Origin of the sequence: Pseudomarimonas arenosa (genome assembly GCF_014841215.1) — a bacterium.
GTDB lineage: Bacteria > Pseudomonadota > Gammaproteobacteria > Xanthomonadales > Xanthomonadaceae > Pseudomarimonas > Pseudomarimonas arenosa.
Genome location: NZ_JACYTR010000033.1, coordinates 1 through 47,754, shown reverse-complemented (window position 1 = coordinate 47,754; position 47,754 = coordinate 1). Strand labels below are relative to the sequence as shown.

Annotated in this window: 38 protein-coding genes; 16 read left to right on the top strand and 22 right to left on the bottom strand. The window is 63.8% G+C overall.

Translation table 11 applies throughout. From position 1 onward, the window contains the following. Positions 1–118: 118 nt before the first annotated feature. The 3 genes from IFO71_RS14125 to IFO71_RS14115 all read right to left on the bottom strand — a co-directional run bounded on the left by IFO71_RS14125 (position 119) and on the right by IFO71_RS14115 (position 3,932). On the bottom strand, positions 119–778 hold the full coding sequence (locus IFO71_RS14125; protein WP_192030291.1) for a response regulator transcription factor: 660 nt from the start codon (positions 776–778) through the stop codon (positions 119–121). A 26-nt stretch (positions 779–804) separates the two neighbouring features. Beyond that, positions 805–2,748, bottom strand: a complete 1,944-nt coding sequence (gene acs, locus IFO71_RS14120; RefSeq protein WP_192030290.1) for an acetate--CoA ligase — start codon at positions 2,746–2,748, stop codon at positions 805–807. Positions 2,749–2,843: 95 nt separating this feature from the next. Continuing rightward, complete coding sequence (locus IFO71_RS14115; RefSeq protein ID WP_192030289.1) at positions 2,844–3,932, bottom strand: IS630 family transposase; 1,089 nt, start codon at positions 3,930–3,932, stop codon at positions 2,844–2,846. Between the two features lie 343 nt (positions 3,933–4,275). On the opposite strand from IFO71_RS14115, the gene IFO71_RS21915 reads away from it, so the two are divergent. From IFO71_RS21915 to IFO71_RS14045, 14 genes are all read left to right on the top strand, one after another. Beyond that, positions 4,276–8,649, top strand: a complete 4,374-nt coding sequence (locus IFO71_RS21915) for a reprolysin-like metallopeptidase (protein ID WP_225444649.1) — start codon at positions 4,276–4,278, stop codon at positions 8,647–8,649. A 171-nt stretch (positions 8,650–8,820) separates the two neighbouring features. Next, complete coding sequence (locus IFO71_RS14105) at positions 8,821–10,152, top strand: DcaP family trimeric outer membrane transporter (protein ID WP_225444648.1); 1,332 nt, start codon at positions 8,821–8,823, stop codon at positions 10,150–10,152. A gap of 11 nt (positions 10,153–10,163) precedes the next feature. Next, positions 10,164–10,427, top strand: coding sequence for a DUF4212 domain-containing protein (locus tag IFO71_RS14100; RefSeq protein WP_192030288.1), 264 nt, complete (start codon positions 10,164–10,166; stop codon positions 10,425–10,427). 6 nt (positions 10,428–10,433) lie between these two features. Further along, positions 10,434–12,152 (top strand): sodium:solute symporter family protein, encoded by a 1,719-nt coding sequence (locus IFO71_RS14095; RefSeq protein WP_192030287.1) that lies wholly within the window; start codon positions 10,434–10,436, stop codon positions 12,150–12,152. Positions 12,153–12,254: 102 nt separating this feature from the next. Then, the gene (locus tag IFO71_RS14090) at positions 12,255–14,063 is read left to right on the top strand and encodes a putative nucleotidyltransferase substrate binding domain-containing protein (protein WP_192030286.1); all 1,809 of its coding nucleotides are present in this window, start codon (positions 12,255–12,257) and stop codon (positions 14,061–14,063) included. Between the two features lie 18 nt (positions 14,064–14,081). Beyond that, positions 14,082–14,681 (top strand): exonuclease domain-containing protein, encoded by a 600-nt coding sequence (locus IFO71_RS14085; protein WP_192030285.1) that lies wholly within the window; start codon positions 14,082–14,084, stop codon positions 14,679–14,681. Between the two features lie 90 nt (positions 14,682–14,771). Continuing rightward, positions 14,772–15,110 carry a P-II family nitrogen regulator gene (locus IFO71_RS14080; RefSeq protein WP_192030284.1) on the top strand — a complete coding sequence of 113 codons (339 nt, stop codon included), beginning with the start codon at positions 14,772–14,774 and terminating at the stop codon, positions 15,108–15,110. A gap of 151 nt (positions 15,111–15,261) precedes the next feature. Further along, positions 15,262–16,272: a hypothetical protein gene (locus tag IFO71_RS14075; protein ID WP_192030283.1), complete on the top strand. Its 1,011-nt coding sequence runs from the start codon at positions 15,262–15,264 to the stop codon at positions 16,270–16,272. Positions 16,273–16,387: 115 nt separating this feature from the next. Next, the gene (locus IFO71_RS14070) at positions 16,388–17,101 is read left to right on the top strand and encodes a YdcF family protein (RefSeq protein WP_192030282.1); all 714 of its coding nucleotides are present in this window, start codon (positions 16,388–16,390) and stop codon (positions 17,099–17,101) included. Further along, the gene (gene hemF, locus IFO71_RS14065) at positions 17,098–18,006 is read left to right on the top strand and encodes an oxygen-dependent coproporphyrinogen oxidase (protein ID WP_192030281.1); all 909 of its coding nucleotides are present in this window, start codon (positions 17,098–17,100) and stop codon (positions 18,004–18,006) included. Before IFO71_RS14070 ends, hemF begins: the two co-directional genes overlap by 4 nt. Before the next feature lie 129 nt (positions 18,007–18,135). Beyond that, a complete protein-coding gene (locus tag IFO71_RS14060; protein WP_192030280.1) occupies positions 18,136–19,329 on the top strand; it encodes a hypothetical protein in 1,194 nt (397 codons plus the stop codon). A gap of 56 nt (positions 19,330–19,385) precedes the next feature. Continuing rightward, complete coding sequence (locus tag IFO71_RS14055) at positions 19,386–20,375, top strand: metal-dependent hydrolase (RefSeq protein WP_192030279.1); 990 nt, start codon at positions 19,386–19,388, stop codon at positions 20,373–20,375. 259 nt (positions 20,376–20,634) lie between these two features. After that, complete coding sequence (locus tag IFO71_RS14050; RefSeq protein WP_192030278.1) at positions 20,635–21,975, top strand: hypothetical protein; 1,341 nt, start codon at positions 20,635–20,637, stop codon at positions 21,973–21,975. A gap of 253 nt (positions 21,976–22,228) precedes the next feature. Further along, on the top strand, positions 22,229–22,894 hold the full coding sequence (locus IFO71_RS14045) for an SRPBCC family protein (RefSeq protein ID WP_192030277.1): 666 nt from the start codon (positions 22,229–22,231) through the stop codon (positions 22,892–22,894). Positions 22,895–23,031: 137 nt separating this feature from the next. On the opposite strand, the gene IFO71_RS14040 is transcribed toward IFO71_RS14045, so the two are convergent. The 6 genes from IFO71_RS14040 to IFO71_RS14015 all read right to left on the bottom strand — a co-directional run bounded on the left by IFO71_RS14040 (position 23,032) and on the right by IFO71_RS14015 (position 28,716). Further along, entirely contained in the window at positions 23,032–23,499 is a 468-nt protein-coding gene (locus tag IFO71_RS14040; RefSeq protein WP_192030276.1) for a fasciclin domain-containing protein, read from the bottom strand. 194 nt (positions 23,500–23,693) lie between these two features. Beyond that, the gene (locus IFO71_RS14035) at positions 23,694–24,524 is read right to left on the bottom strand and encodes a hypothetical protein (RefSeq protein ID WP_192030275.1); all 831 of its coding nucleotides are present in this window, start codon (positions 24,522–24,524) and stop codon (positions 23,694–23,696) included. A 4-nt stretch (positions 24,525–24,528) separates the two neighbouring features. Next, positions 24,529–26,547 (bottom strand): trypsin-like peptidase domain-containing protein, encoded by a 2,019-nt coding sequence (locus tag IFO71_RS14030; RefSeq protein ID WP_192030274.1) that lies wholly within the window; start codon positions 26,545–26,547, stop codon positions 24,529–24,531. A 56-nt stretch (positions 26,548–26,603) separates the two neighbouring features. Beyond that, positions 26,604–27,710: a transporter substrate-binding domain-containing protein gene (locus tag IFO71_RS14025; protein ID WP_192030273.1), complete on the bottom strand. Its 1,107-nt coding sequence runs from the start codon at positions 27,708–27,710 to the stop codon at positions 26,604–26,606. Continuing rightward, positions 27,707–28,282, bottom strand: coding sequence for a DNA-3-methyladenine glycosylase I (locus IFO71_RS14020; protein ID WP_192030272.1), 576 nt, complete (start codon positions 28,280–28,282; stop codon positions 27,707–27,709). Before IFO71_RS14020 ends, IFO71_RS14025 begins: the two co-directional genes overlap by 4 nt. After that, positions 28,279–28,716, bottom strand: a complete 438-nt coding sequence (locus tag IFO71_RS14015; protein ID WP_192030271.1) for a ketosteroid isomerase-related protein — start codon at positions 28,714–28,716, stop codon at positions 28,279–28,281. Before IFO71_RS14015 ends, IFO71_RS14020 begins: the two co-directional genes overlap by 4 nt. A gap of 136 nt (positions 28,717–28,852) precedes the next feature. Between IFO71_RS14015 and pepN the strand changes: the two genes are divergently transcribed. Next, positions 28,853–31,447, top strand: coding sequence for an aminopeptidase N (gene pepN / locus IFO71_RS14010; RefSeq protein WP_192030270.1), 2,595 nt, complete (start codon positions 28,853–28,855; stop codon positions 31,445–31,447). A 236-nt stretch (positions 31,448–31,683) separates the two neighbouring features. Here pepN and IFO71_RS14005 read toward each other — a convergent pair whose 3' ends face one another. The 3 genes from IFO71_RS14005 to IFO71_RS13995 form a co-directional block, all read right to left on the bottom strand. Further along, positions 31,684–32,496, bottom strand: a complete 813-nt coding sequence (locus IFO71_RS14005; RefSeq protein ID WP_192030269.1) for an outer membrane protein OmpK — start codon at positions 32,494–32,496, stop codon at positions 31,684–31,686. Between the two features lie 70 nt (positions 32,497–32,566). Next, positions 32,567–33,295: a substrate-binding periplasmic protein gene (locus IFO71_RS14000; RefSeq protein ID WP_192030268.1), complete on the bottom strand. Its 729-nt coding sequence runs from the start codon at positions 33,293–33,295 to the stop codon at positions 32,567–32,569. A gap of 141 nt (positions 33,296–33,436) precedes the next feature. Beyond that, positions 33,437–34,363 carry a DMT family transporter gene (locus tag IFO71_RS13995; protein WP_225444647.1) on the bottom strand — a complete coding sequence of 309 codons (927 nt, stop codon included), beginning with the start codon at positions 34,361–34,363 and terminating at the stop codon, positions 33,437–33,439. A 176-nt stretch (positions 34,364–34,539) separates the two neighbouring features. Here IFO71_RS13995 and IFO71_RS13990 point away from each other — a divergent pair, with 176 nt between their 5' ends. Next, entirely contained in the window at positions 34,540–34,947 is a 408-nt protein-coding gene (locus IFO71_RS13990; RefSeq protein WP_192030267.1) for a hypothetical protein, read from the top strand. On the opposite strand, the gene IFO71_RS13985 is transcribed toward IFO71_RS13990, so the two are convergent. From IFO71_RS13985 to IFO71_RS13940, 10 genes are all read right to left on the bottom strand, one after another. Then, a complete protein-coding gene (locus IFO71_RS13985) occupies positions 34,944–35,825 on the bottom strand; it encodes a class I SAM-dependent methyltransferase (protein WP_225444646.1) in 882 nt (293 codons plus the stop codon). The two genes, IFO71_RS13990 and IFO71_RS13985, sit on opposite strands and share 4 nt — an antisense overlap. A gap of 133 nt (positions 35,826–35,958) precedes the next feature. Then, entirely contained in the window at positions 35,959–37,992 is a 2,034-nt protein-coding gene (locus IFO71_RS13980) for a pre-peptidase C-terminal domain-containing protein (protein WP_192030266.1), read from the bottom strand. 232 nt (positions 37,993–38,224) lie between these two features. After that, positions 38,225–39,577 (bottom strand): Vgb family protein, encoded by a 1,353-nt coding sequence (locus IFO71_RS13975; RefSeq protein ID WP_192030265.1) that lies wholly within the window; start codon positions 39,575–39,577, stop codon positions 38,225–38,227. Positions 39,578–39,692: 115 nt separating this feature from the next. After that, positions 39,693–41,822 (bottom strand): winged helix-turn-helix domain-containing protein, encoded by a 2,130-nt coding sequence (locus IFO71_RS13970; RefSeq protein WP_192030264.1) that lies wholly within the window; start codon positions 41,820–41,822, stop codon positions 39,693–39,695. A 15-nt stretch (positions 41,823–41,837) separates the two neighbouring features. Continuing rightward, positions 41,838–42,950, bottom strand: a complete 1,113-nt coding sequence (gene zapE, locus IFO71_RS13965) for a cell division protein ZapE (RefSeq protein WP_332309379.1) — start codon at positions 42,948–42,950, stop codon at positions 41,838–41,840. Beyond that, positions 42,947–43,627, bottom strand: a complete 681-nt coding sequence (locus IFO71_RS13960) for an alpha/beta hydrolase (RefSeq protein ID WP_192030263.1) — start codon at positions 43,625–43,627, stop codon at positions 42,947–42,949. The genes zapE and IFO71_RS13960 overlap by 4 nt, the downstream gene beginning before the upstream one ends. 73 nt (positions 43,628–43,700) lie before the next feature. Further along, a complete protein-coding gene (locus IFO71_RS13955; protein ID WP_192030262.1) occupies positions 43,701–45,617 on the bottom strand; it encodes an ExeM/NucH family extracellular endonuclease in 1,917 nt (638 codons plus the stop codon). Then, the gene (locus IFO71_RS13950) at positions 45,593–46,108 is read right to left on the bottom strand and encodes a c-type cytochrome (RefSeq protein ID WP_192030261.1); all 516 of its coding nucleotides are present in this window, start codon (positions 46,106–46,108) and stop codon (positions 45,593–45,595) included. The genes IFO71_RS13955 and IFO71_RS13950 overlap by 25 nt, the downstream gene beginning before the upstream one ends. 102 nt (positions 46,109–46,210) lie before the next feature. Continuing rightward, the gene (locus IFO71_RS13945; protein ID WP_192030260.1) at positions 46,211–47,080 is read right to left on the bottom strand and encodes a CPBP family intramembrane glutamic endopeptidase; all 870 of its coding nucleotides are present in this window, start codon (positions 47,078–47,080) and stop codon (positions 46,211–46,213) included. A 292-nt stretch (positions 47,081–47,372) separates the two neighbouring features. Continuing rightward, the gene (locus IFO71_RS13940) at positions 47,373–47,573 is read right to left on the bottom strand and encodes a putative motility protein (RefSeq protein WP_192030259.1); all 201 of its coding nucleotides are present in this window, start codon (positions 47,571–47,573) and stop codon (positions 47,373–47,375) included. Positions 47,574–47,754: the final 181 nt, after the last annotated feature.

The following is a 47,754-nucleotide window of genomic DNA, read 5'->3' as shown; positions in this document are numbered from 1 at the left end:
GCTACGCGGGACTGCGTCCCGATCTCGCCCAAGTGGGCCCACCACTTGGGCTCGTCGCGCCTTGCACTCGACGCAAAGTCCTCGGTGATCATCCGCGCCCCCTCATGAAATATCCGGGCTAGTCAACCGGCGATTCCAGTCTTGCCTCGTTATCCAGTCCCAACCGGCTGACCAGCACCGCAACCTGGGTGCGCGAGTGCGCACCGAGCTTGCGCATGATGGCGGTCATATGGGCCTTGATCGTCGCTTCCGAGACTGCAAGTTCATAGGCGATCTGCTTGTTAAGCAGGCCGGTACCCACCATGCCCAGCACGCGGAACTGCTGTGGCGTCAACTCAGCGATGCGCCGTCCGAAGGCCAGTTCATCGGGCTCGACCTCGCCCTGCCGATCGAGCCCCGGCGGCGTCCAGCGTTCGCCTTCCAGCACCTGCTGCAAGGCCTCGGCCAGGGTTTCCACCGGCGCCGATTTCGGCACGAAGCCGGCGGCACCATGGGCCAGGGCCCGGCGCATCAGGGCCGGCTCTTCGCGCGCCGACACGACCAGAACCGGCAGGGTCGGGTGATGGGCGCGCAGGTGTATCAGGGCGCTGAATCCTTCTGCGCCGGGCATGGTCAGATCGAGCAGGATCAGGTCAATGTCCGGGTGCTGCTCCACCGCCGTCAGCAAGGCCGGCACCGAATCGGCCTGATGAATCGTCGACTGCGGCAGGGCCGATGCCACCGCCCGGGTCAGGGCTTCGCGAAACAGCGGATGGTCATCGGCGATCAGGATGCTCATGGCGAAGCACTATGTTCAGACCGGCGCTACCGTATCAGACGTTCGTTGAGCAAATTGTCAACCACCGCCGGGTCGGCCAGGGTCGAGGTATCGCCCAGCTGATCCGGAGCGTTTTCGGCAATCTTGCGCAGGATGCGGCGCATGATTTTGCCGCTGCGGGTCTTCGGCAACCCGGGCGCCCACTGCAGATGATCGGGACTGGCAATCGGACCGATTTCCTTGCGCACAAAGGCGACCAGCTCCTTGCGCAGCTCTTCACTGGGCGTTTCACCGACATTCAAGGTGACGTAAGCGTAGATTCCCTGGCCCTTGATATCGTGCGGGCATCCGACCACCGCCGCCTCGGCCACCTTCGGGTGGGCGACCAGGGCCGACTCGACTTCGGCCGTGCCGATACGGTGGCCGCTGACATTGATCACATCGTCAACCCGACCGGTGATCCAGTAGTAGCCATCTTCGTCACGACGGCAGCCATCGCCAGTGAAGTAGGTGCCAGGATAGGTCTTGAAGTAAGTGTCGATAAAGCGCTGATGATCGCCATATACGCTGCGCATCTGACCCGGCCAGGAATCGAGCAGGACCAGATTGCCGTCGGCGGCGCCCTCCAGCCGCTTGCCCTCGGCATCGACCAGGGCCGGCTGCACGCCAAAGAACGGCTTGGTGGCCGAGCCCGGCTTGAGGTCGGTTGCCGCCGGCAGCGGACTGATCAGAATGCCGCCTGTTTCGGTCTGCCACCAGGTGTCGACGATCGGACAGCGACTGTCGCCGACCACTCGGTAATACCACTCCCAGGCTTCCGGGTTGATCGGCTCGCCGACCGTGCCGAGCAGACGGATCGAGCTGCGCGAATGCCGCTTCACCGGCGCATCGCCCTCACGCATCAGGGCGCGAATTGCGGTCGGCGCGGTGTAGAACAGGGTCACCTTGTGCTTGTCACAGACCTGCCAGAAGCGGCCCATGTCGGGATAGCTCGGTACGCCTTCGAACATCAGCGAGGTGGCACCATTGGCCAAAGGGCCGTACACCACATAGCTGTGGCCGGTCACCCAGCCGACGTCGGCGGTGCACCAGAACACGTCGTCCTCACGCAGATCAAATACGCAGGCATGGGTGTAGCTGGCATAGGTTAGGTAACCACCGGTGCTGTGCAAAACGCCCTTCGGCTTTCCGGTGGAACCTGAGGTATAGAGGATGAACAGCGGATCCTCGGCGTTCATCCGCTCCGGCTCGCATTGGCTGGGCTGACCCTCGACCAGAGTGTGGTACCAGCGATCGCGCGGCATCTGCAGGCTGACGGCATTGCCGGTGCGGCGCACCACGATCACCGTTTCCACGCAGTGGGTTCCCGGCCGGGTCAGTGCCTCATCGACATTCTTCTTCAGCGGCACCGCCTTGCCGCCGCGCAGACCCTCGTCGGCAGTGATGATGATCTTGGAACCGCAATCGGCGATGCGGCCGGCCAGGGCATCGGGCGAGAAGCCGCCAAAGACGATTGAATGGATCGCGCCGATGCGGGTGCAGGCCAGCATGGCAACGGCGGCTTCGGGAATCATCGGCAGGTAGATCGACACCCGATCGCCCTTCTGAACACCAAGATTGCGCATAGCATTGGCCAGTCGGCAGACGCGGGCATGCAGGTCGCGATAGCTGATCTGCTCGCTCTGCTGCGGATCGTCGCCCTCCCACAGAATGGCGGTCTTGTCGCCACGGGTTTCCAGGTGGCGATCGAGGCAGTTGACCGACACGTTCAGCTCGCCGTCTTCAAACCAGCGGATATGAAAGTCGTCGAGCTGGAAGCTGACATCCTTGATCTTGCTGGGGAACTTGAACCAGTCGATGCGCTTTGCGACATCGGCCCAGAACGCTTCCGGCTGCTCGATCGAGCGCTGGTAGTCGGCCCGATAGCGTTCGGCGCTGATCGACTGCGCATCGGCAAAGCCGGACGGTACGGGATGGATCGTGACTGTCATGAAGCCTCTCCAGACTGCAAGGTCGAAGTACTGACACTGAGGACAGTCTACCTGCTGCGTCGCAGCATCGGGCCGGGACGGCATTAGACCTTGGTCTAGTGTCCTGTCGCAGAAATACGTTTCGCAAGGCGCGCGATCTTTTGCAAGATTGAGTCGGCGGTGGCGATCCACTGGAAAGGGGTTGCGTCAGCGTTGTATCGGGTTACGAAGAGCTCTATCTGCTGCTTGAGCTGACGGACGCTGTTAAACGAGTTGCGTCGAATGGCACGCTCGGTGATCAGGGCGAACCAGCGCTCGACTTGATTCAACCAGGAGCTGTACGTCGGCGTGAAGTGCAGATGGAATCGCGGGTGACGTGCCAGCCACGCTTTGACCTTGGCGTGTTTATGGGTGGTGTAATTGTCGAGGATCAAATGCAGATCGAAATCTGCCGGCGTCTGCTTGTCGATCTGCCGCAAGAAATCAAGGAATTCTTGATGACGATGATGGTCGCGGACGCGCGAGATCACTTCGCCGTTCGCGACATTGAGCGCAGCGAATAGTGTCGTCGTTCCATGTCGTATGTAGTCATGCGTCACTCCCTCGACATAGCCCAACCCCATGGGCAGCACGGGCTGGGTACGCTCAAGTGCTTGGATCTGACTCTTCTCGTCCACGCAAAGCACCAGCGCATGGTCCGGGGGGTTTAAGTACAGGCCGGTGATGTCGCGCACTTTTTCGACGAACGCGGGGTCATTCGACAGCTTGAAGCTACGCGAACGATGAGGGGCGATGCTGGCAGCCCGGAACAATCGATGAGCCATGTCTTTGCTGATATTGGCTTCAGCTGCAAAACTGCGCACACTCCAGTGCGTCTGCTTCGACGGGCGAGTTTGCAACGCCTTGTTCAGAAGCTCCGCCACTCGCTCGTCATCTAGCGTGCGCGGTCGCCCTGGGCGAGGTTCATTTCGTAAGCCTGGGAGCCCCGCCTCCAGGTAGCGTGCCCGCCATTTGCGAATCGTGGGCTGAGACACGCTGAGTTCCCGGCCAATATCACTCGGCGCGATGCCATCGGCCGTCATCAGAACAATTCGGGCGCGCTGTGCCACGGCTTGTGGCGTCCGTCTTGAACGCACGACTTTCAGCAGCTCCGACCGCTCGGCGTCCCCGAGCTCAATCTCACCATCCGCGCGCAATCGGCCCATCAGCGTTTCCCGCAACCAAGCCCGGAAAAGTATACGTCATTTATGAGTGTTATTTACGCGACAGGACACTAGCCCGGATATTTCATGAGGTCGCGCCGAAGTATCCGGGCTAGTGCAACTCTGTCATGTGGTAGCGCCAGGAGTTCGCAGACTGCCATCAGGTGACCCGAGAGCGGGGACTGCGACCGCTGGCAAGGTTTGCCCGCGCCCGGCCTGCGACCATGTTCGGCCGGGCGACATGCAAGAGTCACTTGCGCTGGCAGTTGTGCCACGGCAAGCTGCCCGGCTTTGCGTCTAATCTTGGGGATAAGTGATGGGCAGTGGCAGGCCTGGCAAGGGCAGGATGATCAAAGGGCTGGCGCTGGCGCTGGGCCTGTTGGCACTATCGACCAGTGCCTGGGCGGCGCTGTGGCAAGACATCGTTGAGCGTGACGTGCCGAGCAGCGGCGTGGCGCGGGAAATCGTGCCGCAGCGCTATCGCAGCCTGCGCCTGGATCGCAGCGAGCTGGCCACCCTGCTCAAGCAGGCGCCGCTGGAAGGCAAGACGGCGCTGGCCAAGAGCGCCCTGCTGCTGCCGTTGCCACTGCCTGACGGCAGCACCCAGGTGTTTCGTGTCGTCGAGTCGCCGATCATGGAATCAGAACTCGCTGCGCGCTATCCCGAGATCCGCACCTATCTTGGTCAGGGCGTCGATGACCCCAGCGCCACCCTGCGTTTTGACCTGACCTCCAAGGGGTTCCGTGCCCAGGTGCTATCCGCGGCCGGCACGGTGTATATCGATCCGCTGCAGCCCAAGGACACCGAGCACTACATCAGCTATGCCAAGGCCGACTACGCGCGGCCGGCCGACAAGCAGTGGAGTTGCACGGTCGAGGGCGAATCGGCCCAGCATGGCATCGAGGACCTGCTGGCCAAACGGCCGGATCTGAAGATCTCGTCCGGCGCCAACCTGCGCACCTATCGGCTGGCAATGGCCGCTACCGGTGAGTACACCGCATTTCATGGCGGCACGGTGGAGGCCGCACTGGGCGCCATCGTCACCACCATGAACCGGGTCAACGGTATCTACGAGCGCGACGTGGCCGTGCGCATGGTGCTGATCAACAACACCGACCAGGTCATCTATACCAATGGCTCCACCGACCCGTACAGCAATGGCAGCGGTTCGGCCATGCTGGGCGAGAATGTCAGCAATCTCAGCACGGTGATCGGCAACGGCAATTTCGATATCGGCCACGTGGTCAGCACCGGCGGCGGCGGCGTGGCCTCGCTGGGTTCGGTCTGCGGCTCGGGCAAGGCTCGCGGTGTCACCGGCCAGGGCGCGCCGCGCGGCGATGCCTTCGACGTCGATTTCGTCGCCCACGAAATGGGCCACCAGTTTGCCGGCAATCACACCTTCAACGGCTCCGGTGGCAGCTGCTCGGGCGGCAACCGCAATGGCAGCACGGCCTACGAGACCGGCTCCGGCGTCACCATTCAGGCATACGCAGGCATTTGCAGCGGCGACAACCTGCAGCCGAACAGCGAGGACTATTTCCACCGTCTCAGCTTGAACGAGATTCTGAACTTCACCACCAGCGGTGGTGGTTCCAGCTGCGGCACGTTGACCGCCACCGGCAATCAGGTGCCCACCGTGAGCACCACACCGAGTTACACCATTCCGGCGAGCACGCCGTTCGAGCTGGTAGCCAGCGGCAGCGATGCCGATGGCGATACGCTGACCTATGTCTGGGAGCAGTTCAATCTCGGCAGTGCCAATGCCGTAGGCTCGCTGATCGACAACGGCGGGCCGCTGTTCCGCTCCTTCGCGCCGGGGCTCAGCCCGAATCGCATCGTGCCCAGCCTGCGCTATGTGCTGAACAATCAGAACACCCCACCGAGCACCGCACCGCTGCCCGGCACCACCTCGCCTAGCTATTTCACCGGCGAGGCGCTGTCGACCACCGACCGCACGCTGAACTTCCGCGTCACCGTGCGCGACAACCGCGCCGGCGGCGGTGGTACCAATGAGGCCAGCAGCGCGCTGAGCGTGATCAGCAGCGCCGGCCCGTTCCGCATTACTGCGCCTAACACCGCAATCAGCTGGGCCGCGGGCACTGCGCAAACCGTGACCTGGGACGTCGCCAATACCAGCGGCGGCTCGATCAACGCCGCCAACGTGCGAATCCGCCTGTCGCTGGACGGTGGCTACACCTGGCCAACCGAGCTGGTGGCCAGCACCGCCAATGACGGCAGCGAGTCGGTGACCTTGCCCGCCAATACACCGGCATCGGCGCAGGCGCGTCTTCGGGTCGAGGCGGTGGGCAATATCTTCTTTGACGTATCCGACAGCAACTTCACCGTCACCAACGCCAATGCCGCCCCGACGCTGTCAGTGACCGGCTCGGTCAGCACGCGCCAGGGCAGCCCGACCGCCAGCGCCAATGTGGCGACGGTCAGCGATGGCGAGGATGCCGTTGGCACGCTGAGCGTGGCAGTCAGCGAAGCGCCGTCTGAGCTGGCCGTCAGCGCGATCAATAACAATGGCACGGTGGAGCTGAGCGCCACCGCCGGCTGCGACCTGGTCGCGCCAAGTTCAGGCAGTCGCAACTATCCGGTGAAACTCACCGTTAGCGACAGCGGCGGCGCCAGCCGCAGCGAGTTTGTCAATGTGGCGGTGTCGGCCAATCAGAAGCCGACCCTGGGCGCCTACGCCGACCTCAATGTTGGCCGCAGCAGCACAACGCCGCACAGCCCCGCGCAGGCGGCCAGCGACGTCAATCTGCAGTCGGTCACGGTCAGCCCCACCACCCTGCCCGGCGGCGGCAGCGTGTCGGTCGATGCTGCCGGCCAACTCACCGTCGCCACCACAGGTTCCACCACCTTTGGCAGCACCGAAGTCACGGTCAGCGCGACCGACAGCTGTGGCGCCACCCAGCTGCAGCGCTTCAATCTTGCCGTGCTGAGCAACGAGCCGGCGCTGGAAATCGCCAGTAGCGCGATCAGCAGCGGCAATGGACTGCTCGAACCCAACGAGTGCAATCAGTTCACCGTGAGTCTGCGCAACAGCGGCATTCAGACCGCCACCGGGGTCAGCGCCAGCTTGAGCAGCCTGACCCCCGGCATCACCATCACCCAGGCCAGCAGCGCGTTCGCCGACATCGCGGCCGGCGCTACCGAGGCCGCGCAGACCTCGTTCCAGATCAGCTCCAGCGCCGGCCTGGTGTGCCTCAGCGATGTCGACCTGACATTGAATGTCACGTACTCGGGCGGCGGTTCGCCGTTCAGCGACACCGTCACCTTGCCGGTGGGTCGCGCTCCCGGCGACAACTACGAGTTCGTTGCCAGCAGCGGTGCCAGCATTCCCGGCGGTGGCGTACTTGTGCCTGACTCGGCTGACGATGACGTACTGGTCGACCTGACCGTTCCCAGCGGCTTTGACTTCTCGGTGTATGGCACCTCGGTAAGCGGCGGCAGCACCCTGCGCGCCAGCACCAATGGCGCACTGCAGCTCGTGTCATCGGCCGGGTCTGCTGCCTATGCCAATGGCGCCCTCCCCAGTGCCGGTACCGGCAACAGCCTGGGCAGCTTCCCCAGCAGTTTGCCGGTGCTGCTGCCCTACTGGGACGATCTGCGGCTGGACAGCCCGGGCGGCGGCATCTACACCGCCCTTAACGGCAGCGAGCCAAACCGCACCTGGACCGTTGAATGGCGCGGTATGCGTTGGGCCAGCTCGGTGGGGCCGATTACCACCCAGTTCGCCGTCGTGTTCCACGAGGACAGCAACGCGTTTGAGTACATCTACACTCTGGTCGACAACGGTGGCGCCGGCGCCACAGTCGGCGTTCAGGCCGCCACGACGGGCTCGTTGTTCACCCAGTACTCGCTCAACAGCAGCTCTCTCAGCGCCGGACAACAGCTGGCTGCCAGCATCCCGGCCGGTGAGTGCAACGCCGGTGGCGGCATGTGCGCCGGTGGGCCGGCCATCAGCCTGATCCAAAGTGGCGGCAGCACCGCAGTGAGCGAGGCCGGCGCCACCGACAGCTACCAGCTGGTGCTACAGACCGAACCGTCGTCTACGGTGACCATCGATGTCAGCCCAAACTCTCAGCTCGAGGTCGATCAGAGCCAGCTGCAGTTCAACACCGGCAACTGGGATACCCCGCAGAGCATCGTGGTCAGTGCGGTCGACGACGCAGTGGAAGAAGGCAACCACAGCGGCCTGATCACCCACAGCGCCAGCGGCGGTGGCTACGACGGGGTGACCGCGCCTAGCCTGGTAGTGGCCATCGCTGACAACGACCTGTCGGTAGATCTCGGCGTCACCAACAGTTTGCAGGGTAGCGCGCCGATTGCCGGTGAAACGGCCAGCTATGAGGTCGTGGTCAGCAACTTGAGCAGCGACGTTGACGTCGCCAGCGCCCAGTTCAACTTCACAGCCACACCGATGCTCACAGGCGTGACCTGGACCTGTCTGCCGGGAAGCGGGGCGACCTGCCCGGCCAGCGGCAGTGGCCTGCCTTCGCACAGCATCAGTCTGGATCGAAGTGCAGGCCTGATCTACACGATCAACGGCCAGGTGGCGGGCGGTGCAGCGCCGGGCAGCATTCAATCGACCACCGCGACCGTAGGCGTGTCGGCGCCCTACGTGGATAGCAACAGCGGCAACAACAGCGCGGTGAGCAATAGCGTAGTCGGCCCGCTGCAGATCTTCCTCAACGGCTTCGAAGGCGATTGATCCCTCCGGCTGCAGCCGCGCGCTGCAGCCGGCTCCGCCCCACACTTAGACTTTGGTCGAACGTCAACCAAGCTTCGACCAAAGGCTAATACCCCCACTCCCGCGATGGCGCTTTGATATCAGCTCATCGACAAAGGGCGGCGCAGCTCGCCCACACCACGGGGAGGGGAGATGCAGATCAAGCGCAATGTTCAGCACCGCTGGACAAGCAAACGTCTTATCAGCTTGAGCGTGGCAGCCGTGTTGTGCGCGCCGGGCTGGGCCTTTGCCGACGACGCCCGCGAAGCCGCGCTGGAGGCGCGGATCGCCGAGCTCGAGCGATTGGTGAATCAGCTGGTTCAGCAGCAGAAGGCCGAGCCCGCCAGCGCGTCGCCTCAGACGACGCCCGCGAGCAAGCCGATCATGCCGGGCGCCAACCCCGGCACCCAGTTCAGCTACGGCGGCTTTATCAAGCTGGATGCCATGCTGACTGATACTTCGGACGGCGAGATCGCCGATGGCTCGGCCGCACGCACCCTGTACGTGCCCGGAGCGATTCCGGTCGGCGGCGCCGATGAAGGCACCGATCTCGACATGCATGCGCAGTTCTCACGCTTCTGGTTCAGCGCCGACACCACACTCGATTCCGGCGACAAGCTACGCGGATACCTCGAGTTCGATCTGTTCGGTGGTGCACTGGGCAGTGAAGCGGCCACCAATACCTATGGCGTGACCATCCGCCATGCCTATGCCTCCTGGAACAACTGGTTGGCGGGGCAAACCTGGTCGAACTTCCAGGATGTGGCGGCACTGCCGGATGCGGTGGATTTCATCGGCCCGACCGAAGGCACGGTGTTCTCGCGCCAAGCACAGATCCGCTACACCAGCGGGCCCTGGTCGGTGGCGATGGAAAATCCGGAAACCCTGGTCGGCGGTTTCGGCGGCTCGCCGGGCCGCATCGCCAGCGACGACAACACCCTGCCCGACGTAACATTGCGCTACACCGGCAAGCACGCCAACGGGCACTTCAGCCTGGCTGGAATCCTACGCGAGCTGAGCTACGAGAACATTGCCAGCAACATCGACGACAGCCGCTTGGGCTACGGCCTGAGCATTTCCGGCAAGCAGGTGATCAACGCCGACAACGACATTCGCTACATGCTCACCGGCGGACTGGGAATCGGTCGCTACCTCGGTCTGGCCGCCGGCAATGATGCAGTGATCGATGCCGATGGCGATCTCGACAGCGTCGGCATGCTGGCCGGCTTCGCCGCCTGGCGCCATGTGTTCAGCCCCGGCCTGCGCAGCAATCTGTACTACTCGGCCGCTCACTACGACAACGATACCGACCTCAGCGGCATGGGCGTTACCAAGCGCGTGCATTCGCTATCGGGTAACCTGATCTGGACGGTACTGCCGAAACTCGATGTTGGGGTGGAGCTGCGTCTGGCCAATCGTGAGCTGGAGTCGGGGGCGGATGGCGATCTGCGCCGTCTGCAGCTGCACGCCAAATACTCGTTCTGAAGGAGGACACCATGTCACAGCCCAACGGCAAGCTCGCGGAGTACTGGCGCGCCAATCTGCGCTTGATGGCGATCCTGCTCGCCATCTGGTTCATCGTTTCGTTCGGCGCCGGCATTCTGTTCGCCGATGCGCTCGATTCGATCCGCATCTTCGGTTTCAAACTGGGCTTCTTCTTTGCCCAGCAAGGCGCGATCTATGTGTTCGTTGGGCTGATCTTCTTCTACGCCTGGCGGATGAATCAGATCGAACGCCACTATGACGTGCATGAGGAGTAGCCGACCATGAGCGTGCAAACCTGGACGTACATCATCGTCGGCTTGAGCTTCGCGCTGTATATCGGCATCGCGATCTGGTCACGGGTCGGCTCGACCAAGGAGTTCTACGTCGCCGGTGGCGGCGTGCATCCGATTGCCAATGGCATGGCCACGGCGGCCGACTGGATGAGCGCCGCCTCGTTCATCTCCATGGCCGGGCTGATTTCCTTTATGGGCTATGACGGCGCGGTCTACCTGCTCGGTTGGACCGGTGGTTATGTGCTGCTGGCCCTGCTGCTGGCGCCTTACCTGCGCAAGTTCGGCAAGTTCACCGTGCCCGACTTTGTCGGCGATCGCTATTACAGCGACACCGCGCGATTGGTGGCGGTGATCTGCGCACTGTTTGTCTCATTCACCTATGTCGCCGGCCAGATGCGCGGTGTCGGCATCGTGTTCAGTCGCTTCCTCGAGGTGGATATCACCACCGGGGTCATCTTTGGCATGGCCATCGTCTTTCTCTACGCTGTGCTCGGTGGCATGAAGGGCATCACCTACACCCAGGTGGCGCAGTATTGCGTACTGATCTTCGCCTATATGGTGCCGGCGATCTTTATCAGCCTGATGCTGACCGGCAATCCAGTGCCGCAGCTTGGCTTTGGCTCGACCCTGGCCGATGGCAGCGGCACCTATCTGCTCGACAAGCTGGACGGACTTAACGAGGCGCTTGGTTTTGCCGCCTATACCGATGGCAGCAAGGGCATGGCCGATGTGTTCTGCATCACCCTGGCCCTGATGGTGGGCACCGCCGGCCTGCCGCATGTGATCGTGCGCTTCTTCACCGTGCCCAAGGTGCGCGATGCGCGACGCTCGGCCGGCTGGGCCTTGCTGTTCATTGCCATCCTCTACACCACGGCGCCGGCGGTGGCCTCATTCGCCCGGCTCAATATGATCGACACCATCAATGGGCCGGATGGTCAGGGCACTGCCTACTCCGAAGCCCCGTCCTGGATTCCCAACTGGGAAAAGACCGGTCTGATCGCCTGGCAAGACAAGAACGGCGACGGCAAGATGTTCTACGCCAAGGATGAGCGCAACGAGATGACCATCGACCGCGACATCATGGTGCTGGCCAATCCGGAAATCGCCCAGCTGCCGGCCTGGGTGATCGCCCTGATCGCTGCCGGCGGTCTGGCCGCCGCCCTGTCCACCGCCGCCGGCCTGTTGTTGGTGATCTCCTCGGCCATTTCGCATGATCTCTTGAAGAAAGTGATCAAACCGGATATCAGCGAGAAACAGGAGCTTTGGGCAGCCCGCATAGCCGCTGGTTTCGCCGTCTGTATCGCTGGCCTGCTGGGCATCTATCCGCCGGGCTTTGTCGCACAGGTGGTGGCCTTTGCTTTCGGACTTGCCGCCGCCAGTTTCTTCCCGGCCATCCTGCTGGGCATCTTCGACAAGCGCACCAATGCCGCCGGTGCCATCGTCGGCATGATCGCCGGATTGGGCTTCACTACGGCCTACATCGTCTACTTCAAGTTCATGGCAGCGCCTGAGGCGAATGTGCCAGCCAACTGGTTGTTTGGCATCTCCCCCGAAGGCATCGGCGTCATCGGCATGCTGATCAATTTTGCCCTGGCCATCGCGATCTCCCGTGTGACCGCGGCACCGCCCCTGCATGTGCAGGAGCTGGTCGATTCGATTCGCGTGCCGCGTGGGGCCGGTGCGGCGTCGCATATTGCACAGCATTGAGTTCAACCACCTCCCACCCCCCTCCGGCGGAGGGGGAGGCCGGGAGGGCGTATGCCGCTACCGAGGCTAAACTAGCCTTTCGATAGCCTGGGTCAGCGCGCAATGAATCCACTGCTGAGCTACCACGAGCCACCGCTGTCCTTGCTCACCGAAGCACAGCGCAGCGCCTTCGACCGCGCCTGTGACATCGTGCTGTTTCAACGCGGCGAGCGTCCGCTGCAGCAAAGCCAGCCCTCGGCCGCGGTGTACTTCATCATCAAGGGGCATGCACAGGCGCTGCGTCAGGAGGTCGGTGCTGAGCAGCGCCTGGCCGACTACGGGCCGGGTGATGTGATCGGCGCCTTTGCGGTGATTCAGGGTGCGGCGCGCTTCACCTACGAGGTGATCGAAGATCTGCTGTGTCACGCGGTGGACGCGGCCGCGTTCAGCGCCGCGATGCAGCAGAACTCGGGTTTTTCAGCCTGGTTTCACCACGGACTGTCGGCCAAGAATGCCCACTGGCAGGCGGCCTCGGAGCTGGACGACGCGCTGCTGACTCGGGTGGCCGACGCGCGCTTGGCGCCAGCGGTGTGGGTGCAGCCGGAAATCAGTCTGCGCGAGGCCCGGCAAGCGATGAAGAGCAAGCGGGTGAGCTGCGTGCTGGTAGAGCGTGGCGCAGGGCAGGCGCCCGGCATCGTCACCCGTACCGATCTGCTCGATGCCCTGGCTCTGGAAGGCGCAGGGCCGGAGCAAGCGGTGCAGCCCTGGGTGCTTAGCCCGCTGCTCTGTGTCGATACGCGCGAGATGTTGTTCCAGTCGCTGGTGCTGATGACCGAGCAGCAGGTGGAACGTGTGGTAGTGCGGGATGGCGAGCAGATTCTCGGCACCCTGGGCATGGGCGAGGTGCTGAGCCACTTTTCCAGTCACTCGCATCTGATTGACCTCGAGCTGGAGCGTGCTGAATCAGTTGAAGCGGTACAGGCGGCGTCGCGCCGGGTGCCGGAACTGGTGCGTCTGCTGTTCTCCCGCGGTGCCCGCAGCGCCTACTTGATGGACCTGGTGTCGGCCTTGAATACGCGACTGTTCCGGCGCCTGTACGAGTTGCTGCTGGACAACAGTCTGCGCGATCAGGTCTGCATCCTGGTGCTGGGCAGCGAAGGTCGCCGCGAGCAGATCCTGCGTACTGATCAGGACAATGCGCTGATCTATCGCGACCACAGCGAACAGGCGTTCAGCCTTGAGCGGGGCAACGCATTCTGCCAGGCCTTTCACCAGGCTCTGCTCGGCTGCGGGTTCCCGCCCTGTCCTGGCAAGGTGATGCTGAACCAACCGCACTGGCAAGGCAGTCAGTCGGACTGGCATCAACGCATCGCTAAGCTAAGTCAGAGCCGCGATCCACAGCAGCTGCTGGACTTCGCCATCCTGCTCGATGCCCGCGCCATTGCCGGCGAGGCCACTTTGTTCGAGCAGCTGCGACCGGCAATGCTGCAGGCGGCACGCAATGACCTGCTACTGCGCCAGTTTGCCGCTGCAGCGCTGGAATTCCACACGCCGCTCGGCCTGTTCGGCCGGCTGAAATCGCGCGACGACCGCATTGATCTGAAGAAGGGCGCGCTGTTTCCGCTGGTACATGGCCTGCGTGCCTTGGCCCTGGCCGCCGGGATCGCCGCACGCAACAGCCTCGACCGGCTTCAGGCACTGGTCGAGGCCGGCGCGCTGCGCGCGACCCTGGGCCAGGACATCGAGCACGCCCTGGCGGTGTTTCAGCGTCAACGCCTGGCGGCGCAGCTGGAAGCGCTAGCGGCTGGCAGAACGGTCGACAATCAGCTGGCACTGAGTCGCCTCGACCGCCTCGATCGCGAACTGCTGCGCGATGCCCTGGGCGTGGTGGAATCATTCAAGCTGGTGCTGAAGCAGCGCTTCCGGCTATAGCAAGGAGGATGGCGAAGGGTGATCTGGCCGGGCCAACGCTGGTGGGAATCGCGTAGCCATCGCCACGGGCCCTACGCCGCCTGTTTCCAGCCCTATCGCGGCCCGGAGTGGGTGGCTTTCGACCTCGAAACCACCGGTCTCGATCCGGGTCGCGATCACATCCTCAGCATGGCCATGGTGCCCGGTGCCGGCGCGCTGCTGCGACTGCGCGAGCGCCTGACACTCACCGTGCAAAGCGATAGCAAACATATCGGCGCGGCAATCGAGCATCACGGCATTCGTCCAGCGGATCTGGCGCAGGGCCTGCCGATCCGCCAGGCCCTGGATGAGATGTTGCGTTTCGTCGGCAATCGACCGCTGGTCGGCTATTGTCCGGGTTTCGACCGCGCCATGCTGGATCGACCGCTGCGCGCCTGCTTTGGCTTTGGTCTGCCCAATCGGCTGATCGACGTGCGCCACGCCTATCAACGCTGGCGCACCCAGCACGCACCCGGGCAACCGGCAGTGGCCAATCTCGACGCCATTGCCACTGCCCTGGGCATTCCCCTGTTTGAACGCCACGATGCGCTGGGCGATGCGGTGACTGCCGGTCTGATCCATATCCGTCTGCGACGCTAAGCCGTATAGCCGCCCCCTAGCGAGGGCCAATCGACTATCCTTGAGCCCGCGGCAAACCGCCGCGACGCATGATTTCGCGCAGGAACCGCCATGAAAATGATCACCGCCATCATCAAGCCGTTCAAGCTCGATGACGTCCGGGAGGCCTTGGCCGAAGTCGGCGTCAATGGCATCACCGCCACCGAAGTGAAGGGCTTCGGTCGCCAGAAGGGCCATACCGAGCTGTACCGCGGCGCCGAATATGTGGTCGACTTCCTGCCCAAGATCAAGCTGGAAATCGCCGTCACCGACGATCAGGTGGAACGCGTGGTGGAGGCCATCCTCAATGCCGCCAATACCGGCAAGATCGGCGATGGCAAGATCTTCGTCAGCTCGCTCGATCAGGTGATCCGGATTCGTACCGGCGAAATGGACGGCGACGCCGTTTGAGCGACGCGCGGCAGCAGGCGTTCATCTTGGCAGACAGTCACTAAGGCGCGATTAATGCTCGTCCGCCTAGCGTGATCCACAGACGTCGCGTCGATCGACGCTCAAGCGCGCGCCGACTGCGCTGCGCGGCACATTCGAACAGGAGATGCTCATGTTGGTGCGTTACTTGAGTCTAGCCTTGCTGGCCCTGCTGATCGTAGCCAGCCCCGCCCGTGCCTACACACCGGAAAACGGCGTGTGGTGGAATCCGAACGAGCCGGGCACCGGCATGCTGATCGAGATTCAGGACAACTTCCTGTTCGCAGCCGTGTACAGCTATGACGCCGCCGGCTTTGCCACCTGGTATACCACTGCCGGTTTCCTCACCGGCAATGCACGCTATGACGGTCAGCTCGACGCCTTCCGCGGCGGTCCCTGCCTATCCTGCAGCTGGCGCCCCAACACCGCCTTTCTCGGCAACGGCGGCCCGATCCGGATTGATTTCAATAGTTCGGATCCAACCAAGGCGATGCTGAGCTGGGGCGGGCGCACCTTTCCGATCGAGCGCTTTCAGTTCTATCTCAAGCGCCCTGAAGATGGCGCACGGCCGCTGACCCTGACCAAGATGCTGGGCGAATGGAGCCTGCTGCTGGATTTCTCCGACGACCCCGACCTGTTTCCCTTCTACGGTGAGCTGCTGATCTTCGAGGATATCGATCTCAGCGAAGCACCTGGTTATGTGGAGGGCTGCCGCGCTGGCAACAGCATCGATGGCTTCTGCCGCAACGTCGATCTGCGCGATCACGATGCCACCGGCTATTACGACACGCCCAGTCGCGAGCACGTCTTCGTGGTCAATGACTCGGCCAACACCTTCGTGGTGTACATCGTGCGCGTCGGTACCAATGATATGGAAGGCGAGTTCTCGGTCTATTTCAAGGGCGATGAGCCGAGCGTGTTCTTTCCGCTGCGCGGCTTCCGCAGCGCCAGTCGCAGCTTTGTAGAAGAGGGCGTGGGGCCGTCCAAGGCCGATCCGTCCGCCGCTCGCAGCGGCAAGGGCATCGGCGAGCGGATCGACATGCAGGCGCTGTCGAAACAGTTGCCGAGCACACGTCAATCGACCATCCCGGCGGCGCGTTTCAACGAGATTCGGCGCCAGCTCGAAGCCAAGCTCAGCCGATAACTGCGCAACGCCTGACCCGATCGACGTCGCTGGCGTCGATCGGATCACCGACCGGGCATAATCGGGCTCGACCTCATCAAGCCGGCGCGTCGACCCCGACCGCGGCGGAAATTTCATGATTCGTACCACTGCCCTCGACGCGCCTGCCTATCGCAGACTCTGGTGGCGCCGACTCGGGCGTGCGCTGGGCTGGAGCCTGCTCAGCGGCGGCTGGCTGTGGTGGCGCTCCCTGCGCCTGGTGCTGGACGTGGCCCGGCGCGCACCGAGCTACGTCGAGGCCAGCCATTGGCTGATTCCTGGGTTTCGCCTCGATCGTGACGAGGTGCCGCGCGTTCTGGCCTTGCGGCTGTGGCGCTGTCTGCGTCTGTGGCGGCCCGATCAGGCCTGGTGCCTGTCGGGCCGCGCCATCGACCCCCATACCCGCAGTGAAGCACTGGCCGGATCGGTCTTCCTGCGCGATCACGGCCTTCCAGCCAGCGCGCGCATCGTGCTGGAGCAGCAGGCCCGCGACAGCTCCGAGAACCTGCAGCGCCTGCCCGCTGGCTGGCAGAGTACCGGCCCGATGGGTCTGGTCAGCAATCGCTGGCATCTGGCGCGCTGCGCCTGGCTGGCCGCCGAGCTGGGCGTAGCGGTGAAAATCTGCGCCGCCGAGCGCCGCTGGCGACCCGGCTTGGCTGACTGGCTGATGGCGGGGCGTGAGGCGCTGGCCTTGCTGTCCTGGGCCGGGCCCGCCGTGCATCGATTGCGGGCGCATGATCTACTGCGACCGATACCGTTCAAATCGGCCAACGCGGCCGCCTCCACCACCAGGAAACTGCTGTCACCATGAGTCAGACCGACCATCACAGCGCCGTGCGCATCTTCCTCACCGACCTGCAGGACCGCATCTGCGCAGCGCTGGAAGGTGCCGACGGTGCCGCCCGTTTCGCCGAGGATGCCTGGACCCGCGCTGAAGGTGGCGGTGGGCGGACCCGGGTGTTAAAGCAGGGCGCCGTGTTCGAACAGGCCGGCATCGGCTTTTCCGAAGTTTCCGGCGCCAGCCTGCCGGCCAGCGCCAGTGCTCATCGACCGGAGCTGGCCGGCGCTGGCTGGCGTGCCCTGGGGGTCAGTCTGGTACTGCATCCCCACAATCCCTACCTGCCGACCACGCATATGAATGTACGCTACTTCCAGGCACTGCGCGAAGGCGAGGAAGTGGCCTGGTGGTTTGGCGGCGGTTTTGACCTCACCCCGTACTACCCGTTCGACGAGGACGTGCGGCACTGGCATAGCGTGGCCCGCGATCTCTGCCAGCCCTACGGCGCCGAGGTGTACGCCGCGCACAAGGCGGCCTGTGACCGCTATTTCTTCCTCAAGCATCGCAACGAAACCCGTGGTGTAGGCGGGCTGTTCTACGATGATCTGAACAGCTGGGGCTTTGAACCTTGCTTTGCCTATACCCAGGCAGTGGGCAATGGCTTTCTCGACGCCTATCTGCCGCTGATCGAACGGCGGCGCGATACGCCCTATGGCGAACGTGAGCGACAGTTCCAACTCTATCGCCGCGGTCGCTACGTCGAGTTCAATCTGGTCTGGGATCGCGGCACCCTGTTCGGACTGCAAAGCGGCGGGCGCACCGAGTCGATCCTGATGAGCCTGCCGCCGCAGGTCCGCTTCGAGTACGCCTACCAGCCCAAAGCGGGAAGTGCCGAGGCACGATTGTCCGAGTATCTGGTCGCCCGAGACTGGCTGTAGCACCGCCACTGAACTTTCACTTCACGCGACGGTCACATCGATGCTGTCGCTGCAGAGATGGCGCATAACAACATCCTTCGCTCGCACTTCGTGGCGGGCGAGTAGCGCCAATCTTTAGGAGTGAAGACGATGAAACCCTGTGTCTATGGCCGATTGCTCGGCCTGACGGTGACGGCCTGCCTGGGCGGACCGGCGATGGCCAAACTTCCGCCTGGGATCAGTGGGCCCTGGTACAACCCGGCACAAAGCGGCCATGGCTTGAGTGTCGACCTGGTGGCGCCGGATCGTGCTGTGGTGCTGTGGCACACCTACGACAACCAGGGCGGGCCAATGACCCTGTATATCGAGGGCTCGGTCAACGGTCGTCGCATCGAAGGCACCGCCTATGCGCCGCGCGGCATGCGCTTCGGCAGTTTTTCGGCGGCAGACCTGCAACTGCCGGTATGGGGCCAGGTGACTCTGGAGTTTCCCTCCTGCAACAGCGCCCAGCTGAGCTGGGATGCCGCCAGCAACGAGTTCGATGACGGTTCGATGACGTTAGCCAAACTTGCCTTTCTCGACGGCGTGGAGTGTCGTCTGCCGCCCGAGAACGCGCTGCCGGTCACTCTGGCAAGTGGTACCTCGGACACTCAAGGTGGCCATCGTCCGAGCTTCAGCCTGCATGGTCTGATCGACCAGGAAGGCCGCCTGTGGGCGATCGAACGCGGCTTGCCGATCCCCGGGCCCACCTGGGTAGGCGCCTATACGCCGGAGATTGCCGTCATCGAGCCAGTCTCCACCTCGGAAGCGCAGGCCGTTCAAGTCAGCGGCGCGGTGTTCGATGCAATGTGGGCGACCAATCTCTACTCCGTTCGTGATCGTTACCAGGGCGAGTGGCGGCGCGATTCGGACGGCGTCTTCCAGCTCATTGCGCCACCCACGCAGTCCTTTGGTCGCTGGAACTACAATCGTTTCCGCGCCACGCCACCGACAGGGTATTCGCTGGTAGCGCCAGTGGCTCTGGCCGACTTGGCGGAAGGCTTCGAGGTAATCACCCGCGGTCAGTTCTTCCCCTTCCTGGGTGCGCTCAGCGTGACGGCGGATGGCAGGGTCTGCGTGCGCATTTCCGGCGCGACCTCGAACGGCTGCGATTTTGCCGGCAAGATTTCCGCCGGCGAGGGTGAGCTGGGCCTGCTCGACGTCGAATTGACCAACCAGAACGACCCTCTGCTTTCGCCCTACCGCGGCCGCGGCTGGTTGATGGAGGGACCGCAAGGCCGCGAGCTGATCCTGGTCGGTCACAACGGTGTCACCGGGCTGGGCCTGATCGGCACGGCGCTGTAGCAGCAAGTCGAGACGGGCCCTGCTAGGCTCAGGGTCCGTTCTTGCGATTCTCGTGCATGGATTCAGTCAGCCAGATCGTCCTGGGTGCCGCCGTCGCTGCAGCGGTGATGCCCAAGCTGCCCACTCGCGCCATGGCCTACGGTGCCGTGCTCGGCACCTTGCCGGATCTCGATGTGTTGCTGCTCCGACACCTCGATCCGCTGCGCCAGTTCACCGAACACCGCAGCTTCAGCCACTCCTTGCCAGTGCTGTTCCTGCTGGCGCCAATGCTGGCCTTTCTTAGCTATCAGTTCGATCGGGGCCTTGGCTTGATTTCGCGCTGGCGCTGGTTTCTGCTGGTATGGCTGGTGCTGCTCACCCATCCATTGCTCGACGCCTTCACCGTGTACGGCACTCAGCTGTGGTGGCCGCTGGCCTCACCTCCGGTGATGTGGGCCTCGGTGTTCATCATCGATCCGCTGTACACCCTGCCCTTGCTGCTGGCCTGCCTGTGGATCTGGCGCGGTCGGGCGCAGCCGCTGCGGGTACGCCGCGCCGCCCTGTTCGGTCTCAGCCTGTCCAGTGCCTATCTTGGCTGGAGCCTGTTGGCGCAACAGCTAGCCCTGGATCAGGCCCGCGCAGCACTGCTTGCCGAGGGCCGAACGGAAGCACGCTTGCTGGTGTCGCCGGCGCCGTTCACCACCCTGCTGTGGCGCGCCGTGGCCGTCGATGCCGATGCCGACGGCGAGGCCTATGTCTCGCTGCGCCCGGGCGCCGCGGCGCCGCGCTGGCGCTGGACCCCGGCCGAGGCGCGCGCCAAGGGCGCGGCGATGATCCTGCCGGCGGGGCAGAAGCTGCACTGGTTCACCCATGGATTCATGCGGGTGATCCAGGCCGAACACCAGCTGCAGATCGCCGACCTGAGGATGGGCGCCGACGGCGATTACTTCTTTGTCTTCGCCATAGCCGAGCCGGCCACGCCCGGCTGGCAGCCGATTGAACCGTTGGCGATGGCGCGCCCCAAGCCACGCTTGGAGCGACTGGCGGAGATCTTTGCGCACTTCTAGCAAGAATGCCCCGCAGACCCTCCCGGCACAAAGGCTTGGATGGATGGCGCATCGCCTGCACAACTTCGCAGACCGCGGTGCCATTACGCAATACCAGCCATACCAGTCACGCCGCGACATCAGCAGCGTCAATCGCCATACTGCGCGCTGAATTCGTCGGCGGCTGCGGGCTTTGTGACCCAGTCGACCAAGTACCGCAACCGTTTGTGCTGACTTCATTCCTGCGAATGGTGTCAGCGACCGGGTAGGAGAGCTGACCATGGCGGAGACGCCTATCGAAAGCCGGCTACATATCCCCAGCCGCACCACGCCGACCTGGGAAGTCGAACTGCTGATCTCCGGGGCGGTGGTGTTTGCCCTGCTGCAGGCCATGGCGCCGCTGGAGCAGGCCTTCATCAAGGGTATCGCGATCGCTGCCGTGCCCTGGGACGGCTTTGTGCTGTTTGGCTACGTCTACGGCAAGCTGGTGCTTTCCATCCTGGTCGGCACGTTCATCCTGCATATCGCCGCCCGCGCTGCCTGGGTCGCCTTGGTCGGCGCGGCGTCGGTATTTCCCGCCGGTCCGCAGTGGCAGAACCTCAGTGGCGGTCCGATTGCGCGGCGACTGACCGAAAGCCTGTGCGGCGATCTGGATGCCGCTGTCGAACGCGCCGACAATCGGGCCGCCCTGGTATTTGCCTACGGCATTCTCGCCGCGCAGTTCTCCATTGCCATCTTCCTGCTGTCGATGCTGGTGATCGGGGTATCGGTGATCTTCCATCCGTTTGGCTGGGCCCAGCCGGCCATCTTCATCACCCTGGGGCTGTTGATTGGTCCGATGCTGCTTGCCGCCCTACTCGACAAGCTGTTCGGCAAGCGCCTGACCGAGGGTGGCTGGGGTGAACGCGCCCTACGTTTCACTCTGCGCAGCTCGCAGTTGTGGACCCTGGGCCGGCTGACCGTTCCCTTGATGCCGCTGATCATCACCAATGTCGGTGGTAAGCGTGGCAACTGGGTGATGGTGGGGGTGATCTACCTGGCCATGGCCGTCACCTTCGTCGATATCACAATCGGTCTCAACGGTGCTGCCTGGATTCGCGGCGAGTCCTTGCCCGAACCGAGCCGACGCGATGGCACCAGCTCTTCGCACTATGCCAGCGAACGCTCGGAAATTTCGCGCTATGCCAGCACGCCCTACCTGCCGGATCGGCTGGTTGAGGGCCCGTACCTGCGCCTGATGCTGCCCTATGTGGCCGAGCAGCACGATCCCGAGTTGGCCGAGCATTGCGCACCCGCCAGAGATGCAGGCAGCGCCGACGATTCGGCGACCACCAAGCCTCAGCGCTGGGCCGCGCAGCGCTTGCAGGCCGAACGCACCCTCAACTGCTTTGTCGAGCGCTTTGCCATTCGGCTCAATGACCGACCGTTGAAGGGGCTGCAAGGCCAGCGGGCGCGCGACCCCTTCAGCGATCAGGACGGCGTGTTGGTGATGATCGACGTGCGTGATCTGCCGCCGGGCATGCATCAACTCGAACTACGTCGCTCAGCGCGGCAGGACAGCGGCCTGGTGATGGGCCGCGATCGGGAAGAGGATCGCGACCTGATCAAGTTCTGGCGTTAGCCGATTGCGCAGCAGCCGTTGCCGCGCAGCGGCCGTTCGATCCAACATCGGCTTTCACTACCGCCCCGAGTGACCTGAGAAGCGCCAGGATGGAGGTCTCAGCAGCCTGTTAGCCTGGATATTTCGTGAGGAGGCGCGGATGATCTCCGAGGACTTTGTGCCGGGTGTGCCTGAGCTGGCGGTGTCTTTCAGCGCGACCTGATGAAATATCCGGGTTAGGATGCCCTGCTCGGGAACAACCAGGGGTAAGACTATGAAGTTCGTAAAGGGCCTGCTGATTCTGCTGGTGCTGGTGGCCGCGGTGGTGTTGGGTGGTGGCCTGTTGTTGAATGACGAAGTGCATGTGCAGCGCTCGATCAGCATCGAGCGTCCGCCCGCTGAGGTGTATGCCGTGGTCTCCAGCATGGCGCGTTTCAATGAGTGGTCGCCGTGGCGGGACTACGACCCCACAGCGAAACAGGAGGTTAGCGGCCCGGCAACCGGCGTCGGCGGCAAGCTGACCTGGTCGGGTGAGAAGGGCGCCGGCAGCATGGAGATTGTCAAGGTAGTGGAGAACGCCCAGGTCACCACCCAGCTGGATTTTGGCCCGGATGGCAAAGCCACCTCCGACTGGCTGCTCAGCGCCGAGGGCGATGGCACCCGGATCACCTGGAGTTTCGACAGCAAGTTCGAAGGCAATCTGCTTGGTCGCTGGTTCGGCTTGATGATGGATTCGATGATCGGCCCTGAGTACGAGCGCGGCCTGAAGGATCTGAAGACCCTGGTCGAATCCACGCCCGCGGCCGTGCCGCAGCCACCGGCCACCGTCTCCGGCCCGGCTGACGATCTGGGATCGACACCCGACCAAGCCGAGGCTGCGGAGCAGCCAGAAGCTGGTGAAGGCGAGTCGCAGGGTGAAGGCGGCGACTCAGACGCCTGACAACGACAAGGCGCAGGGCGTTGCTGCAGGATGTTCAAGCGTCAAGATGCCGAATCAATCAAACGAAGACAGCGCCACGGTTGACGCGGCGCTGTCTTGGCTCATGCTGAGTTCGCTGGTTAAGTTCGGATCGGCGACTACGGCAGCACCACCGTATCGAGCACATGGATCACCCCATTGCTGGCCTCGATGTCGGTGGCAGTGACCGTGGCATTGTTCACTCTGACCCCGTTTGCGCTGTCGATACTCAGGGCCTTGCCGTTCACCGTCTTGGCCTGATCAAGCTTGACGACTTGCTCGGCCTTCACCTCGCCGGCCACTACATGGTACGTGAGGATGGCGACCAGTTGATCCTTGTTTTCTGGCTTCAGCAAGCTCTCCAGGGTTCCTTGCGGCAGCTTGGCAAAGGCCTCGTTGGTGGGCGCGAACACGGTAAACGGTCCTTCTGAGGACAGCGTGTCGACCAGTCCGGCCGCTTTTACCGCGCTGACCAAGGTGGAAAAATCCGGATTGCCAGCGGCGATGTCGACAATGGTCTGTTCCTTGGCCTGGGCAGCACTGGCGAACACGGCAGCGGCAGCGAGTGCAATCAGCTTACGAGTCATGGTGAAGCTCCTGGTTGGGTTCGAAGAGGTGCCAGTTACTCGGCAGACCCAGTCTCCCCCGACCAGCGTCAATCTCCCGTCCAGTTCCGGTGAACTCGACCTTCAATGATGTCGTGCCGCCTCTACCTATGTTGGCAGACAGTCAACAACGAGCGAAGGGCGAGCGAAATTTCACCGCTCCTTAACGTTTCGCTTCATCCATTGACTGGGTTGCTGTCGGTGTTCATGGCCTCCGCTGCTGCCTGTTCGACTTCTTGTTGCAGCGCCTGCGACGTGGCCTGGCGCAACCGGCGCGCATCGATCAGTCGCTGCGGCACCATTCCGCCGTAGCGTTGCGCATTGCGCGTATCGGCGTTGCCGCTGAAGTCACGCGGCACAAAGCCGATCACTTGCGCCTTCTGATTGAAGGCAAGATCAAACGGACCGGCCACCAGAAGGGCCTGCGAAGGCGTGTCGGTACTGCCCAGCACCGAACCCCAGCCGACCTGCAGGGTTTCGCCAAAGTCGCTGGAAACCCGCGCCGGGCTGAGATAGAAATTGCCCGGTTCAGCGCTGGCCTGGCGCTCGAGATCGATATACGGCATGCGCGGCCCGGCATCCTGCAAACGCAGCCAGGCCAGCCCAAGCTCCGGGTCTCGGGCGATCAGCACGGCATCGTAGTCCTGACCGGCAACGCGCGCCCGAAATGCCTGACTCTGAACACGGAAATTCATCGCCGCCGACATGCCGGACATCTGCCTCAGTTGGGTCTGCGGCGAGACCAGGGCGTCGGGCACCAGCAACAGACCGCGCGGCCCGATCAGTGCTGCACTCACTTCGCCGTCGAGTCGCTCGACATTGCCGTTGCGATCGACCTCGAAAACGAAGGAGAAGCGGACGATGGCCTCGCCGACCCGCTGCTGCAGGCGCTTCACTGCGCTCGGCGAGAACGGCGGCTCGGTCGCTTGCGCCGGGCTGCCGAACCCAACCAGCAGCAAGGCGACCAGCAGGGCAGGGTAGCTCAGACACTTCAGGCAGTAACTCATGGTTTCACTCCATCCAACTGCGATCAAGCAGTAGCAGGCGACGTGCGGCCTGTCGCTGGACAGCAAAGCGCAGGCTGGCGCTGTCGGCGCTGAGCGCCGCGGCCCAGGCTCGATGGAAGGAGCGCAGGTCGACGATGTCCTGATCGTTCACCGCATGCAACACATCACCCGCGCGAAGATGGGCCAGGGCGGCAAGGCCACCGGGCTCGACCCGCTCGATCAGTACACCCTTGGCGGCGCTGGGCAGACGCCGTTCGGCCACGTCGCGCACGCTGATCTCGCGCACAGTAACGCCGAGTCGATCGACTTCGGCACCGGGCAGAGCGTCGGCTTCCGCTGGACCGACCTGCAAGCTCAAGGCGGCCCTGATCTGCTCAGCGCCGGGTCGCCAGGCGACCACCTGCATCTGCTCACCCAACAGCCCGTCACGGATGCGGCTATGGAACACCCGATCATCGTCTTCATGCAGCGGCAACAACGGCCTGTCGTCCAGGCTCTGCAACAGGTCGCCCTGCTCGAAGCCTGCCACCTGCAGTGGGCCACCGGGATACAGGTAGCTGATGCGATAGCCCGGTCCCGGCAGCCCCAGCACCTCGGCGGTGCTGCGGGTGATGGCCTGTACTTCGGCACCGGCCCAGGGCTTGCGCAGGGCGCGGTTCGGCGGCCGTGCACGGTCGGGATCAGCCGGACTCAACACCACCAGTAGTTCGCTCGCCCGGCGCTCGATCTGCAACTTGAGTTTGTCGACCGCTGGTTCCTGCCATTCGTTTGGCGCGGGAACGACCTGTTCATGGATGCGGCGCAGCACATCGCCGACCAGCAAGGCCGGCTTGGCCAAGGCCGCTGCCGCACCGGGCCTGACGCCGGTGACCAGCCAGCCCGGCGTCTCCGCCAGGCCCCGCCGTCGCGCCATGGTCGGGGTCAGTGCGCGCACGGTGATGCCGAGTCGGGTCAGCTCGTATTCCTCAGGCAAGGTCGCCGGTAGCGCCTCACCGGCGAAGCGCAGGCGCATCTCGGTCTGATCACGCAACACCGTGAACTCGGCGACCTTCTCGCTGGGCCATTCGGCCAGACGTCGCTGCACCGCCGGCACTTCGACCGGACGCCGCGCCTGCACCGCCTCAGCGTTGATCGACAGCAGTTGGTCGCCCGGCCGCAGCCCGGCCTGATCGGCCGCCGACCCCAGGTCGACCGCGGTCACCAACACACCTCGTTTCGCCCCACTGCCCTTCAATGAGCGAACGCGGAAGCCGAAGTCGGTACGTAGCACAGTGCCGTGCGCAATCAGCGAGCGCATCACCCGCAAAGCCTCGTCGGAGGGAATGGCAAAGGCCATGTCACCACCGAAGAACGAACCGCGGGTGTTGACGCCGATGAAGCGACCCTGGGCATCGACCAGGGGGCCGCCGGAGTTGCCCGGCGAGATGGGAGCATCGTGCTGGATCCAGGCATAGAAGCGACCGGTCGGCTGATCGAAATTGAAGCCCTCCTCATAGTCGGCTTCGTCCTGGAACAAGGACACCAGCAATCGCGCTGGATTGTTGACCGTGCCGGAACTGACCGAATTGGCCAGCCCCCAGGGCGCCCCCATGGCAATGACCGGATCGCCGATTTCCAGCCTCGGCGCTGGCTCAAAACGGGCAAAGCCGAACTCGGTGCCCGGTGAGCGGATCTTCAGCACCGCTAGATCGCTGATTGGGTCCTCGCCGATGCGATCGGCAGGAAACTCGCGGCCATCGGCCAGAACCACGCGAAAACTGCGGCCGTTGTCGGTGACGTGCGAGTTGGTCAGTACATGGCCCTCGGCGCTGACCAGGGTGCCACTGCCCGAGGAAAGGCTGAGCACCCCACTGCCCTGGCGAAAGTGTTCGGCCACCACCAGGATCGCCACCACCTTGCTGGCCGCCTGCTTGCGCAATTCCAGGGCAGTGGCACTGACCGCGGCGGAAGCAATGGAACTGAAACAGGCCGCGGCGAGCAGCACGGCGATCAGTGGGGGCCGGACAACAGAAAGGAAACTCACTCAGCACTCCTTAACATGTTCATACGTTGCAACGAGCAAGGTGTTGGGCGCCGAAATCAGCCGCCCTCACCGAGCAGGGCGTTCAGTCTTGCCTGCCACTGCGGCGATTCCAGGGTGCGCAGTAACGACCGGTTAAGGGCCTCACGGCGCGCCGCATGACCGGGCGCCAGGGCCAGTGCGTATTGCTGGCGATCAAGCCGTTGCGGCAGCACGTGCAGGCCCTGGCCGACGCGCTGATGACGGATCTGAAAGCGCAGCGCGGCGGCATCACCTACCACCGCATCGACCTCACCGGTTGCCAGAAGTTGCAAGGCAGCGGCGCTGCCGTCGACCGTTAGGCGCCGGATGCCCTGCTCCTGCAGCCATTGATCGGCGGTGCTGGCGTTCACCGTGGCCACCCGCACCTGCGGTAAATCGTCTATGCCTTGCACCCGCGATTCCAGTGCGCCGACGGTCAGGCTGGCGGTGATGCCCGCCGTGAATACCGCGACCAGGATGATGGCGGTAAACATCCAGACCAACGCCAGCAGCCGCCCGCCCAGCGTGGCGGGCGCCTTGTCGCCATAGCCGACCGTCGACATGGTGACCGCGGCCCACCAGAAGCCGCTGCCGATGCCCTGGGCCGGTGTGCCGCCAAACTGGCCGGCGTTGCCGCGCCGCTCCAGCAGCCAGGCGAACACGCCGACCACGCCCAGCATGGCGACCAGGCCGAACACCCAGAGCAGGAATCCGCCCTGCCAAAGTCGCCGCGCAAGACCGCCCAGGCTTAGACCCGGTTCGGCCTTCACCGCGATGCCCAGGCCATCGCTCAGGAACGGGTGGCTGAAGTCGACGCGCTGTTCGCGGGCCTCGGTGATGCTCAATCCACCAACCGCCAGATCGATCTCTCCGCGCTCCAACTGATCGAACAGATCGGACAATGGCAACGGCCGGTAGCGATAGCGCCAACCGTTCTCCGCTGCAATCTCCTCCCATAGTTCCAGCGCCAGCCCGCTGTACTGCGGCGGCGCGTCGACAGCCGACGATAGCTCATCGGCCTGCATTACAAACGGCGCCGTCAGCCGCAGGCCTACCTCCAGCACAACCTGGTCAGGCACTTCGTCAGCGCCCGCGGCGGCAGCGCCGCCGAGCAATAGACAGGCGTGCCACAGCCAGCGCTTCATCGGCCACCCAGCTGGCGGTAGCGGTAGCAGCTCTGCAGATGGTCATTGACCATGCCAACGGCCTGCATGAAGGCATAGCAGATGGTGCTGCCGACGAACTTGAAACCGGCCTTCTGCAGCCGCTTGCTCAGCGCGTCGGAACGCTCGGTTCGCGCCGGTACGTCGGCCATTCGCTGCCATTGGTTGATCTGCGGCTCGTCGTCGACCGTCGCCCATAACCACTCGTTCAAGCACTGACCCTGATCAGCCAGACGCAGTACGGCCTGGGCATTGCTGCGCACTGACCACACCTTGAGCCGATTGCGCACGATCGACGGGTCGCTCAGTCGCTGCTCGAGGTCGGCGTCGCTCAAGGCCGCCAGCTCAGGCAGCCGATAGTGCAGAAATGCCCGCCGGTAGCCCTCGCGCTTCTGCAGCACCGTGCGCCAGCTAAGCCCGGCCTGGGCGCCTTCAAGGGTCAGGAGTTCGAACAGTACGGTGGGATCGTGCTGCGGCACGCCCCATTCCTGATCGTGATAGTCGCGCTCCAGCGTGCTGCCCATGCACCAGGGGCAACGCTCAGCTGCACTCATGCGCGGTCACCGCCGATCTGCGCCAACCAGTCACCCAGGTTGTAGTAGTTGGTGACGCGCGAAATCTGCCCCTCGCGCAGCTCGAAGAAGGCACCGCCGGCCAGGCGATAGCGCTGTCCCGAGGCAGGCGGAAGTCCCTCGTCGGTGTGCAGGTATTCGCCACTCACCACATATTCGGCCGCTGCGCGACGACCATTGTTGGTCACCATCACCACCACGTCGCCAATCTGCTCGCGATAGCAGCGATCCATCCGCTGCAAGAACGTGGCAAACGCCTCGCGGCCGATTTCCTGTCGGCCCTGGTTGACGTCATGCACGACATCCTCGCAGAGCATGCTCAGCAGGGCGGGATGGTTGCGCTGGTTAAACGCCGCATAGTAGGCCAACACCCGCTCTGTGGCGCGGTCGGCCGAGCGCACTCCGTCAATCAACATGGTGCATCCGTGGTGGGGTTTGAGACCCGATCATACCGGCTGCATCGGCCACTGCGGCATCAGCATGGGCTGCTCACCGTAGGCTCAAGGCCTGCATGGTAAGGTGCGCCCTGATTGAGTATCCGGATTTCTCCCCATGTCCGTTGTGCGCCTGGCCGACTATCGCCGCCCTTCCTGGCGGATTCATGAAATTGATCTGTGCCTGGATCTCGAAGCCAGCCAGACACGGGTTCGCTGCCGTATGCAACTCGAAGCGGCTGAGCCGGATGCCAGCGATCATGCTGCCCTGTGCCTGCAAGGGGAGGAGCTGCAAACCGAATCGATCAGGGTCGACGACCGTCTGCTTGCCGCCGGCGAATACAGCATTGTCGGCAATCGCTTGCATATCGAGCGCCTGCCTGCGCGCTGCGTAGTGGAAACCGTGGTGTTGATCTGCCCGCAGCGCAACACCCGACTGGAAGGCCTGTACGCCAGCGGTCCGATGCTGCTGACACAATGCGAGGCCGAGGGCTTCCGCCGCATCACCTGGGCCCTCGACCGGCCCGACGTGCTGTCCCGCTATCGAGTGGAACTGCGTGCTGAGAAGTCGCGCTATCCGGTGCTGCTGAGCAACGGCAATCGTGAAGCGGCTGGCGATCTGAAAGACGGCCGGCACTTCGTACGCTGGTTCGATCCACACCCAAAACCCGGCTATCTGTTTGCCATCGTCGCCGGCGATATCGGTTGCGTGGAAACCCGCTTCGTGACCATCGAGGGTCGCCAGGTCGACGTGCGGGTGTGGACCGAACACGCCGATGTGGCGCGTTGCCAATATGCGCTGGAGGCCACCCTGCGCGCCATGCGCTGGGACGAAGAGCGCTTCGGCCGTGCCTATGATCTGGACGAGTTCAACATCGTTGCGGTGCAGTACTTCACCATGGGCGCGATGGAGAACAAGGGCCTGAATATCTTCAATGCCCGCTACATCCTGGCCGATGCCGACTCTGCCACCGATGCCGACTACGAGGCGATCGAGGCGGTGATCGGGCACGAGTATTTTCACAACTGGAGCGGCAACCGGGTCACCCTGCGCGACTGGTTTCAGCTGTCCTTGAAGGAAGGCCTGACGGTGTTTCGCGATCAGGAGTTCACCGCCGACCTGCGCTCGCGAGGCGTCAAGCGGATTGGCGATGTGCGGCTGCTGCGCGCCCGTCAGTTCGTCGAGGATAGCGGTCCGCTGGCGCATCCGGTTCGCCCGATCGAGTACAGCGAGATCAATAACTTCTATACCGCGACGGTGTACGAGAAAGGCGCCGAAGTCATACGCATGCTGCATACCCTACTTGGCGAGACCGACTTCCGACGCGGCCTGGATCGCTACTTTGCAGCGCACGATGGCCAGGCCGCCACGGTGGAAGATTTTCTGGCGGCCATGAGCGCGGCGTCTGGGCGCAATCTGGAGCAGTTCAAGCGCTGGTACGAACAGGCCGGCACACCGGAGATTCAGGTCAGCGAGCAGTTCGATCCCGATCGTCATGAGTACGTGCTGACCCTGCATCAGCATCTGCCGCCAACCCCGGGCGGTGGCATCAAGCAACCGTTGCACCTGCCGCTGCGCTTTGCCTTCTACAACGAGGCCGGACAGCGCATCGACAACGGTGTCTCCAGTGATGCCGAACTGCAAGGCGATCTGATTGAACTGCGCGAGCCCACCCATCGCTTGCAGGTCAGCGGTCTGGGCGAGGCACCGCTTCCGACCTTTCTGCATTCCCTGTCAGCACCGGTGCGTCTGAAGTTCAGCTACCGAGCGGAACAGCTGGCTAAGGTGGTGCGATTCGAAAGCGATCCGCTGCTGCGCTGGGATGCGATTCAACGCCTGGCCTTTGGTTGCATCGCCGAGGGCAAGGCCGACTACCGTCAGGCCCTGCTCGATGCCTGCGGCGAACTGTTGGCCAGCGCCGACGCCGATCACGCCTTTGTCGCCGAGTGCCTGTCCCTGCCTGACATCACTACCCTGGCCGATCAGTGTGCAGAGATCGACCTGGATGGCCTGATCAAGGAGCGCGAGGACCTGCTCGATGAACTGGCCGAGGTGCATGCCGATGCCTTGGATACGCGTTACCGCGCGCTGGCCACGCAACAGCCCGATTCGCTCAGCCCCGAGGCCGCCGCGGCGCGGCGACTGAAGAATGTGCTGCTGCACTGGCTGACCCGACTCGACCCGACAGCGCGGCTGGCCGAACGACAGTCTACTGAAGCGCCGACCATGACCGATCGGATCGCCGCACTGGCCGCCCTGGTGCATTTCGATGCGCCCGGCAAGGCCCAGGCCCTGGATCGCTTCGCCGCACGCTGGCACAACGATCTACTGGTCACCGACAAATGGATCGGCCTGGTCGCCACCCGGCCGCAGCCAGAAGCGCTGGACGATATCGCCGCCTTGCTGCGCGACCCGCAGCGCTGGCTGCCGAATAACCCGAACCGGGTACGCGCCGTACTCGGCACCCTAGGCCGCAGCAACCCGGTCGCCTTCCACCGTCGTGACGGCGCCGGCTATCGTCTCTACCTTGAACAGGTCGTTCAACTGGACGCCATCAACCCGCAAGTCAGCGCCCGACTGCTGACCGCGCTGGAAAGCTGGCGCCGTCTGGACGCCGAGCGACAGGGTCTGATCAAGAGCGCCCTGACCGACCTGCAAAGCAAGGCGCAATCCGCCGATCTCAAGGATGTGGTCGGCCGGCTTCTGGCGTAAGGCGGGCCTGGCCCGCCATCTGACACCTCCACACCACTGCAAGCCGCCGCCTTGGCGGCAATCCCATCGTCGTCATCGAACAGTCGTGGTCGAAAAGAGCCACAGCGGCTGCCGCCTGCGTTGGCAACCGCGGGTGTACACGGCTGCCACGCGGAGCGGCAGGAGCAGAGTCGGCGGGGACAGACCGGCGCAGACAGAGCCGGCCCGGACAGAGAGCTGGCTGGCCAGGGCCCACCCTACAACTGCAGCACTACCAGGGCCTGTAGAGCCGATTCGTCGGTGTTGGGGTCACCTAGCTTGTTACGCCAGTACTGGTACTCGATACCAAGGAACAGGTGCGATTCACCCCAGCCGAGGGCGTGGCCGATGTCCCAGCGGAATTGCGGCTGGGCCAGAATCCAGCTGGCCACCTCACCACCGAATTCGTTGCGCCGGCCATCGATGTATTCCATATGGCCTTCGATGCTGAATTTCTGCTCGCCAACGCTGAATGGATAGGCCCAGGCAAAGTCGACCATGAAGCTGTCGCTTTCCTTCGGCGCTCCGCCGCGGCCGACGCCTCGGCTGTCGTCGATATAGGCGGTGATGTCGGTGTTCAGAAAGGCAAAGCCGGGCGCATTCCAGTACAGACGCAAGCCAGGCAGGTATTTCCAGACCTTTGCATCATCGGCGTGATTGATTCCAAATACCCATCCAATGTCCTTGAATGGGCCAAAGCTCAGGTCCTTGCCACTTAACTTGCCGAATCCTCCGCCGACGTACAGCTCACCGTACAGATCGCTGTCATTGAAGCCATCGCTGCGGTTGTCGTCGATGATGTCGAGGAACACGAACAGTTCGATCTTTTCCCAGCCACTGGCATTCTGCAAGGTGACGATGGTGGTGTCGGCATCGCCGCCGCCGGCAAAGCTGGGGGTATCCAGGCTGCCGTGTTGCAGATGAATCTCGCTGGTTGACCAGATCGGCCCAGCCGAAGCCGTTTGGCTGCACAGCAGACCGAGCAGTGTGATGGCTGCGACCGTTCTTGGCACCGCTAGCGCCTGACTCATAACACCCCCCTTCACTTGGAAGCCGGAAACAGCAGGATTTTGCGTGTTGCGCCTGCGTTGTTGAGTGTGTTCAGTTCTGCAAGCCGTATTCTTTCTTCAAGGCGGCAACACGATCAGCATTGCTGCCCAGCCAGGCATCGAAGTCCTTGATCAGCTCGGCATGGTTCAAGGTCGACAGGTGGTAGCTGCCGCGATCGGCGGGCATGCTGTCAGCGAAACTCAGCTTGCCCTCCTCCGGCGTACCCTTCAGGGCATGACGGGCGACGTCGATATTGACGTAGGCAGAATCGATCCGTCCCACCGCCACACCTTTCAGCAGCTGGTCCATGCTGGTGCGCTCTTCGACCTTGTAGGTGCCAGCGGCCAGCGCATCGAGATAGGCAAAGGCGGTAAAGCCCATCACCGTGCCAATGGTTTGAATCGGCGTGCCTGGGTCGCGATCGCTTTGCACCATCAAGCCATCGACGTAATTGACCACTGGTTGGCTGTAACTCAATGCCGCGCCCTTTTTCGCGTCCTTGCCCCAGAAGGCGTTGTCCGGATACTTGAAATCGACCTTGCCAGCGATCAGCTCGGCATACAGCCGGGTCACCGGCAGCGGCCGATAGCGGAAGCTGTGGCCGCGATCCTGGCCGTAGGTATCCAGAACGGCGCGGGCAAAACCGCTGAATTCGCCCTTGGCGTCGCTGCGGTAGTGTGGGTAGTAGTCGAGGGCTTCAACGCCAATGGTGTACTCAGCCGCAGCGGCGGAGCCACCGAAAAATAGGAATACGCTGAACAGTGCGGCAGGCTTGCTCATCTGAGGCCTCCTGCAGTGCGCCGCTGATCGCGAATGTCGATCCGGAGCCGGACGATAGCGGTCGCAAGATCGTCCGTCTTCAGCCTACGTGGTTCCGGGCTCGCACACAATCAGCGCATCAATGATCTTGCTGCGCTGATCTCAGCCGGCGCGACGGCGCCCCAGCAGGCTGGTGATGGCCGATCCCAGCACCACCGACAGCGCGCCCAGCACACCAAGCCAACCCAGCGACTCAGGCGCCACCAGACCGGGCAGCCACCATTGGGCGAGTTCCATCGACAACAAGGTCAGCAGCGGGGTCAACGCCAATACCACCGACACCCGCGATGCCTCCCAGTGTGCCAGCGCCTCGGCAAAGGCACCGTAGGCGGCCAGGGTGTTCAAGGCGCAATACAGCAAGGCCAGCCACTGTCCCTGGTCGAGCCGCAGCAACGCTGCGGGGCTGGCGAAAGGCAGCAGACCCACGGCCGCGACGGCGTAGATAAAGCACAGGATCAAGGGCGAGCTGAGGTAGAGCAGCAACTGCTTCTGAATCAAGGCGTAGATCGCCCAGACCAGGGCGGCGACCACGATCATCCAGACCCCGAAGGTGTAGCGAGCGCCGCCGACCTGATCGAGCTGATCGGAAAAGAACCACCACATGCCCAGCGCAACCAGGGCCAGACCCAACCACTGTCCCAGCGAGAAGCGCTCCTTGAACACAAAGATTCCGCCGATGGCCATCAACAGCGGCGCCAACTGGATGATCAGCTGGGCATTGGCCGGCGTGGTGTAGTCCAAACCCAGCAGATAGAACACGTAGTTGCCGATCAGCATCAGCGCAGCCAGGCTCAGCCAGCCCCATTGACGACGACCGAGCTCGGCAAAGCGAGCAAATCCACCACGCAGTTGCAACCACAGCCCCAGGCCGAGGGCAGCAAAGCTGAAGCGAAACCAGGTCAGGGTAATGACATCGACCTCCTGCACCGCCACCTTCAAGGCGATCGGCAGGGTCGCCCAGAAGCCCGCGGTGGCCAGGGCCAGCAACAACCCAAGCTTCCAGCGGCCAGACACCGAATGCAGGGCCATGTGCTCGTTACTCCGGGAAAGCGTTCGACGGTAGCATCGGGATCAGAGCCCCAACAAGCCGGCTCTCGCGGCAACCAAGCGGTCGGTTCAGATCAGCCGGAGCGATGCACGTTTGGCCGGACTTTTCTTCGGCATTCGGGGTATGCTGCGCGGCGGCACAGTCGGTTGGAGGTCGCATGCGCTGCGCGAAGACATTCGGTTTCATCTTGCTGTTCAGTGTGTTGCTGGGCTGCGCCAGCGATGGCGGCAATGCGCGCAAGCTCGATCAAACCCTGTACACCTATCAGAGCACCCTGCGCTGGAGCGATTTTGCCGGCGCGCTGAGTTTCGTCGACCCCGAGCAACGAGAAGCCTTGGCCCTGTCCGATCTGGAGGCCCGCCGCTGGGCGCAGTATCAGGTGGCCGGCTACTACGTGCAGGGCTCCGAAATCACCGACGACGAAGTGAAACAAGTAGTTGAGTTGCGACTGATCAACAAGCACACCCAGGTCGAACGCAGCGTGATTGATCGTCAGATCTGGCGCTGGGACAGCAAGGCCAAGGCGTGGTGGTTGACCACGCCCTTGCCCGAGCTGGCTCGTTAGCCCGCCGGTTTGCGGAAGCGCAGGGTCATCCGGTCGGATTCGCCGATGGCCTGATATTTGGCGGCGTCGGCTTCGTCGTGGCGGTTACCCGGCGGCAACGACCAGACGCCGTTCGGGTGGTCCTTGGTGTCGGCCAGGTTGGCATTGATTTCGCTCTTCTCATCCAGCACGAAACCGGCCGCCGTGGCCAGTGCGATCACCTGTTGCTCGCTCATGTAGCCCGAGCGATCGCCCTCCGGCACATCGCTGTTGGCGCGATGCTCGACCACCCCGAGCACGCCGCCCGGCTTGAGCACCTCGAAGAAGCCCTTGAACATGCCGGGCGCAGCCCCGGCATTGATCCAGTTATGTACGTTGCGGAAGGTCAGCACCGCATCGGCCGAGGCCGGCGTGCCGAAGCTCGGCGTGGTCAGGCTGAACTCGACCAGCTCAACCTTGCGGTACTGCTGCGGCTGCGCTGCCAGCTTGTCGCGTAGCTTCTGATTGCTTTCGCTGTAGTAGCTGCGGGCGCGCTCACTGCTGGAGCTGGCCGGATCGATCAAGGCGGCGACCAGCTGGCCCTGCGGCGCCAGCCAGGGCGCCAGGATTTCGGTGTACCAACCGCCGCCAGGGGTGATTTCCACCACTCGCATGTTCGGTTGTATGCCGAAGAATTCCAGGGTTTGCTGCGGATGTCGCCACTGATCACGGGCAACATTGGCCGGATCGCGCCATTCACCGGCGATCGCCGCCTGCAGCGGCGACACTGGCTCGCTCGCTGGGGCCGCAGCCGGTTCCGGCACATTCGCAGCGGCGCTGGGCGCTGTATCGGTGCCAGGGGTGTTCGGGCCGCAACCGGCAAGCAAGGCAGCCAAACTGGCGGCAAGTAAGCGTCTCATCGGGAACCTCCAAGCTGTTCTAACCGGGGCAAGCGTAGCAGCCGGTCTGTGCTTGGCAAGTTTAGATCGGGGAATCCCCGGGACGAAGCGGCGGGCGACGGCGCAGCGCCGCCTGCCGTATCAGCTCAGTTTGCTACTGACAAAGGCTTTGAAACACACACCCGACCCATTCGGGGTGGTCGACAAAGGGATTGCGATTGCCCTGGTAGGTTTCGATCAGCGCGTTGCGCAGCTGCTCGGCTTCGGTCGGCGGGTCCTCGGCATGCCACTGCAGCAGCACGCTGAGCGATCCCATATAGGCAACGCTGGCATTGCCGGCACTGGCGCTGACCAGACTCATATTGTCGGTCAGGCGCAGATCCGGTTCGGCGGCACCGCTGCCACCATGGGTTCCGCCCTCGTAGCGCACGTCCATGTAGAACATCGCCCGCGCCACATCGCCTTTCAGCTTGCTCCAGACTTGCCACACGCTGCCATTGGCCCAGTTCGAATTGCCCGGAAAGCTGCCGCTGCCGCCGCCCTGGCCGGCGTTGGCCTGGGTCGGATACTCGGTGCAACTGGCCGTGCAATTGCCAAACGGCAGATTGCCGCGCGAGCTGTTGTAGCTGGAATCGGACAGCATCAGCATGTGCATGTCGGTGTACGGATAGTTGCTCGGCACATCGTCAGGGAAGCCATAGGACTTCGGCCACGTGTGTTCGCGATTGTAGAAATCGTTGCCGCCACCAGCCTTGGCGTACGAGGCATTCTTGTAGATATCAAGGATGCGGCTACTGTTGAGCGGATCCTGGTCGGCCTGCTCAAGTACATCCCAGGTGTCGGTGGTGCTGGCGCTGTAGGGAAAGCGGGTGTGGTCGTCGATGATGGCGTGCAGCGAGCTGCGCAGGGCGCTGGAACTGCTGGTGTTGACACCCGCGTAGTAGCCGCTGCCACCACCGCTGGCCGGAGTGTAGTCGGCCACCAGACTGACCCCGCTGAAGCTGCTGTAGGCGCGCAGCATGACGTGCCAGGTGCCGGCCTGCGGTGCGGCAAAGCTGCAGGTTTCGGCATTGCCACTCCTGTAGGGCCGACAGTCATAACTGCTGGTACTGGGTGCAGAACCAAACTTCACGTACAAATCAGCGTCTCCGCTGCCACCACTGCTGACGATACTGAGGTTGCTGGCACCGGCCGGCACGCTGAAGGTATAGCTGAGACTGCTGTTGCTGGCGGCAGCGAGGCCGGTGACGGGCACGGCCTTGCTGAGCGTCGCACCGCCCGGCGGGGGCGGCGGCGGCGCGCTCGGCTCACTGAAACTGCCGACCAGACTGAGTCCCGTGAAGCTGCTGTAGGCACGCACCATCACGTAATAGGTGCCGGCACTGGGCGTTGCAAAGCTGCAGCTTTCGCTGTTGCCGTTCTTGTACGGGCGACAGTCGTAACTGCTGGTGCTAGGTGCAGAACCAAACTTGACGTACAGATCGGCATCGCCGCTGCCGCCGCTGGTGGCAATGCTGAGATTGCTGGCACCGGCCGGTACGATCATCCGATACTCCAGCGCCTGGCCGGTGCCGGCCGCCAGACCGCTGCGGGCAACGCCGTTGACCAGCTCGCCGGGGCTGGGTGGCGGGCTGCCGCCGCCGCTGAAACTTTGCCCAGGGTTACAGCTGCCAAAGCTGGCGGCACTCGGCGCCTGCCAGCTGAAATCGCCGGCGCTGCTGCCGCTGCCACTCAACTGCAGGCTATGACCCACCGCTGTACTGGTGGTTTCGGCCTGGCCGATATCGCTGCTGGTCAAGCCGGCGGCGGGGCCATCGGTGGCGCTGAAACTGCCTTCATAGCTGAGGAACTGCACCACCTGACCGCTGGCATTGACCAGCGCCAGACCATCCGGAGAGCCGTTCTGGATGCCCGGTGCGGCGACCACCACCGTGCCATATCCGCCGCATTGGTTAGCTGCGCTGCCGCTGAGGTTCAGCGTGGCATAGCGTGCGCCGCCGCCACCGTTGTACAGCACCACGCTCCAGCCGCTGAGGTTGGTGCCAGCCGGCGCAATGATTTCAACGTTCTCGCCGCTATCGGTGCCGCTGTTGTCGTAGTGAAACTCGTTGATGAAGACGTCTGCGCGGGCGGCGCCCGCAAGCAGGCAAAGGCCGACCAGCGGCCCGGTCATGAAGCGCGTATGCATCCTGAGGTCCCCAAGTTGTGGGTCGCTCCATGACCCGTCTGAAAAGACAGCAATCGAAGCAAGGCGGCCATCTCCCCTGGCCGAGCCGCGCAGCTTGCAATCTCCCCATGGCAGGCTGGTGACACGACGATGACGGCGCCGCTGCATTCTAAACAGATTGTGAACAAGTTCACAATCTGTTCAGACTTTGTCCTATCAGGCTGCTGCTCGGACGACCTGGGCCACAACCGGATCAGGGGCTGTCGCTGACCGGACGATGGGTGAAAAAGGCGATCAAGGCCTGGTCGGGACCCAGTCGATCAATGAACAGCCCCTCGCCGCTGCGACCGGGGCCGCCGAACCAGGTGCCTTGGATATAGTCGGCGCCACTTTGCGTGGCGAAGCCCTGTTGCCGACAGGCCTGCCCGGCCGGGTTGTCGGCCAGGCGCAGCACGGCATAGCCGCCGCGGCCGAAGCCGCCGCTGTCCTCGCCCTCACTGATCCAGTTGAATTCGGCGCTGTCGCAATCGGTAAAGCGCAGACGAAGCTCGCCCCAGCGGCGGGTTTGCAACTGCTCGGTCTGAAAGGCATCGCCAAAGCCAGTACCGCTGGCGCTGAACGATGCCTGCGCCACCCAGGCATCGCCCTGGCGGCTGGCCACGCCAACAATCCAGTACTGACTGCCGATGTGATCCGGATTCACTGCTGTCGACGCTGCCGGCGGCAGGTAGAGTACAAAGGTGGCGCCATCGAGCCCGCCCAGACCATCGCGGACCACATCGCGCAGATACTGGCCGTCGCGGTAGGCGGCGACGCGGTTGACCTGGTCACCGGTCACCCACAGCTCACCATCGGGCCCATAGGTGAGGCCGGTGGGCCGGAAGCCTGGACGCAACACCGTGCCGAGCAGAGCGCCGTCGCTGACGCGGAAGCGCAACACCGTACCGCTGCCCTCGCTGGCGACCAGGGCCGACTCACCGCCGGGCTCGAACAGGATGGCCCGGGTATGGCGCAGGCCGCCGAGTCCGGGCGCCACCCACTGGGTGGTCTGACCGGTGCTCGGGTCGTAGCGCACCACATTATTGCTGTCGTAGCCGGGCACATAGAGCTTGCCGTCGGGGCCGAAGCTAAGCCCGTTGTCGGCGCCGCGCAAACCGGCAGCATTGGCCGAAACCACGGTGCCTTTGAGTGCGCCGCTGGTGCCATCGAAGCGCAGCACGCTGCTCGATTGGTAGCCGCCGACATAGACATCGCCGTCCGGCCCGATCGCCACGCCGGTGGGGCCGATATCGCCGGCGGCAACGAAGCGGTCAACGAAGGCCAGGGTGCGGGCGTCATAGCGCAGGATCTCGCCACTGCCCTCGCTCACCACGTACAGCTTGCCCAGGTGCAGGGCGATCGCCTGGGCACCGCTCAAGCGGCGCGGCTGGGCCTGGTCGAGTACCTGTTGCGACTCACCGCTGCACGCGTCGAAGACGTGCACATTGGAGTAGTAGCCGGAAACCAGGACCTGCCCGCAGGACTGGGCGACAGCCGGCGCAGCGCTGGCAAGCCCCAGCCAGACGATGGCGATGGCATAAAGCAGGAAACTACGATTGTTCGACATATTGATCTACCGAGAGAAAACACCGCGGCAGACTGCGTCGAGCGTGGTCAAAGAGTCCCGAAATTTTGCCGAATTCGCGACGAATCAGTTACTTGGAGGCCCTGCCTGCACGCGATCAGCGGCCGGCCTCGAGCCACTCCAGCGCGTGCAGATCGCCGGCATCGGCATTGTGGCGCACGCTGAGCAGTTCGCCCTGAGCCGTGCGGGCCAAGCCGGCGAAGGGATTGAACACCTCGTCTGCTGGCAGTTCGAGGCGACTGGGCCGCTGTCCTTGCGGGTCCAGCCAGACCAGCTCATGCCGCTGCAAGTCGCTGCGTCGCCAGTACAGCAGGCCGCCATCCTCGATCCGCCAATCGAGAAAGTGACTGTCTTCGCCCACCGCTGCACCGAGCGCCAGGGTCTGCACATCAAGCTGTCGCACGCCGCGCTGCAGATACTGCCGAATCCACAGCTGCCCCTCGCCACTGCGCACTGCAATGGCTGCAATACCGGTGGGCTCGGCGCGCTGGATTTCGCCATCGACCAGACGCAGACGCAGCAGTTCGCTGTGCCCAGGGTTGTCGATCCGACTGCCGATGGCAAACCAGTGCTGGTCGACCCGAGCCAGTTCGCTGACCTGATACGGGGCGAGATCGATGGTGTTTGTCTGTGGCCGATGCAGCCAGCGGCGCTGCAGTTGCCACTGGCTGCCCTCGCGTACGCTCAACAGGAACGAATCCTGATCCCACCACAGCGGCCGACCGAAAGCATCGGCCGGCGAGCTCAGAGGCTGCGCTGGCGCGTCGAGTACCGGCAGCCACCACAGTTCGGCCGGCCCGCGTCGATTGGACACGAACAGCAGACCACCGCTGGGGTGTGGGGTAGGGAACTGATCGCTGCCCTGCTCGCTCGGGGCCAGGGGTCGTGCCTGATCGCCAACGCCCCGCCAAAGCACGCTGGCACTGGCCGGCTGTTCGGCGACCCAGAGATCAGCGTCGGCGGCTCGACTTGGCTGCACCAGGTGGGGCCCGTCGATCGGATGTCGGCTGCCGCTGAGGTCCACCTGCCACCAGGACGGCCGCGCCGTGCCGGCAGCCACCACCAGCCAGCCACGGCCGTCGGCCAGCCAGTCAAAGCCGGCCAGACCGGAAGCAAAGCGGGTGACCTGACGAGCCTGACTGCCATCGACCGCCATCACCCATAGTTCGGTAGCCTGCCGCGCGCTGCGCAGAAAGGCCCAGTGGCCACGATCCGGTGACAATCGCGGCTGATAGTCTGCCTGGGCCTCGGCGCGCGGATAGTCGAGCAGGCGGCGTTCGCCGCTGAGCAGATCGAGCAAGACCAGATGCAAGGCACGCTGCGTTGATTCCATTCGATCGGTGACCAGCAGGGCGCGATCATCCGGACTCCAGGCGAACGGTGGCGCGATATCGCGGAAACAGTCCCCGACCTGCTGCTGCTGACCATCGGCCAGTCGATGGATGACAAAGCGACAGCCTTGATCGTCAATTCGCAGCCAGGCCAGGCGGTCGCCGCGGTTGGACCAGGCCGGCTGCAGCTCGAGGGCGGTATCGGCAGATGAAAGAAGCTGCGGCGGCGTCGCCAGGCCCGGCTGGCGCAGATGCACTTTCCAGACGCCCCCCGGGGCCAGCGGTCGCACGTAGGCGAGAAGGCGACCATCCGGACTCAGTGCTGCCTGCCGATCCGGCCCGGGCTCGAAACTCAGCCGTGCGCCGACCCGCAGCTGCCCATCGGGCGGCGCTGTGCTGGTTTCCTGACGTACAACCCACCAAGATGCCAAGGCCACGGCCAGCAGGCTCAGCAAGGTCAGCGTCACGCTCGAAGCGCGGTGCCGCGGCGGGCGGCTGTCGGCATCATCACTTGAGTTCGATGGCGCTTTCCCATCGAGCCAACTCACCTGCAACTCCAGGCGGTAGCCGTGCTTGGGGATGGTACGCAAGCCGGCACGCAATTCCTCACCCAGACCGCGGCGAATTTCCGTGATCGCCTGCACCAACACATCGGGCACCCGCGGCTGGCCAGACCACACGCTGTCGAGCAGCTGCTCTTTGCCTATGGTTTCACCGGCATGCTGCAGCAACTGCCAAAGCACCTGGCAGGCCTTTGGAGACAGCTTGTGGCCGTTGTCAAACTGCAGCGTGCCAAAATCGAACTCGATGATGGGATGAGCGCCTGAACACTCGTCTGGCAGGAGGCGAATGCGCCCATTGGCCGGGGCAGTGTTGAGTGCAGATCGCTGGTCCATGCAACTACCCTGCGCTCAGGGCCGATGGGCACGCGCCAGGTAATCCTCGCTTTGCATCTCGATCAGTCGACTCTCGGTACGACTGAACTCAGCGCTAAGTTTTTCGCCGCGATAGAGATCGGTCAGCGCAACTTCGGCCGAAACAATCAGGTTCACGCTGCGATCGTAAAACTCATCGACCAAGTGGATGAAGCGTTTGGCCGCATTGTCGCGGGTGGCATCGAACTGCGGCACATGAGCCAACAGCACGGTGTGGAAGTCACGCGCGATCTCGATGTAATCGGCCACCGCCCGTGGGCCATCGCAAAGCGCATGAAAATCGAACCAGGCCACGCCCTCGCTGTAGTCGATGGCCGGAATGGGCCGACCGTTGATATGCAACGGCTCGCCTTCGCGCACGGTGTCCTGGGTCAGCTTTTCGTAGAACTGTTCCAGGGCAATCTCGGCCTGGCCGTTCAGTGGCCAGTGATACACCGGTGCCTGAGTCAGGGTGCGCAGCCGGTAGTCCTGGCTGCTCTCCATGTAGTGGACCACGCAGTGCTGCTTGATCTGATCAATCGCCGGCAGGAAGCGCGTGCGTTGCAGCCCGTCCTTGTACAGTTGATCGGGCATGGTATTGGAGGTGGTGACCAACACCACACGTCGTTCAAACAGCTTGAACAGCAGGCGACCGAGAATCATTGCGTCGCCAATGTCGCTGACGAAGAACTCATCCAGGCAGAGCAGGGCGCATTCGCCTGCGATATCGTCGGCCACATCAGCCAGCGGATCGCTGCGCCCGGCCAGGGTCAACAGTCGCGCGTGCACATCGCCCATGAAGCGATGAAAGTGCACGCGGCGCTTGCGCTCGATCGGCAAGTGCTCAAAGAACAGATCGACCAGAAAGGTCTTGCCGCGGCCGACTCCGCCCCAAAGATACAATCCATTGACCGGATCGTTGGGCGTCAGACGGCGCTGCAGGCTGCGCCACAGTCCACCGCCCTGCTGAACACTGAGTTCGGTGTGAATGCGATCGAAATGCAGCAGGACCTGGCGCTGCGCCGGGTCGTCCTGCCAGCGCCCGTTGGCGACGCCCTCGTTGTAAGCCTTGGAGGGTGCGATGGGACGCTGGTCGGGCGCTCGGGTCACGCCTTGCGCACGGGCGGCAGGTTGCTGCGCACGCCATTCTTGATCGCCCCGCGCAGATCCATCAGGCGGCGATGAAAGAAATGGCCGGTTTCCGGCATGCGGATCAAGGTCGGGCGTTCGGCCGCTGCAATGGCATCGAGCCAGTCATAGACGTTCTGCGGATCGACCACGTCGTCATCTTCGCCCTGCACCACCAGCCAGGGGCAATTCGGCGGCAGCACGGCGGAGAAATCCCAGCGCCCGGCCGGCGGGGCGATCGAAATCATCTGCTTGGGCTTGAGGTGGCGCGCCGCCAGCAGGGATACGTAGGCGCCGAAGGAAAAGCCGGCCAACCACAGCGCATCGTGCGGGCAGCGCGCCTGCACCCACTCGGCCACCGCCAGCAGATCCAGCGTCTCGCCGCGGCCATTGTCGTGTTCGCCGGCCGATTGACCGACGCCACGGAAATTGAACCGCACCGTATTCAGGCCCAGCTCGCGCAGGCTGCGGTCGAGCATGGTCACCACCTTGTTGTGCATGGTGCCGCCGTGCAACGGGTGCGGATGGCAGATCACCGCCACCCCGGCCCGCGCCTGCTCCGGCTCGGCCAGCTCAACCACGACTTCCAGCGGGCCGGCGGGCCCGGGAAGCAGCAGTTCTTGCGCTACCGGTGGAAATGGAATGCTGTGCTCGGTCATGACGAAAAATGGGTGAGGGCGCAGGCGATCATACCGGAGTCGGCCGCCCGACTCGGTAGCGGAACGGCCCGACTCAGGGCTGGCGCAGTTTCGTCAGATCGAAAATCGCCAGCACCGGATCATGGTCAGAGGCGCCGTAGGGGCTGCTGTCCGTGCCACGCTTGTAGCCGAACAGCTGCGATTCGGCGCTGTTCGCCGGCCAACTGGTAGCGAAAAGTAAGGCCGACTGCAATTCCGGACTGATCAGGATGTGGTCGAGTCGACCGGCCCGCCCGTCGAATCGATAACTGGTCGGGCGTGGACCCTCGCCATTCAGCGGCAAGGCATCACGCCAGCCAAGACTGCGCAGCAGGCGCAATGGGTCTTCCTGGCTGTGCGCATTGAGATCACCGATCAGCAGCCGGTAGGGACTGCCCGAGCCGGTCGGATCCTCCTTGATCCAGGCATCCAGGGCACGCGCGGCTTCCACTCGGGCCTGGTTCCAGCAGCCCTGGCCATCGCCCTGATCACGATTGCCCAGCTCATTGTCGCCACTCGGGCAGCCGCCTTTCGACTTCAGGTGATTGGCCACCACGGTGAACGGCACGCCGCCGTCCGCACTGCGGAAGCTCTGCGCCAGGGGCGGCCGGCGGCCGTCGCCGAACGGACCGCGCGCCAGGCTGAGTGGCTCGCCCACCGGCTGCAGCAGATCAGCGCGATAGATCAGCGCCACCCGGATCGGGTCCTGGCGCAGGTCGGCATCGGCGACCAACTGGTAGCGCGGTGGCTCAGCGCCCTCGGGCACGCTCGACACCGCCAGCAGCTGCTTGTTCAGTTCGGCCAGCAGATCGCTGATGGCAGCCTTGGCGTCATTGCCATCGTTTTCCACTTCGGACAGCGCGGCGATATCCGGCCGCAAGGCGGAGATCAGCTGGACCAGCTTGTCGCGTTGGCGTCGATACTCGGCCAGGCTGGCGGCGCCGCGTTCGGTCGGAAAGCCCTTGCCGCGACCATCGCCATTGAACAGGTTGTGCAGGTTGATGCCGGCCACGCGCAGGCCCTCGGGACCGCTCGGCGGCGGTGGCCGTTCGGCATGCTCGATGGTGCCGAGCTTGGCGGTGAGCTGCAATCGGCGCTGACCGAAGCGCTGGTCGAGCACGCCCTCGACGTCGAACAGCCGGCTGCCGGCACGCAGACTGTGCTCGGCATCCGGCATCTGCTCCAGGAACCACAGTCGTTCGGGATGGCTGCTTTGCCGGGCATCATCGAGCAACAGAGAACGGCGCAGATTGTCTTCGGCCAGCGCGCGTGACTTTGGTCCCGGCGGGTGCAGTTCGGTCGGGTTGAACAGTTCGCCGTCGAAGGCGGTGACCAGTTCGCCATAGCTGTGCAGGCTGGCATTACCCGTCACCGTCAGCGGCGCCTTGATCCGAATCCACATGCCTTCAAGGGCTTCCCAGTCCTGAAGTCGCCGCGGCGCCTGCTGCAGCTCGGTAATCCGTACCGCTGCCCGCCCCAGCACCTCAATCTTGGCTTCGCTGAGCGTGGTCATGCTGGCCGCGCCATCGCCGCGTTCCACCACCCGCCCGTGAACACTCAGACGATCGCCGCGGCGAATCTTTGGCTGCTGGCCCTTGGCCCACTCGACAAACACGGCATCTGCCGTGGCCAGATCGCCGTCTTCAGCGCCGGTGGCATCCTGCAGGAAGAACCCACCGAGGCCGTTAACCACATTAGCGGTCACCACGCCCTGGACACTGACCGTACGGCCCTCGTAGGGGCTGCGTGTATCGCGCCCCTGCAAGGCGCCGATATTGCGCAGCGCAGACTCTTCAAGGCTGGCAACCGGACCGGCGTTCGTCTCAGCGCCCGGCTGACAGCCGAGCAGCAGGCCCAGGCTCAGGGCCAGCGCGGCCGGCCGCAGCAGGCGATGACACGAAAACGCCGCCTCTAGGGCGGCGTTGACGGGCGATTGCCGGGCCTGGGTCACTGCAGATTGCCCAGCATCCATTTCACCGTCGCCGCCACCTGGGCGTCGGTCAGTGACGGGTTACCGCCGCGCGCCGGCATCAGGCCGGCCTCGCCCTGGAAGCCCTCGATGGCATGCTTGATCAGGGTTTCCTCACCCTTGCCGATGCGTGCCGCCCAGGCGGCCTGCTCCATCTTCGGCGCACCACCGGCACCGGAATCATGGCAGGCGCCACACAGGTTGCCGTAGATCACTGAGCCGTCCTCGGTGCCACCGTAAGCCACCTGTGCGGCGGCCGCGGCGCGCGCCGCTTCAGCGGCAGCGGCCAGGGCGGCGGCGCCGGTTTCGCCGGCATACACCGCACCGTACGGCTGCAGGCGGGCTTCGACGCCACCTTCGATGGCATCTTCAGCAGCCACCGCGCGGTCGCTGTGCAGCCACATGGCGCCCAGAATCAGACCGAGGGTCACTACCACCAAGAAGGCGATAACCATCGAGAAATGCTTGAGGAATTCGATGTCGTAATTGCGCACTTGCGCACCTGCCGGGCAACGGTAAGCGTTGCGGTAGCCAAACCAGCTGCGCAGTATAGCGACGACGGATTGATCCGAAAACCGTCTAAGCAACCGCCCGTGTCAAGAAACCTGGCGACGGCGATGAAAAAACAACCCCAGATTGATCAGGGCCAACACCAGCACCCCCGCCAGCCCCGCTGGTCCGCGCCACAGGTCGCTGGCGCCGACCACAAACAGCACCACGCCACCGGTGGCATTGAGTACGCCGTGCGCCAACACCGGCGCCAGCAGGCTGCCGGCGCGGTCGCGCAAATAACCAAACAACGGCGCTGCGCTGACGCAGAACAGCACCATCATGGCCAAGCCCCAGTAGGGATGATCGGGATAATTATGACCGCGCAGGATGGCCGGCCAATGCCAGACGCCCCAGACCACGCCGATCAGAGCGTGACAGCGCCAGAACCCAAGCCGGGCCCAGTGCTGCTGCAAATAGCCGCGCCAGCCCAGCTCTTCGCCCAGCGCGCCAAGCGCATTGATGGTGGCGCCGGCCAGCAGGCCACCGATCACGATCTGCGCGATCATCGCCAGCACCAGCCATTCGCCCAATGCTTCCAGCTGAGAGCGGGCAGCGGCCTGTTGCTCCGGGGCCACCGCCAGCAGGATCACTTCACGTACAGCAACAATGTCAACGCTAAGGGAGACGCCAGGCGCCAGCACCGAAAGCAGCACATGAGCCAGTGCAAATGGCAGGGGCGCCAGCCAGGCGACCAGCAGCCAGGGGCTCCAGCGCCATAGTGGGCCGAGACTGCGTAGCGGCTGTTTTTCCACCAGGCAGCGAGCGGCTATCGCCCCCAGGCCCGGTCCCCACATATAGACCATCAGCATCAAGGCCAGACCCAGCGGCTCGGGTTGCCAGACGCGATAGGTCAATTCGGCCAGACCCCAGCTGAAGCCGAAGCTGACGCCCAGAAACACCCAGAGTGATCGCATGCCCATTCTCGCGATACCGACAGGGGCCTACCTTAGCGCTTGGACGGCAGGTTGCGGCAAGCCTGCGACGAAAGCCGCGAAACCGACGATGCGGCATCCACCCGAGAGGATGATCTGGCCGACGCCAGCAGGCCAACCGGCCGCTGAGACTCATTCCAGCCGCGCTTTGCCGCCACCGGCTTGCCGTAGCCTGTCGAACGGTTTGCCGGAAATCAAACATTGCGGGTTTGCTTTCCGAGCGCGCCGTCCTTGGCGCGCGATATCAGGCTGCTGAGTCTCAGCCGCCTGCTAGCTAGGCGTAAACGTTCAACAAGGTGCCGACGCTGCCTGAGCTGGCCAGACCCGGGGTAGGCAGAGCCTGCACCAGGGCGGCGGCGGCCGCGGCCTGCATGTTGAGCGCCGTTTTCAGCACTTGGGTCTGGATAGCCTGCTGCGCCTGGGCCTGACTCAGACCGACGGCGGTATTGATGATGCTGGCGCTAAGCGAATCCATGGGGCTGGGCGATTTCCACCTGACTACAAGGGGCTTATCGACAGCGGGCGGGAAAACTTTAGCCCGGATATTTCATGAGGGGGCGCGGATGATCACCGAGGACTTTGCGTCGAGTGCAAGGCGCGACGAGCCCAAGTGGTGGGCCCACTTGGGCGAGAAGCAACGCGGCAATCGGCGCAAA

Coding starts and splice junctions, on each gene's coding strand:
- IFO71_RS14125 (WP_192030291.1), bottom strand. CDS start 778: ATGAGCATCCTGATCGCCGATGACCATCCGCTGTTTCGCGAAGCCCTG.
- acs (WP_192030290.1), bottom strand. CDS start 2,748: ATGACAGTCACGATCCATCCCGTACCGTCCGGCTTTGCCGATGCGCAG.
- IFO71_RS14115 (WP_192030289.1), bottom strand. CDS start 3,932: ATGGGCCGATTGCGCGCGGATGGTGAGATTGAGCTCGGGGACGCCGAG.
- IFO71_RS21915 (WP_225444649.1), top strand. CDS start 4,276: ATGATCAAAGGGCTGGCGCTGGCGCTGGGCCTGTTGGCACTATCGACC.
- IFO71_RS14105 (WP_225444648.1), top strand. CDS start 8,821: ATGCAGATCAAGCGCAATGTTCAGCACCGCTGGACAAGCAAACGTCTT.
- IFO71_RS14100 (WP_192030288.1), top strand. CDS start 10,164: ATGTCACAGCCCAACGGCAAGCTCGCGGAGTACTGGCGCGCCAATCTG.
- IFO71_RS14095 (WP_192030287.1), top strand. CDS start 10,434: ATGAGCGTGCAAACCTGGACGTACATCATCGTCGGCTTGAGCTTCGCG.
- IFO71_RS14090 (WP_192030286.1), top strand. CDS start 12,255: ATGAATCCACTGCTGAGCTACCACGAGCCACCGCTGTCCTTGCTCACC.
- IFO71_RS14080 (WP_192030284.1), top strand. CDS start 14,772: ATGAAAATGATCACCGCCATCATCAAGCCGTTCAAGCTCGATGACGTC.
- IFO71_RS14075 (WP_192030283.1), top strand. CDS start 15,262: ATGTTGGTGCGTTACTTGAGTCTAGCCTTGCTGGCCCTGCTGATCGTA.
- IFO71_RS14070 (WP_192030282.1), top strand. CDS start 16,388: ATGATTCGTACCACTGCCCTCGACGCGCCTGCCTATCGCAGACTCTGG.
- hemF (WP_192030281.1), top strand. CDS start 17,098: ATGAGTCAGACCGACCATCACAGCGCCGTGCGCATCTTCCTCACCGAC.
- IFO71_RS14060 (WP_192030280.1), top strand. CDS start 18,136: ATGAAACCCTGTGTCTATGGCCGATTGCTCGGCCTGACGGTGACGGCC.
- IFO71_RS14055 (WP_192030279.1), top strand. CDS start 19,386: ATGGATTCAGTCAGCCAGATCGTCCTGGGTGCCGCCGTCGCTGCAGCG.
- IFO71_RS14050 (WP_192030278.1), top strand. CDS start 20,635: ATGGCGGAGACGCCTATCGAAAGCCGGCTACATATCCCCAGCCGCACC.
- IFO71_RS14045 (WP_192030277.1), top strand. CDS start 22,229: ATGAAGTTCGTAAAGGGCCTGCTGATTCTGCTGGTGCTGGTGGCCGCG.
- IFO71_RS14040 (WP_192030276.1), bottom strand. CDS start 23,499: ATGACTCGTAAGCTGATTGCACTCGCTGCCGCTGCCGTGTTCGCCAGT.
- IFO71_RS14035 (WP_192030275.1), bottom strand. CDS start 24,524: ATGAGTTACTGCCTGAAGTGTCTGAGCTACCCTGCCCTGCTGGTCGCC.
- IFO71_RS14025 (WP_192030273.1), bottom strand. CDS start 27,710: ATGAAGCGCTGGCTGTGGCACGCCTGTCTATTGCTCGGCGGCGCTGCC.
- IFO71_RS14020 (WP_192030272.1), bottom strand. CDS start 28,282: ATGAGTGCAGCTGAGCGTTGCCCCTGGTGCATGGGCAGCACGCTGGAG.
- IFO71_RS14015 (WP_192030271.1), bottom strand. CDS start 28,716: ATGTTGATTGACGGAGTGCGCTCGGCCGACCGCGCCACAGAGCGGGTG.
- pepN (WP_192030270.1), top strand. CDS start 28,853: ATGTCCGTTGTGCGCCTGGCCGACTATCGCCGCCCTTCCTGGCGGATT.
- IFO71_RS14005 (WP_192030269.1), bottom strand. CDS start 32,496: ATGAGTCAGGCGCTAGCGGTGCCAAGAACGGTCGCAGCCATCACACTG.
- IFO71_RS14000 (WP_192030268.1), bottom strand. CDS start 33,295: ATGAGCAAGCCTGCCGCACTGTTCAGCGTATTCCTATTTTTCGGTGGC.
- IFO71_RS13995 (WP_225444647.1), bottom strand. CDS start 34,363: ATGGCCCTGCATTCGGTGTCTGGCCGCTGGAAGCTTGGGTTGTTGCTG.
- IFO71_RS13990 (WP_192030267.1), top strand. CDS start 34,540: ATGCGCTGCGCGAAGACATTCGGTTTCATCTTGCTGTTCAGTGTGTTG.
- IFO71_RS13985 (WP_225444646.1), bottom strand. CDS start 35,825: ATGAGACGCTTACTTGCCGCCAGTTTGGCTGCCTTGCTTGCCGGTTGC.
- IFO71_RS13980 (WP_192030266.1), bottom strand. CDS start 37,992: ATGCATACGCGCTTCATGACCGGGCCGCTGGTCGGCCTTTGCCTGCTT.
- IFO71_RS13975 (WP_192030265.1), bottom strand. CDS start 39,577: ATGTCGAACAATCGTAGTTTCCTGCTTTATGCCATCGCCATCGTCTGG.
- IFO71_RS13970 (WP_192030264.1), bottom strand. CDS start 41,822: ATGGACCAGCGATCTGCACTCAACACTGCCCCGGCCAATGGGCGCATT.
- IFO71_RS13960 (WP_192030263.1), bottom strand. CDS start 43,627: ATGACCGAGCACAGCATTCCATTTCCACCGGTAGCGCAAGAACTGCTG.
- IFO71_RS13955 (WP_192030262.1), bottom strand. CDS start 45,617: ATGGATGCTGGGCAATCTGCAGTGACCCAGGCCCGGCAATCGCCCGTC.
- IFO71_RS13945 (WP_192030260.1), bottom strand. CDS start 47,080: ATGCGATCACTCTGGGTGTTTCTGGGCGTCAGCTTCGGCTTCAGCTGG.
- IFO71_RS13940 (WP_192030259.1), bottom strand. CDS start 47,573: ATGGATTCGCTTAGCGCCAGCATCATCAATACCGCCGTCGGTCTGAGT.